The organism is Marinoscillum pacificum, from assembly GCF_024714495.1.
In the GTDB taxonomy this organism is placed as follows: Bacteria; Bacteroidota; Bacteroidia; order Cytophagales; family Cyclobacteriaceae; genus Marinoscillum; species Marinoscillum pacificum.
In genome coordinates, this window is record NZ_JAMZMJ010000005.1 from 57,672 (window position 1) to 115,342 (window position 57,671).

46 protein-coding genes and 1 tRNA gene (2 of these 47 cut by a window edge) are annotated in these 57,671 nt (G+C 39.6%); 23 read left to right on the forward strand and 24 right to left on the reverse strand.

What is annotated here, in order from left to right; genetic code table 11:
• Together NXS00_RS13320 and NXS00_RS13325 are read right to left on the reverse strand one after the other, a co-directional pair.
• Positions 1 to 2,094 carry the 5' portion of an efflux RND transporter permease subunit gene (locus NXS00_RS13320; protein ID WP_258099710.1) on the reverse strand. Its footprint begins 1,116 nt before the window's first position, so only the first 2,094 of its 3,210 coding nucleotides appear in the window; the start codon lies at positions 2,092 to 2,094; the stop codon falls past the left edge of the window.
• 12 nt (positions 2,095 to 2,106) lie between these two features.
• On the reverse strand, positions 2,107 to 3,273 hold the full coding sequence (locus NXS00_RS13325; protein ID WP_258099711.1) for an efflux RND transporter periplasmic adaptor subunit: 1,167 nt from the start codon (positions 3,271 to 3,273) through the stop codon (positions 2,107 to 2,109).
• A gap of 156 nt (positions 3,274 to 3,429) precedes the next feature.
• Between NXS00_RS13325 and msrB (NXS00_RS13330) the strand changes: the two genes are divergently transcribed.
• The 4 genes from msrB (NXS00_RS13330) (at position 3,430) to msrB (NXS00_RS13345) (ending at position 8,866) form a co-directional block, all read left to right on the forward strand.
• Positions 3,430 to 3,834: a peptide-methionine (R)-S-oxide reductase MsrB gene (gene msrB, locus NXS00_RS13330; protein ID WP_258099712.1), complete on the forward strand. Its 405-nt coding sequence runs from the start codon at positions 3,430 to 3,432 to the stop codon at positions 3,832 to 3,834.
• A gap of 66 nt (positions 3,835 to 3,900) precedes the next feature.
• On the forward strand, positions 3,901 to 7,023 hold the full coding sequence (locus tag NXS00_RS13335; protein ID WP_258099713.1) for a VPS10 domain-containing protein: 3,123 nt from the start codon (positions 3,901 to 3,903) through the stop codon (positions 7,021 to 7,023).
• A 41-nt stretch (positions 7,024 to 7,064) separates the two neighbouring features.
• A complete protein-coding gene (gene lhgD / locus NXS00_RS13340) occupies positions 7,065 to 8,264 on the forward strand; it encodes an L-2-hydroxyglutarate dehydrogenase (protein ID WP_258099714.1) in 1,200 nt (399 codons plus the stop codon).
• A 98-nt stretch (positions 8,265 to 8,362) separates the two neighbouring features.
• Complete coding sequence (gene msrB, locus NXS00_RS13345) at positions 8,363 to 8,866, forward strand: peptide-methionine (R)-S-oxide reductase MsrB (protein ID WP_373418667.1); 504 nt, start codon at positions 8,363 to 8,365, stop codon at positions 8,864 to 8,866.
• Here the strand turns inward: msrB (NXS00_RS13345) and NXS00_RS13350 are convergent.
• The 4 genes from NXS00_RS13350 to NXS00_RS13365 are packed head-to-tail and all read right to left on the reverse strand — an operon-like array spanning position 8,863 to position 11,276.
• A complete protein-coding gene (locus NXS00_RS13350; RefSeq protein ID WP_258099715.1) occupies positions 8,863 to 9,825 on the reverse strand; it encodes a YheT family hydrolase in 963 nt (320 codons plus the stop codon). The two genes, msrB (NXS00_RS13345) and NXS00_RS13350, sit on opposite strands and share 4 nt — an antisense overlap.
• A 6-nt stretch (positions 9,826 to 9,831) precedes the next feature.
• Positions 9,832 to 10,626 carry a hypothetical protein gene (locus NXS00_RS13355; RefSeq protein WP_258099716.1) on the reverse strand — a complete coding sequence of 265 codons (795 nt, stop codon included), beginning with the start codon at positions 10,624 to 10,626 and terminating at the stop codon, positions 9,832 to 9,834.
• 58 nt (positions 10,627 to 10,684) lie between these two features.
• A complete protein-coding gene (locus tag NXS00_RS13360; RefSeq protein ID WP_258099717.1) occupies positions 10,685 to 11,140 on the reverse strand; it encodes a DUF2452 domain-containing protein in 456 nt (151 codons plus the stop codon).
• A complete protein-coding gene (locus NXS00_RS13365; protein WP_258099718.1) occupies positions 11,133 to 11,276 on the reverse strand; it encodes a hypothetical protein in 144 nt (47 codons plus the stop codon). The genes NXS00_RS13360 and NXS00_RS13365 overlap by 8 nt, the downstream gene beginning before the upstream one ends.
• Before the next feature lie 46 nt (positions 11,277 to 11,322).
• Here NXS00_RS13365 and NXS00_RS13370 point away from each other — a divergent pair, with 46 nt between their 5' ends.
• Entirely contained in the window at positions 11,323 to 11,700 is a 378-nt protein-coding gene (locus NXS00_RS13370; protein ID WP_258099719.1) for a DUF3127 domain-containing protein, read from the forward strand.
• Here NXS00_RS13370 and NXS00_RS13375 read toward each other — a convergent pair.
• Complete coding sequence (locus NXS00_RS13375) at positions 11,697 to 11,960, reverse strand: hypothetical protein (RefSeq protein ID WP_258099720.1); 264 nt, start codon at positions 11,958 to 11,960, stop codon at positions 11,697 to 11,699. The genes NXS00_RS13370 and NXS00_RS13375 overlap by 4 nt on opposite strands.
• A 167-nt stretch (positions 11,961 to 12,127) precedes the next feature.
• Between NXS00_RS13375 and NXS00_RS13380 the strand changes: the two genes are divergently transcribed.
• On the forward strand, positions 12,128 to 12,604 hold the full coding sequence (locus NXS00_RS13380) for a DUF2911 domain-containing protein (RefSeq protein ID WP_258099721.1): 477 nt from the start codon (positions 12,128 to 12,130) through the stop codon (positions 12,602 to 12,604).
• On the opposite strand, the gene NXS00_RS13385 is transcribed toward NXS00_RS13380, so the two are convergent.
• Positions 12,599 to 13,051: a DUF302 domain-containing protein gene (locus tag NXS00_RS13385; protein WP_258099722.1), complete on the reverse strand. Its 453-nt coding sequence runs from the start codon at positions 13,049 to 13,051 to the stop codon at positions 12,599 to 12,601. The two genes, NXS00_RS13380 and NXS00_RS13385, sit on opposite strands and share 6 nt — an antisense overlap.
• 201 nt (positions 13,052 to 13,252) lie before the next feature.
• On the opposite strand from NXS00_RS13385, the gene NXS00_RS13390 reads away from it, so the two are divergent.
• Positions 13,253 to 14,530, forward strand: a complete 1,278-nt coding sequence (locus NXS00_RS13390) for a PP2C family protein-serine/threonine phosphatase (RefSeq protein WP_258099723.1) — start codon at positions 13,253 to 13,255, stop codon at positions 14,528 to 14,530.
• An 83-nt stretch (positions 14,531 to 14,613) separates the two neighbouring features.
• On the opposite strand, the gene NXS00_RS13395 is transcribed toward NXS00_RS13390, so the two are convergent.
• From NXS00_RS13395 to NXS00_RS13405, 3 genes are read right to left on the reverse strand one after another with little or no spacing between them, the layout of a single operon-like run.
• A complete protein-coding gene (locus NXS00_RS13395) occupies positions 14,614 to 14,853 on the reverse strand; it encodes a hypothetical protein (RefSeq protein ID WP_258099724.1) in 240 nt (79 codons plus the stop codon).
• A gap of 10 nt (positions 14,854 to 14,863) precedes the next feature.
• Complete coding sequence (locus tag NXS00_RS13400) at positions 14,864 to 16,111, reverse strand: response regulator (RefSeq protein WP_258099725.1); 1,248 nt, start codon at positions 16,109 to 16,111, stop codon at positions 14,864 to 14,866.
• Between the two features lie 52 nt (positions 16,112 to 16,163).
• The gene (locus NXS00_RS13405) at positions 16,164 to 18,068 is read right to left on the reverse strand and encodes an ATP-binding protein (RefSeq protein ID WP_258099726.1); all 1,905 of its coding nucleotides are present in this window, start codon (positions 18,066 to 18,068) and stop codon (positions 16,164 to 16,166) included.
• 478 nt (positions 18,069 to 18,546) lie between these two features.
• Here NXS00_RS13405 and NXS00_RS13410 point away from each other — a divergent pair, with 478 nt between their 5' ends.
• From NXS00_RS13410 to NXS00_RS13430, 5 genes are all read left to right on the forward strand, one after another.
• Positions 18,547 to 19,107 carry a SiaB family protein kinase gene (locus tag NXS00_RS13410; protein WP_258099727.1) on the forward strand — a complete coding sequence of 187 codons (561 nt, stop codon included), beginning with the start codon at positions 18,547 to 18,549 and terminating at the stop codon, positions 19,105 to 19,107.
• Positions 19,108 to 19,140: 33 nt separating this feature from the next.
• Positions 19,141 to 19,524, forward strand: a complete 384-nt coding sequence (locus NXS00_RS13415) for a DUF1987 domain-containing protein (RefSeq protein ID WP_258099728.1) — start codon at positions 19,141 to 19,143, stop codon at positions 19,522 to 19,524.
• A gap of 18 nt (positions 19,525 to 19,542) precedes the next feature.
• Positions 19,543 to 20,100 carry a hypothetical protein gene (locus tag NXS00_RS13420; RefSeq protein ID WP_258099729.1) on the forward strand — a complete coding sequence of 186 codons (558 nt, stop codon included), beginning with the start codon at positions 19,543 to 19,545 and terminating at the stop codon, positions 20,098 to 20,100.
• A 151-nt stretch (positions 20,101 to 20,251) separates the two neighbouring features.
• Positions 20,252 to 21,865, forward strand: a complete 1,614-nt coding sequence (locus tag NXS00_RS13425) for a sodium/sugar symporter (protein WP_258099730.1) — start codon at positions 20,252 to 20,254, stop codon at positions 21,863 to 21,865.
• Positions 21,866 to 21,868: 3 nt separating this feature from the next.
• Positions 21,869 to 22,366, forward strand: a complete 498-nt coding sequence (locus NXS00_RS13430; RefSeq protein ID WP_258099731.1) for a hypothetical protein — start codon at positions 21,869 to 21,871, stop codon at positions 22,364 to 22,366.
• Position 22,367: 1 nt separating this feature from the next.
• Here the strand turns inward: NXS00_RS13430 and NXS00_RS13435 are convergent, their stop codons facing one another.
• The 12 genes from NXS00_RS13435 to NXS00_RS13490 all read right to left on the reverse strand — a co-directional run bounded on the left by NXS00_RS13435 (position 22,368) and on the right by NXS00_RS13490 (position 37,548).
• The gene (locus NXS00_RS13435; protein WP_258099732.1) at positions 22,368 to 23,699 is read right to left on the reverse strand and encodes a YihY/virulence factor BrkB family protein; all 1,332 of its coding nucleotides are present in this window, start codon (positions 23,697 to 23,699) and stop codon (positions 22,368 to 22,370) included.
• A gap of 144 nt (positions 23,700 to 23,843) precedes the next feature.
• Entirely contained in the window at positions 23,844 to 24,971 is a 1,128-nt protein-coding gene (locus NXS00_RS13440; RefSeq protein ID WP_258099733.1) for a hypothetical protein, read from the reverse strand.
• The gene (locus NXS00_RS13445; RefSeq protein ID WP_258099734.1) at positions 24,968 to 25,651 is read right to left on the reverse strand and encodes an ABC transporter ATP-binding protein; all 684 of its coding nucleotides are present in this window, start codon (positions 25,649 to 25,651) and stop codon (positions 24,968 to 24,970) included. Before NXS00_RS13445 ends, NXS00_RS13440 begins: the two co-directional genes overlap by 4 nt.
• 21 nt (positions 25,652 to 25,672) lie before the next feature.
• Positions 25,673 to 26,884 carry an ABC transporter permease gene (locus tag NXS00_RS13450; RefSeq protein ID WP_258099735.1) on the reverse strand — a complete coding sequence of 404 codons (1,212 nt, stop codon included), beginning with the start codon at positions 26,882 to 26,884 and terminating at the stop codon, positions 25,673 to 25,675.
• Between the two features lie 18 nt (positions 26,885 to 26,902).
• Entirely contained in the window at positions 26,903 to 28,126 is a 1,224-nt protein-coding gene (locus NXS00_RS13455) for an ABC transporter permease (protein ID WP_258099736.1), read from the reverse strand.
• Entirely contained in the window at positions 28,126 to 28,869 is a 744-nt protein-coding gene (locus NXS00_RS13460) for an outer membrane lipoprotein-sorting protein (RefSeq protein WP_258099737.1), read from the reverse strand. The genes NXS00_RS13455 and NXS00_RS13460 overlap by 1 nt, the downstream gene beginning before the upstream one ends.
• A gap of 11 nt (positions 28,870 to 28,880) precedes the next feature.
• Complete coding sequence (locus NXS00_RS13465; RefSeq protein WP_258099738.1) at positions 28,881 to 29,462, reverse strand: TetR/AcrR family transcriptional regulator; 582 nt, start codon at positions 29,460 to 29,462, stop codon at positions 28,881 to 28,883.
• 91 nt (positions 29,463 to 29,553) lie between these two features.
• A complete protein-coding gene (locus NXS00_RS13470; RefSeq protein ID WP_258099739.1) occupies positions 29,554 to 30,789 on the reverse strand; it encodes a metallophosphoesterase in 1,236 nt (411 codons plus the stop codon).
• A gap of 46 nt (positions 30,790 to 30,835) precedes the next feature.
• Positions 30,836 to 34,231 carry an efflux RND transporter permease subunit gene (locus tag NXS00_RS13475; protein ID WP_258099740.1) on the reverse strand — a complete coding sequence of 1,132 codons (3,396 nt, stop codon included), beginning with the start codon at positions 34,229 to 34,231 and terminating at the stop codon, positions 30,836 to 30,838.
• Between the two features lie 24 nt (positions 34,232 to 34,255).
• Positions 34,256 to 35,383: an efflux RND transporter periplasmic adaptor subunit gene (locus tag NXS00_RS13480; RefSeq protein WP_258099741.1), complete on the reverse strand. Its 1,128-nt coding sequence runs from the start codon at positions 35,381 to 35,383 to the stop codon at positions 34,256 to 34,258.
• Positions 35,384 to 35,399: 16 nt separating this feature from the next.
• On the reverse strand, positions 35,400 to 36,827 hold the full coding sequence (locus NXS00_RS13485; protein WP_258099742.1) for a TolC family protein: 1,428 nt from the start codon (positions 36,825 to 36,827) through the stop codon (positions 35,400 to 35,402).
• Positions 36,828 to 36,873: 46 nt separating this feature from the next.
• The gene (locus tag NXS00_RS13490; protein ID WP_258099743.1) at positions 36,874 to 37,548 is read right to left on the reverse strand and encodes a TetR/AcrR family transcriptional regulator; all 675 of its coding nucleotides are present in this window, start codon (positions 37,546 to 37,548) and stop codon (positions 36,874 to 36,876) included.
• 106 nt (positions 37,549 to 37,654) lie between these two features.
• Here NXS00_RS13490 and NXS00_RS13495 point away from each other — a divergent pair, with 106 nt between their 5' ends.
• Both NXS00_RS13495 and purL read left to right on the forward strand, forming a co-directional pair.
• Positions 37,655 to 38,440, forward strand: a complete 786-nt coding sequence (locus NXS00_RS13495) for an alpha/beta fold hydrolase (protein ID WP_258099744.1) — start codon at positions 37,655 to 37,657, stop codon at positions 38,438 to 38,440.
• A gap of 42 nt (positions 38,441 to 38,482) precedes the next feature.
• A complete protein-coding gene (purL, locus tag NXS00_RS13500) occupies positions 38,483 to 42,169 on the forward strand; it encodes a phosphoribosylformylglycinamidine synthase (protein ID WP_258099745.1) in 3,687 nt (1,228 codons plus the stop codon).
• A 27-nt stretch (positions 42,170 to 42,196) separates the two neighbouring features.
• On the opposite strand, the gene NXS00_RS13505 is transcribed toward purL, so the two are convergent.
• A complete protein-coding gene (locus NXS00_RS13505) occupies positions 42,197 to 43,999 on the reverse strand; it encodes a UvrD-helicase domain-containing protein (protein ID WP_258099746.1) in 1,803 nt (600 codons plus the stop codon).
• A 181-nt stretch (positions 44,000 to 44,180) separates the two neighbouring features.
• Here NXS00_RS13505 and NXS00_RS13510 point away from each other — a divergent pair.
• The 9 genes from NXS00_RS13510 to NXS00_RS13550 all read left to right on the forward strand — a co-directional run.
• A tRNA-Gln gene (locus tag NXS00_RS13510) sits at positions 44,181 to 44,253 on the forward strand.
• A gap of 54 nt (positions 44,254 to 44,307) precedes the next feature.
• Positions 44,308 to 45,234 (forward strand): ribose-phosphate pyrophosphokinase, encoded by a 927-nt coding sequence (locus tag NXS00_RS13515; protein ID WP_258099747.1) that lies wholly within the window; start codon positions 44,308 to 44,310, stop codon positions 45,232 to 45,234.
• A 34-nt stretch (positions 45,235 to 45,268) separates the two neighbouring features.
• The gene (locus tag NXS00_RS13520; RefSeq protein ID WP_258099748.1) at positions 45,269 to 45,874 is read left to right on the forward strand and encodes a 50S ribosomal protein L25/general stress protein Ctc; all 606 of its coding nucleotides are present in this window, start codon (positions 45,269 to 45,271) and stop codon (positions 45,872 to 45,874) included.
• 90 nt (positions 45,875 to 45,964) lie between these two features.
• A complete protein-coding gene (gene pth / locus NXS00_RS13525) occupies positions 45,965 to 46,522 on the forward strand; it encodes an aminoacyl-tRNA hydrolase (protein ID WP_258099749.1) in 558 nt (185 codons plus the stop codon).
• A gap of 5 nt (positions 46,523 to 46,527) precedes the next feature.
• Positions 46,528 to 47,727 carry a BaiN/RdsA family NAD(P)/FAD-dependent oxidoreductase gene (locus NXS00_RS13530; RefSeq protein ID WP_258099750.1) on the forward strand — a complete coding sequence of 400 codons (1,200 nt, stop codon included), beginning with the start codon at positions 46,528 to 46,530 and terminating at the stop codon, positions 47,725 to 47,727.
• Between the two features lie 231 nt (positions 47,728 to 47,958).
• Positions 47,959 to 50,352 carry a carbohydrate-binding protein gene (locus tag NXS00_RS13535; RefSeq protein ID WP_258099751.1) on the forward strand — a complete coding sequence of 798 codons (2,394 nt, stop codon included), beginning with the start codon at positions 47,959 to 47,961 and terminating at the stop codon, positions 50,350 to 50,352.
• A 144-nt stretch (positions 50,353 to 50,496) separates the two neighbouring features.
• A complete protein-coding gene (locus NXS00_RS13540; RefSeq protein ID WP_258099752.1) occupies positions 50,497 to 52,842 on the forward strand; it encodes a prolyl oligopeptidase family serine peptidase in 2,346 nt (781 codons plus the stop codon).
• A 20-nt stretch (positions 52,843 to 52,862) separates the two neighbouring features.
• A complete protein-coding gene (locus NXS00_RS13545; RefSeq protein ID WP_258099753.1) occupies positions 52,863 to 56,114 on the forward strand; it encodes an amidohydrolase family protein in 3,252 nt (1,083 codons plus the stop codon).
• Positions 56,115 to 56,240: 126 nt separating this feature from the next.
• Positions 56,241 to 57,671, forward strand: the 5' portion of a protein-coding gene (locus tag NXS00_RS13550) for a sensor histidine kinase (protein WP_258099754.1). Its footprint extends 1,368 nt past the window's final position; the window shows 1,431 of its 2,799 coding nt (coding positions 1-1,431); its start codon is at positions 56,241 to 56,243; its stop codon lies beyond the right edge, outside the window.

Here is a 57,671-nt window from a genome sequence, read left to right on the forward strand (position 1 = left end):
CTCTCTTTTCAAGAATTCCTTAGCTTCACCTAGCTCCTGATAGTTCTTCCCTAGAAGCATAACGGAGACTGGCTTACCCCATCTATTCCCTCCTCCTATACTGAATTTCTCAGCCTCTGGAACAGGTCCTATTTCTTTTCGGATTTTGCCAATGAGATCAAATTGATTGATTCCATAAGGATCTAGCTCGTCATACATGACGTTCACATTACCCGCATGCGAACCGCTTTCACCATCTCCTGAGAAACCTACATTTGTGAATGTATATGTAATGATATCATTATCTACCTTGAACTCCTGCTTCAATTCATCATTGACCTTCCAAACAGCATCATTGAATCGCTCCAGGTATGCTTCTACTTTTTGCTCACGCTCACCTGGCTTAAAGCTGATATTGATATTAAAGCTATTGAATGGTATTTGAGGGAAGAATGTCGCTTTGATCTGACCTCCCATGAGCAACCCAATAATGACCATCAGGAAACCAACCAATACCGCCATAGAAACCAGGCGATATTGCATTGCATTTCTTAGTAGGCGCCCATACACTTTGATACGCATGTAATCAATAAAGCCATTGAGCACCTTCCTGATTTTGTAACTTCTAGTATCCTCCTTTTTGACACTTAAAACTTTCTTACTCGCTAAGTGAGCAGGGAGAATGAAGAATGCTTCCAATAATGAAAATGCCAAACTAAAAATCACCACATAGGCCATGTCCTTTAGGAACTCAAAGCCTCCTGTAAGTAATAACAATGGCAAGAACGCAACAATAGTTGTTAATACTGAGGTAAATACCGCCGGTACCACTTCCAAAGTTCCTCTTACCGCCGCCTGAATTGGATTCTTACTCTTCTCAAAATGCGTGTAGATATTTTCTGCAATTACGATTCCGTCATCTACGAGAATACCAATCACCAAGATCATCCCAAATAAGGAGATCATATTCACTGTTAATCCAACAAATGAACCAAGAATAAACATACCCAGGAAGGATGAAGGAATACCCCATGCTACCCAGAACGAAAGTCTAAGACTCAAAAACAGTCCGAGAGATATCAATACTAAAATCAACCCAACCACACCATTGGATGTCAATAGGTCCAAACGCTGGTTTAGCATGTTATTGAAATCCCAGGTAGTTGTCAACTGTACAGCATCATGCTCTTCATTGAACTTAGTTACATATTCACTAACCGCCTGTGAAATCTGAGTTAAGTCTTCTGACTCTAATTTTCTAACCTCAAGAAAAACCGCTTCCTTACCATTTAGCAAGCCTTTATTTGGTTCATCTGCGAATTGCTCTCTGATGGTTGCAATATCTCTTAATCGGAGCTTGGTGCCATCTGTATTACTTCTGACAACTATTTCAGAAATCTCATCGGCTTCTGTTTGCTTAGCTTTAGATCGAATAAGAATCTCTTCTTTATTTCCCTTGATGGAACCGGCCGAAATATCTCGGTTATTCAACCGAACTGCACTGACTACCTGATCAAACGTTAGATTATATCTTCTAAGTGTCTCTTCAGACACTTCAATAGATATTTCTAATGCCGGAAAGCCCGTAATATTAATTTGACTTATTACACCAGTAGCCATGAGTTCATCCTCAATCTGCTCAGCATAATCTTTCAGTGTCTTCAAACTAACATCACCTGTAAGTCCTAACCACTGCGCTGTTGATCGCTGACGCTGCTTGAAGATAATAGGCTTTTCAGCTCCGGCAGGGAAAGAAGATATACCATCTACTGCATTCTTAACTTCAGTATAGATTTCATCAATATCATAATTATCCAGTGTAAGAATGCTAATACTCGCCACATTCTCAGAAGATGTAGAAGTTAACTCGTCAATTCCAGCAGTGGACTTTAGTGCTTCTTCAATCTTAGTTGTTACTCCCTCTTCCATTTCCTCTGGAGAGGCTCCGGGATAAGCAACCGTTATATTGATCACTCGATCCTTTGCCGTCGGGAAAAACGACATCTTGGTATTCAAGAAACTTACCACACCTCCGATTACCGTTAGCGCAATTAGAATATTGGCTAGAATCGGATATTTTACAAAATAGGCTACTAAACCTTTTATTGAATTCATTTACAAATGGGTTTAGTTAGATCCTGCACTAGTACTCAACTCCATGTCGATATCCTTCTTTTCAGACTTGAAGACCACCATATTGTTGTGCGCATTGACCAAAGGTTCTACTACCAGGCTTTCACCCTCTTTCAATCCACTGATCACCACGTTTTCATCCATGGTTCGGTGCACAAATACTTTCTTTACTTTTAGCAATGTGTCTTCCACTACAAATACTTCATTCGAGTTATAAAGTACATTTCGAGGGATTAGCATACCGTCTTTCACTGTACTAGCAGGAATTGCCGATTGTAAGAACTGGCCGTCATAAATCTTTTGCTTACCCGTATTGATTGTCAAATAAACGTCAACAGACTGTGTGTTCTGATTTACAAAATCACTGATTCGTGCTACTTCTCCAGTCCATTTTTGCTGTGTTTCGCTAGAATAAATTTCTGCTGGAGAACCTACTTGTACCCAGGGAATGTCTCTGGTTTCAACTGCAACTTTCAGTTCGTGCAGTCCGGTTCGGATGATCGTTCCAATCTTAGTTCCTGGATTGATAAAGGCTCCAGACTCCATGTTAACTTCAGAAATACTACCATCAAACGGCGCATAATATCTATGTTTTCTTAATCGCTCCTCTGCACTTTTGATGGTATAGTAAGTAGAGTAAATTCCTCTTGTAGCTAGGAATGTCTTTTCCTTATCCGATTTCGCTTCTGGAAGCTCTGGCAGATTCTTCTCTATATCTATGGTTGAAAAATAGCTCTCCCATGACGAGAAGTTATCACTGTAATCGATCTTCATATCTGGAAGAATCGCAGCGATATCTCTAAGAAAATTACTCTTTTGGGATTTTAATGTTAAAGAAGATTCAGTATCATCAATATAGAACAGTAGCGTTCCTTTTTTGAAGTTCTGCCCTTCTTTCAATCTTACATTTCCTTGATACATTCTTCCTGACACTTCAGAAAGCAAGTCAAGTGATTGAGCAGTTTCTACTCTTCCAAATGCACTGATGAACGTTTCTATGTCATCATAATTCACCTGCTTGGTTTCTACATACTTTTTAGAAACAGGTGCTTTCTTTACTTCCGGCGCTTCTTTTTGCCCGGCGAAAAAATAGGCCAACGCAAATGCCAACAACAACACCCCGGCGGTTGAACCGAGGATAATCAATTGCCTTTTGTTCATACAGATTAGTTAGAATTAGTGAATTTTCAAAAAGTCATGTGATTTAAAGGATTTTGGAATCTTTTGTTGCGAAAAAATGTACATTATTGATAAACGGGCAATATCCTGTTGCGAACTGTTAATTAACCTTGCATAAGGTGACCTAGATTTACACGTATGGAAAAGATCAATAAGACCGAAGAGGAATGGAAACAGGAATTAACTCCTGAGCAATTCCACATATTACGACAAAAAGGAACAGAGCGTCCATGGACTGGAGAATTGTTGAATAATAAGGATTATGGCAAGTACACATGTGCTGCCTGTGGAAATGAGCTTTTTATATCAGACACTAAATTTGATTCGGGATGTGGCTGGCCAAGTTTCTTTGCGCCCATTGAAAAAAATGCTGTAGAATACCACATGGATAAATCTTTCGGCATGATCCGAACTGAAGTAACATGCGGCAAATGCGAAGGACATTTAGGCCATGTATTCCATGATGGACCACCTCCCACCGGCGAGCGTTTCTGTATGAACAGTGGAGCATTGAAGTTTACGCCGATTTCTGACCGTTCGTAAAAGTTATTTTCACATACGGCAAAAAGATGAATACTTTTAGTGGTAACACATCCAATGTTAACCATCATGAAAATAAAAGTATTCTTACTTGCTGTTTTAAGCTTATTCATCAATTTCAATAATCAGGCTCAAAAAAAGAAAAAGTCTGAAGCTGGCAAATCCTATCCGGAAGAATTTTACGGAGGTTTAGAGTGGCGAAATATCGGTCCTTTTAGAGGGGGCAGATCTGCAGCGGTAACTGGTGTACCAGGAAAACCGAACCTTTACTATTTTGGATCTACAGGTGGTGGGGTCTGGAGAACAACAGATGCCGGAAGTACTTTTGAGAACATCTCTGATGGATATTTTGGAGGATCTATTGGTGCAGTTGCTGTAAGTGATTGGGATCCAAATGTCATCTATGTGGGTGGCGGAGAAAAAACAGTCCGTGGTAATGTATCCTACGGATACGGCATGTGGAAGTCTGTTGATGCAGGAAAAACCTGGTCAGAAATTGGATTAAAGAATTCGAGACATATCCCTAGAATCAAAATTCATCCTAAAAACCCTGATTTGGTTTATGCTGCGGTGCTAGGAGACCTGTTCAAACCAACATCAGAAAGAGGAATATACCGATCTAAAGACGGTGGTCAATCCTGGGAACAAGTTCTCTTTGTCAATGAAAATGCTGGATTTGTAGACTTAGTGCTGGATCCTGCCAATCCTAGAATTCTTTATGCTTCTAGTTGGAGAATCCGAAGAACACCATACAGCTTGGAAAGTGGAGGTGAAGGATCCGCAATATGGAAAAGTACAGATGGTGGAGACACCTGGACTAACATTTCCAAAAATGAAGGTCTTCCTGGGGGAATCTGGGGGATTTCGGGAATTACTGTTTCCCCTGTCAATAATGAAAGAGTCTGGGCACTCATTGAAAACCAGAATGGCGGAGTTTATAGATCTGATGATGGTGGCAAAACCTGGAAAAAGACTAATAGCAGCAGATCTTTGAGACAAAGAGCATGGTATTACACCAGAATTTATGCGGATACTCAAGATGAAGATAAAGTCTATGTATTAAATGTAAACTATCATGTCTCAACAGATGGAGGCAGAACCTTCGAATCAAGCAATGCTCCACACGGAGATCATCATGACTTATGGATTGATCCAGAGAATAATGAGCGAATGATCATTGGTGATGATGGAGGTGCACAGATCTCATTTGATGCAGGTGAAAATTGGTCGACTTACCACAATCAACCTACATCACAGTTTTACAGAGTAGTAACAGACAATGCCTTCCCATACAGAATCTATGGAGCACAGCAAGACAACTCAACAGTAAGAATTGCTCACAGAACATCGGGAAGATTTATTGGTGAATCTGATTGGGAATCTACTGCTGGTGGTGAAAGTGCTCACATTGCTGTAGATCCTACTAATGATGAAATTGTATATGGAGGAAGTTATGATGGCTATTTGACACGTTACAACCACGACACTGAGGAAATACAAGCTGTAAATGTATGGCCAGATAACCCAATGGGTTGGGGTGCAGAAGGAATGAAATATCGTTTCCAGTGGAACTTCCCAATATTCTTCTCCCCTCACAATCCAAAGAAAATCTACACTGCATCCAATCACTTGCACGCTTCTACCAACGGAGGACAATCATGGGATTTGATCAGTCCAGACTTAACGACCAACGACACAACCAAATTAGGATCATCCGGTGGACCAATTACAAAAGACAATACATCTGTAGAATATTACTGTACCATTTTCGCTGCCGCAGAATCCCAGCACGAAGAAGGAGTTATTTACACCGGATCAGATGATGGGTTAATCCACATCACCAAAGATGGCGGTAAGAATTGGAAAAACATCACGCCTCCTGGCATGCCTAAATGGACGATGATCAATAGCATTGAAATTGATCCATTCAACAAAGGAGGAATGCTATTCGCTGGCACCAGATACAAGTTTGGAGACTATCAGCCATACCTTTATAAGACTTCAGATTATGGAGCTACCTGGACCAAAATCACTACAGGAATAGCTAATGATCACTTTACAAGAGTACTCCGTGCTGACCCAGAACGTCAAGGATTACTCTATGCAGGTACTGAAACAGGAATGTATATTTCGTTTGACAGTGGACTTTCATGGAAACCTTTCCAAATGAATCTACCTATCGTTCCAATTACAGACTTGACGATTAAGAACAACAACCTTATTGCGGCTACACAGGGACGCGGATTCTGGATCATCGATGACCTCACTCCTCTTCATCAGTTGAATGACCAAGTAGTACAATCCTCTGCTTACCTCTTTAAACCAATGGAGACATACCGAATGGGTGGCGGAAATGGCAGGACATCTAAAACGGCTGGAACTAACCATCCAGGAGGTGTACTTACCTATTTCTTCCTAAAGGATACTGCAGCGGTTGACACTGTTTCACTTTCTTATAAAGAAGCCAATGGATCGGTCATCAAAACCTTCAGCAATTATCCAGACAAAAAGAAGGATGAAGAAAAACTTGAGTTCAAACAAGGCATGAACATGTTCAATTGGGATATGATCTATCCAGATGCTAAAACATTTGATGGAATGATTTTGTGGTGGAGTAATACGAGTGGTCCAACTGCTGTCCCTGGCGAATACACCATTGACCTCACTGTAAATGGTGAAACCTCAACTCAATCTTTTACTTTGATCAAAGACCCTAGAAGCAGTGCAAGTCAGGAAGATCTTCAAAAGCAATTTGATTTCTTAATAGAAGTCCGAGATAAACTGACTGAAACACATGAAGCAATCACTAACATTCGCAAAGCGAAATCGAAAATCAATGATGTCACTAAATCGCTTGATGCTGAAGAGTACAAAGAATTAAAAGATAAGACTAAAGATGTGGTAAAGCGAATGTCAGATATTGAGAAAGCACTATATCAAACTAAAAATGAAAGCCGACAAGATCCGCTAAACTTCCCTGTAAGATTGAATAATAAGCTTGGACACCTCGCAGCATTGACCTCCTATGGAGACAATGCCCCTACTGAACAGTCCTATGCCTTTAAGGATGAAGTAATTGCAAATATTGATGCTCAATTGAGTGAATTATATAAAATTTTCAATGAAGAAATTACTGAAATCAATCAATTAATAATTGATAACAAAATTCAGTTAATCGAGCTAGATGAATAGATGAAATTGGTCATATTTGTGTCCAAACACATTTTTTCATCATGTACAACGTAGTAATTATAGGTGGTGGTATAGTAGGGTTAGCTTCTGCACTTAAAATAAAGGAAGCCAACCCTAAGCTGAGAGTGGCTGTCGTGGAAAAGGAAAAAGACCTTGCCAGCCACCAAACTGGTCACAACAGTGGTGTAATACACTCAGGGCTCTACTACAAGCCAGGAAGCTTGAAAGCTAAAAACTGTGTAGACGGTTACAACCAGCTGATTCGCTTTTGTGATGAAGAAGAAATCAATTATGAGCTATGTGGTAAAATTGTAGTTGCTACCAACGATTCTCAATTACCAACTCTGGATATGCTGTATGAACGAGGTGTTCAGAATGGTCTGGATGGCATGAAGAAGTTGGATAAAGACGAATTGCAATCTTACGAACCGCATGTAAATGGCGTAAAAGGAATCTTTGTTCCGCAAACTGGGATTATTGATTACAAAGCGGTTGCTTATAAATACGCGGAGAAGATCAGACATTTCAATGGTGACATCTTCCCTGATAACAAGGTAACTGACATTAAAGAAGCGAATGGTTTCATTCAGGTAGTTACTAATAGACAGACCTTAACCACTAGACTTGTCATTAACTGTACTGGTTTATTTTCTGATAAGATTGCCAAGTTAACAGGTATGCCTGTTGATTATAGAATCATCCCGTTTAGAGGAGAATACTATAAAATTAAGCCTGAGAAAGAACACCTAGTTAAGAATCTTATATACCCAGTACCAGACCCTAATTTCCCATTCTTGGGTGTTCACTTCACCAGAATGATCAATGGAGGGATTGAGGCTGGACCAAATGCTGTATTAGCCTACAAGCGAGAGGGTTACACCAAAAAAGATATCAGCTTAGGAGATATGGCTGGAACACTTGGGTGGAAAGGGTTTAGAAAAGTAGCTGGTAAATACTGGAAAACAGGTCTTGGTGAATTCTATAGATCCTATTCAAAAAATGCGTTCACCAAAGCTCTTCAAGAATTATTACCAGACATTCAGAAAAACGACCTGGTACCAGGAGGCTCAGGTGTTAGAGCACAAGCATGTGATCGTAATGGTGGTTTAATTGACGACTTCTTGATCCTTGAAACGGAAAAAGTAATTAATGTAGGAAATGCTCCATCTCCAGCAGCTACTTCTTCCCTATCAATTGGTGACCATGTGGCATCATTGGCTCTTAAGCGATTTGACAAATAAGGTCCTGAAGAAGACGTTTATCAAAAATTCATCACAAATCTCAAAACCTTTAACCTATCGTATGTAGTTAAAGTGAGAAACCAACATTCAAGCAATTGATGATGAATTTTAATAAACAACTACTACTTATAGGAATACTAGCAATTTCGATTTCTGCGTGTGCTCAGCAATCTGACGAAAAAACAGAAGGCAAATCTTCTGAAGCTATTGAGAAAATAGAATTATCAGAAGCTGAGTGGAAAAGCAAGTTAACCGATGAGCAATTCTATGTACTTCGTAAAGAAGGTACAGAAAGAGCTTTTACAGGAGAGTATTGGAACAACAAAGAAAAAGGTACTTACTTATGCGCTGCATGTAAGCTCCCTTTATTTAGTTCTGACACCAAATTCAAATCAGGTACAGGATGGCCTAGCTTTTATGAACCGATCAACACAGTCAATGTAGGTCAAGACAAAGATAGTTCGTTAGGAATGCTTAGAACCGAAGTGCATTGTGCCAGATGTGGCGGTCACCTTGGCCATGTATTCCCTGATGGTCCTAAGCCAACCGGATTAAGGTATTGTATCAACTCTGTTTCTTTAGCTTTCGAGAAGGAAGACTAAACGTTACAGTTCTCTTTAAGAAACTCTAAGGCCCGAAGTTCCATGTAACTTGGGCCTTTCTTTTTGATCGTAAACCCAACATGTCCACCGCGCTTGGGGATTTCAAGAAATATCAAGTCACTCTTGCCAGCAATTTCTCTTGGGTAACATGGTTCACCCAACATGGGATCATTCTCAGCATTAACGATTAATACAGGTCGATCTATACTAGGCAGAAATTGATCACAGGTAGCTTTTTCAAAAAAGTCCTCCTTAGAATCATATCCATGTAATGGAGCTGTGTATCGATCGTGAAACTCATCAAAATCATCCATTTGTTCTATTCCTTCTGCTGAAATAACATCAGGATGCTGTTCCGCCTTAATGGCTATCTTTTTCAACAACTTCTTTAGAAAGCGCCGCTCATAAAACCTATTACCTGGCTCCTTGAGCATTACCGCACTGTTTCTAAGGTTACAAGGCACACTAAACACACAGGCACCGACAATTCGAGGATCACGTGTCTCCTCACCCAAATACTTTAAGGTCATACTTCCACCCATGGAGTATCCCATCATTACCACCTGATCATAACCTCTCTGAAGCACAGTATTTACTACTTGAGACAAATCTGGCGTATCTCCATGATGATAGAATCGTGGCAATCGGTTCATCTCGCCACTACAGCTTCTGCAATTCCAACCTGCAACATCCCAGCCTTGTTCTTTAAAAAATTTAGCTGTTCGTTTCATATAGTACCGACCGCTATCCCCTTCCAGACCGTGCGACAGGATAATGCATCGCTTACTATCTGACTTAACCCAATCTATATCCAGGAAATCTCCATCGGATAGCTCTAATCGTTCACGAGTGTATAAATCCTCCTTCACCTTAAAGAACATGGATGGAATCACCGTTTCCCAGTGCCCATTGAGCATGTAAGAGGGAGACTTTTTGTAAGCTGATTGTACTATTGGCATTATCTATTAATTATTGGCAGCACCATCTTCTACCCAACAAGTAATTAAATCAATTTCTCTCTGCGTCAAATCCTCTCTTTCAGGTGGAGGCATAGATCCAGAAGACGTTCTTGAATTAATTCTTTCAGCATTGGCCATGATTTGCTCCTTAGTGTTCAACAGAGGAGATTGTGAGGATCCATGACAACCAGTAACCGCACAATTCACTTCAATGATCGGCATAACTTCAGATTCTAAACTGGTTCCACTCAGTATTTCAAAAGTTCCATCATCATTACAACCTTCTGCATCTTTCACGATGTAGGTGTGAGTTCCTGCTTCAAGTCCAGTAAACGTATTAGATGAAGTAAATTCCCTATCATCAATACTATATTGATAGGTTTCAGTACCTCCTACAGCACTTATTTTCACTTCTCCATTAGATGTGGTACAACCAGAAGTAGTCTTGGACGTGATTTGTGCTAGGACATTACCTGATTCGGAAGGTATAACGGCATTTACCGATACCGTACAATCATTGCCATCTTTGACGAGGAATATGTACGACCCAGCAGTAAGCCCATCAAACACATTTTCTTCTTGATACTCACTCCCAGACATGCTGAATTGGTAATCACCAGTTCCACCTGAGGCGGTGAGAACCAACTGCCCTGGCAAATCACATTTTACACTTTCAAATGTTTCAACGACTAAACTAAGATCACTTTCAGTACAATCAATGCCAGGATCATCTTTCCCTGAATTACATCCAATAATCAAACTGATTAAAACAAAATAGTGAATTGCATTAGTATATCTCATTCTGAACTTTGTACAGGATTTTGTACCGATAAAGCTAATGAGATTTGATTTGAATAACTTATTCTTGATCCGGCAACAACTCCCAGGTGTGATCAGATAATAGCTTAACACTACCAACATACTCACTCCATTTTTTAGATCTTCCCCATTCTTTGGGTTTAATCATGGACAGAAAGTCTGAACCATTTTCTCGTGTGTACAAATGATACTCTTGACCAATAACTGGCGAAAAGCCCATTTCACTCTGATAAATCCTCTCAGAAATTTCAACTCGTTTCTTCAGTTGGTTAGCCTGATCTAGCAACGTTTTCATTTGCCCAAATATTTGATCAAACTGTCTGGTTGTTTGATCCTGCATGGCGGTCATTGCCTGACCTCTGATCTTGCCCTTATCTTCCGGCTTGATCAATGCGCCACCAACGGTATGTGCATACTCGATCAACCCAGGCAAATCAGTAATCTTTTCCCTTTCTTTCTCGAGATCTATTTTAGAAACATCAATTTTGTTATTCACCTTCCTTTATTCTTTCTTCCAAACTTTTCTTGGCACCTGGCCAGGTGGTTCTTGTACTCATATCATAACCGATAATGATCATGATAATCAGAAAAATCGCTGCAATTGCAAAAAAAATCTTCTTTGACCTTTTCATATCCTAATATCAACTGCAAATTTGAGCAATAGTTTTAAAAAGAGATATGACGGTAGACGGTAAATTAATCGAGAAATCAGAAACACAAGAAGTAACCAACAGTTTCAAAAAGCGAGAATTTGTGGTAGAATACGCAGAAAACCCACAATATCCTGAATTTTTGAAGTTCGAATTAATCCAAACGAATTGCCAGCAACTTGATGCTTTTAACATTGGCGATGAAATGACCATCTCTTTCAACCTTAAAGGTAGAAAGTGGACAGATCGAAGCGGTGAAGTAAAATACTTTAACAGTCTGCAGGCCTGGAGATTGGAAAAGAAAGCAGGTAGTGCACCAGCAAGTGGTGCTCCCGACACACCTCCCCCACCATCAGACGATTGGATGAAGGAGGACTTTTCTTCAGACGAAGATCTTCCGTTCTAAGCGTTTCGCTTTTTTCTGAAGGTTATTGGAATGTAGTCGTCAGTCGGTAAACCAATATGAGCAAGATCCCATTCCTTGTCATAATTATTGATTAACTGACGGATACATTCCACACGATCTTCGGTTGGATAAGGACATTCGTCCCAATGGAAAATTTCAACACGATAATTGTATTGTTTCTTAATTCCATTAACTCTTACCTCAACTTCTATGTCTTGTTCTTCGTTAAGTTGAGGGATTTCGATTCCTATTATTCCCATAAGTCATTCGGTTTAGTATATATTAGGTATCAAAAAATATACCCATTTACGCAACCAACTTTAAATCAGCGAGTTAAATAATTCTCATTGATTTTAAATGACCGAATAAGAACACTTATATGTTCATAAATAGAATACAAACTCTAATTTTTTTATCGGCGACTATTATGTCTATAGGTTCATCCTGTGATGGCAATAAAGAAAAACGTCCCTCACCACTGACGACGGATAGTATAGCTATAGGCCAAACACATATCCTGGTAGAGTATAGTAGTCCAGCAGTTAAAAAAAGAAAGATCTGGGGTGAACTGGTACCTTATGGAGAAATCTGGAGAACTGGGGCCAACCGAGCATCATTCATTACGACTGACAAAGACATCAAAATTGAAAACAACCTCCTTCCAGCAGGCAAGTATTCGATATTCACTATACCCACTGATTCAACCTGGTCCATTATTTTCAATGAAGACTGGGATCAATGGGGAGCATTTAATTACATGGAGAATAAAGATGCCTTTAGGATCAAAGTCAAACCCGTTAAGTCTTCTTTTGATGAACGTATGAAATTTACACTTTCAGAAGATGCCTTGAAGTTTGACTGGGAAGAACTTGAATTTAGCCTGAAGCTGCAAGCCAATTTATAGTTGCCTTAAGGCATCCATTGAAATCCGAGTAATGACATTGGTTAATTCGGTTATTGTATCCTCACAATCGGTAATCATAAACCGACGCTTCATAAATTTAGGATCCATAAATCCAATATAAACATCACCGTACTCTTCCCAAACGATTATTTCTAGAGGTAAATCAAGAGCTGCACTGGGTTGACACTGCAAAAGTGTGGTTGAAAGAGTTGGCTCTTCAAAAAGTATGCTACGTGTCGAATCTAATTCCATTCCTCTTTCACGAGCTATTTCATCATGATTAACTGTTTCAAAATAGATCAGTTTCTCATCTGCCTGAATTACTTCTATTAATTTAGAAACTGTTTCCTGAACTCCTTTGTCACTTTTATACACTGTCAGAGTCTGTGCAAAAGCAATATTTGCATAGATTAGTAGACCAATTATGATCAAAAGTGGTTTTTGCATGTCTTGTATACGGTGAAATCAACTGCTAAAAAACTAAATTATGTGATGGCAAGAAAGTATTCATGCGAGAAATCCATGAATTCAACCAATTATTTGACAAAATCACCTTAAATCGGCACAAAAATTAAATACAATTGCATCAGTTTACTTAGCTTGTTTCAAAGTCTATTAATTTTGTTACACAAATCAACCTAAGACCGAATGAACATTTACGCCAAACTCACCTTACTCTGTGTTGCACTGGTAATTATCACTTCAACAGTGGTTTACTTTCTGGTAAATATGGAGTTGGAAAATGCGTTTTCGACTGAGGCTATACAAGCCATGGCTAATGACCCAAGCACTGTTTCCGCTACTGTTCAGAAAAGCATTGACGGCATTCAGACAAAGTTAATATGGACTATTCTCGCAGTGATCGGTGGATCCATCATATTGGCAGTGGCAGTTGCCAACATGTTTGTAAAACCAATCCTCAAAATCACCAAAGCTGCTGAAGCTATCGCTGGTGGAAATCTGGAAGTAGAAATCCCTGTTAATTCTAATGATGAATTAGGTAAACTAGCAGACAATCTAAATAAAGCATCAAAAGGCCTTATTAAGCGACTAGCTGAGCAAAGAAAGTTCAATGAAACACTGGAAGCTCAAAAAGATGAGATTCAAGCGCAAAAGTTGAAAATCGAAGAGGTTAACAATCAGATTTCTGATAGTATTATTTATGCTCAAAGAATTCAGAAGTCCATTCTTCCCGAACTGAATGTAATGTCACGCCTCGTTAAAGATGCATTTGTCATTTATAAACCTAAGGATGTTGTTAGTGGTGATTTCTATTGGTTTGAAAGAGTTCGTCAAGGCAGAAATGAGTATTTGATCATCGCTTGTGCAGACTGTACGGGTCATGGCGTACCTGGTGCTATCATGTCGATCATGGGAAGTAATCAACTGACCAACATCGTTTATTACCAAAACTATTTGGACCCTGTAAAAATCCTTGCTCGATTGGATAAGGTTATCAAATTCGAATTACAAAGAGATGAGAATGATGATAAACATAGCCGAGACGGAATGGAAATCGGAATTTGTGTTATCAATCTGGATGACTTATCGATGGAGTTTGCTGGTGCAGGCATTCCACTTTACCTGATCAAAAATGGCTCTACAGAATTGGAAACCTACAAGAGTCCTAAAATGATGGTTGGCGGTATTGAAGGTGACGAAAAAGAAGTTTCAGAGCAACTAGAGAAGCAAACTATACAACTACAAGAAGGAGATAAAATCTTCCTATCATCTGACGGCTATCAGGATCAGTTTGGTGGCGAGAATGATAAGAAGTTCATGTCTAAAAACTTCAAGAAACTAATCGAAGATGGTGCCAACAGCCCGATGAGTGACTTGAAAACCATACTAGACGATGAGTTTGAAGCATGGAGAGGTAATACTCCACAAACTGATGATGTGGTTGTACTAGGCGTTCAGATCTAGACAAGAACAAGACATATTGGAATAAAAAAGGACTTCATCGCTGAAGTCCTTTTTTTGTGTTTAATAGTTTTATATTCTTTCCGTTAGTACCTAACGAGTAGTTCTTCATCCACAGACATTTCATATAGCTCACCAAGAGCCTTATTCAACGCGTTCAATAAGTCCTCATCCAGATCAATATCAGGATTAAGTTCTTCCATTGTCTTCAGTGTCATACCTCTTTCTCTAACATCATCTAGACACTTAAGACAAATTCTTGTCCAGGATTGCGGACTAATGTTTTCGGTACACCAATTTTTAAAATTGCTAGCTTTTACTGCCATTCTTTATTTATTAAAGCTTAAAGCCAATTATTGAAATATCATCGTTCAAACCACTGTCACTCTTCCAATCATCTATCGTTTGGCTTAAAAACTGGTATTGCTCATTCAATGGCTTAGTGTGAATTGACTTCAGCATCTCCTCGAATTTCTCCTGAGAGAATCTCACACCATCCTGATTCTCCTGGTTATAGAAACCATTAGAGAACATATAATAAGTAGATCCATCAGTAATATCAATTTTGTCAGCCATAAGATCATTGGCATGTTCTGGAGACTCACCTTCCAAAACAACCATCTCATCACCATCAAAAATGATCATGTCCTGATTGATTCCACTAAATTGAAGAGTACGTGCATTATTATCAAACAACGCTACAGACACCTTCATTTCACACTGCAGCTCTTTACTTCCTGCAGCGTCTAACTCCTGGGTAAGTTCTTTAATGATATCACCAGAGTGGAAAATTTTACGATCCTGAATCAAATCATTCAGTACTGAATCAGCAATCAGCGTTTTAAGAGAACCTACAATCCCTTTACCATCAAATTCAATAACCGCTACTACCGTATAATCTTCAGACCTGAAGTTCAAACTGGTAGTCCAGATAAACTCTTCACTAAAAAGGTACTTGCTTCGGTACATAACAAAATGATCAGCAAAGATTCTATTCAAATACCTCTCATTTGGTAACATCGATTGCTGAAGAAGACCAGCATATCTTATACTATCAATTAATCGCTTATTGATCTTATTGATTTCTTCAGTTCTTTCCTTAACTCTTCTCTCAAGTTCAGTATTGGTATCTTCTAGTTCTTTCAGGTGATCCTCACTATCCTGAGATTGCTGATAAGTCTCCATTGCCCTATCAAGCACACCTTTCATCTCATCAAAGTTCCAGGGCTTAGTGATATACTTATAGATACCACATCTGTTGATACCGTCTTTGATTGCTTCTATATCTGTAAAACCCGTCAAGATAATCTTGATCATATCCGGGTAATCAGGCAAAATCTTCTCTAACAGCTCTGTACCAGTCATTTCTGGCATTCGCTGATCGGTCACAATTACCTGAATCTCGTTTTCTTTAAGGATGTCTATAGCCTCAATTGGGCTAGCTGTTGTATGTACGTTAAAGAACTTTCTAAAATTCGATTTAAATACTCTCAAGTTGGTGGTTTCATCATCCACATATAACAAGGAGTATTTCCTTTCTTTCTTCGCTCTTCTTAATTCTGCAGTCTCTTGAATTTCTTCCATCACTGTATGTGCTAGGCGTTCTTTTTAGTGTTCGTGTTGTTGGTTATTTGAATTATTTGCTTTCAGCAACCTTCTTATTGTCGTCATTGTTTGCTTCTCTTACCGATTTTGGTAGAGTAATCACAAACTCCGTACCCTTGTTTTCTTCACTGGTGAATTCAATTTTACCACCGTGCTTTTCAATGATTCCATAGGTAATGGACATTCCGAGTCCGGTACCAACTCCAACGGCTTTAGTTGTAAAGAATGGTTCCCAAATTCTGTTTTTAATTTTCTCTGGAATTCCGGAGCCGTTATCTTTTAGTCGGATAACTACTTCATCCTCCAACTCCTCGGTGTAGATGGTGATTTCACCGTCTTTTCTATCTTCCGGAATGGCTTGAATACCATTATTCAGAATGTTCATGAATACCTGATTCAACTGACCAGGATAACATTCAATCTCATTCATCTTCTCATCATAGTATTTAGATACTTTGATTCTGTTCTTCGTTTTATTTCTAAGTAGAGTAAGTGTCGCATCAATGTTTTCATTAACATTTGCCTGCTTAACTTCCTCTTCATCAAGTCTTGAGAATACACGAAGACCTTTTACAATCTCGATGGTTCTCGTTACCCCGTAGTTTACATCCTTGATCAATTCATCAAGTTCTTCTAGAATCTCCTCGTACTCGTGCTCTTCTTTAAGCTCCTTAATGTTTTCTATTACTTCTTCCAGATCTGCATCCCCTTCATCTAAACGAGAGTACTCTTCCGCAATTTCTCTCAATGACTCAATGGACATCTTAATAGATACCATACCACTGGAAATAAAGTTGATCGGGTTATTGATCTCATGAGCAATACCAGCTGTCAACTGACCAAGTGATGCCATCTTTTCAGAGTGTACCAACTGTGATTGTGTACCTTTCAATGACTCTAGAGCTTTATTCAATTCTTCTTTAGAGTCTTGCTCCTTCTTCAGCGTTTCTTTCAGTTTTTTCTCAGCTAAGAATAGTTTCTCGTTATCGAGCAACTGCTTATCCGCCAATTCTCTAATTTCTTCTTCAGAATCCTGTAGCTTCTTGTAGGCATCGTTCAAGTCATCCTGTGCCTTGATCAATTTCTCATTAATTCTTATTTGCTCCTCAGAAGACTTAAGCAATTTGGCCTCTGAATCCTGAAGCTTGGTGTTGTTCTGTTCGAGTTCTTTTCGAGATTGATAAAGCTTTTTGTTAATCAACTTTTGCTTTTGGAAGTTGATCTTCAATTGCTCCTCTGATTTCTTCACCTTGATGTAGGCTTTGTTAGCCGACAAGTAGTTATCTCCAGCCAACTTGACCAATGGACGGAAAACGAAAAACCCTTGAATTAATAAGAAACCTAAAAAGGCTCCAAATACAATCTTCTCTATTAAGCTATAACCTGTTTTGTAAGATTGAGACTCATTTACCCAGTACTCTGATATAGCCTTTGATGCAGTCTCGTAGTTTCTAACTGTGTTGAGAAGGGTTTGAATACTGGTCCTCAAGGATAAGGCATTGATGTCTGACTTATTCTCAGTGTACACGTTGTCCAGCAAATTGCTGGCATTTGTATTCATTTCAGCAAAGTAGAACTTGAGGTTTTCCTGCAACTGTTGATACTCACTACTTGGAGAAAATGGTTGAATACCCAATTCAGGATTTCCATTTTTCAAAGCCTCATGCCCTCTTCTCCAGATTGGCAATATTCTTCCTAATTCAGTTTGGAAAATCGTAAAATTTCTTTCAGTGTTGGAATACCCCATACCTAAAGCTGCTTTTACGATCTGCTGCCCCATGGCAGTCTGATCAGTGGCAACTCTAACCGTCACAGGGTCATCATTAAAGTTGTCAATTAAATCTTTCTGAACGAAGAAGATGTAATATGCTACTGAACCCGCAACAATAATGGCTGTCAACACGTAGGCTATAGCGTAAAGATCCTTCTTTAACATACTTGGTAATGGTTGGTTAGTAATGGACTATCTCAGCAATCTTAAATTTAATCAATCTTTTCAAATACCGCCGAATATTAGAAAAGTCCATAGAACAATCCACAAAATAAAGCTTAATTCAGCTTATTCTCAAGAGACTGATTACTTAAGTTCAAATACCACTGGTTCTCATTGGAGTTCAAATTCTCTGAATATTCCAAATTGAATCATCATGCATTTTATCTAATATTTCTCTCACAAACAACATTTCAAAAAGCATTTAGATATCATTTGGTATAAAAAAAGAATCAATCAGCATTATATTGCAGTCAATAAGCAAACAGTGCGAACTAGACCTAACCTATAACTCACTGTATTTTAAGGATTTGACATTTTAATAATTAAACATTTGGTTTAATACCAAAATAGTCATTACTTTTCGAATTCGAAGCTGACTGTTTTGTAAAAACCAAACAGTGAATTATCACATATAAATCGCATGGATTACCTAAGAAGTTATAAGAACATTTATGATCAAAATATTATTTTGATGTACAAAGGTGAATTAACCTTTGACTTAGTAACTTCTATGATTGCCACTCTTGAAGAAAGATTGGAAGAACTAGAGGAAAACCGAAAGGTGAAGAAGAAATTTTATAATGTAGCCACTGAGACTATACAAAATCTCTACTATCACCTGGATGAAGTCAATGCAGATGAAATCCGGATCAGCAGTTATGATTCCAGATCAGCGCTTATTTTGATTGCAGCAAGAAAAAGATTTTATAGTTTACAGACAGGTAACTACGTTCCTACTGAGAAATTAGACGAAATAAAATCTAGAATTGATGATATAAATTCGGTTGAACCTGATGAACTTCGTGCTCTGTACAAAAAAGCTCTTAATGAACAAGAGTTTTCAGACAAAGGGACAGGAGGTCTGGGATTTATCGATATTGCAAGAAAGACCGGCGGACAGAAGTTAAGATATAAATTTCAACCAGTGACCGACAATGTGTCATATTTCACATTGCAGGTAAGATTGCCTAGAGAAGTATAGGCTACTGAGCAGAAAAAGCTGTGAAACAACCTTATGGAAAAGTTTTTTATTGAGCCAACGAGGGTAACACCATTAGTAAACTTTGATCCTGACCAAGGAGTGTTAGAGATAAAGGGTAGATCGAGCCCTGAAAACTCTATATTATTCTACCAGAAGATCATAGATAGTTTAGATGAGTTTGCAGAGAGTGGAGGAGATGAATTCACCGCAAATTTCTCATTTGAATATTTCAACACTAGTTCATCCAAATGTCTTTTTGATGTATTCAAGAAGTTAAGTAAGATTAGTGATGAAGGCAAAGAGATTAAAATCAACTGGTACTATGAAGAGGATGACGAGGATATGATGGAAGCAGGAGAAGATTATGCCGATCTACTAGATCTTGATTTCAACTTCCTCGAAATTGAAGAATTTTGATCCAGGAGTCCGCAGTAAATGGAAAGACCTAAGGAACTTTACCATGAGGAAGTAAAACGTCTAAAGGACTTTAGATCCAAGTTAGATACGCATGCTATCTACAAACAGGATCTTGAATCTTTTGGTGATGACTATGAAGAACTCGTAGCTCAAGCCAAAGTAATTACGCGTGTATCAGACAGACTTCAGAAGAAATTAGATAACGCCAATATCCAGATTCGTGAACAAAATGACGAAATCAAGGATAAAAACTCTCAGTTAGAGAATACAATCAGCGAACTTGCTGAGGCTAAAGTAGGTAGAAGAGCCACTACGGCCCTATTCTTTTTAGCCATCATCTTATTCCTTTTAGAAGAACTTTTCGTAGAGGATGCCATTCAAAGCTATCTTGCTTCTATAGACCTGGGCAATTTCTTTAACAGCCTAAAGGAATATGTTGGTCTATTTATCAAATTAATACTGGCTATTGGTTTGAAGTTCCTGGAGGGCGGTTTAGAATCGTTCTTATTGAATCAGGAGAAAAAGAAGATCATGAAGCAAGAGAAAAAAGAACAACTTTCAGCTGCTGCCAGCTGATTATTCGGTCTCCTGGCTTAATTCTTCCTGCACAGCATAAAAAATTTCATTTTTTTGAAAAAATAGGATTCAAATTTTGAATTCAGCAATTCCATATTGCATAAGTTTGGGGCTCTCATTAAAATGCAATTTTTAAATCATATCTAGCACTATGGATTTTTCAACTGCGGACATTATTGTCTTTGTAGGATATTGTCTCTTGATCGTGGGGGTTGGACTTTGGGTCTCTCGCGATAAAAAAGGGCACGAAAAGAATGCTGAGGATTATTTCCTCGCAAGTAAGTCACTTCCCTGGTGGGCTATTGGAGCCTCGCTTATTGCAGCAAACATCTCTGCTGAGCAGTTTATCGGGATGTCAGGATCAGGATTTGCCAGTGGATTGGCTATCGCCTCTTATGAGTGGATGGCAGCAATCACCTTACTCATTGTAGGAAAGTACTTTCTACCAATTTTTATTGAAAAAGGACTGTACACCATTCCTGAATTTGTGGAAAAACGATACAGTACACAGCTCAAAACCATTCTGGCAGTCTTCTGGATCGCATTATATGTTTTTGTGAATTTAAGTTCGGTATTGTACCTGGGAGCTCTGGCTCTAGAAACTATTATGGGTATTCCAATGATGTACGGAGTTGTAGGCTTAGCCCTATTTGCAGCTGCGTACTCACTTTACGGTGGATTATCCGCAGTGGCATGGACAGACGTTGTTCAGGTTGTTTTCCTGGTACTGGGTGGACTATTAACCACTTACCTTGCTTTAGACATTCTTTCTGATGGTAAAGGAGTCATTGCAGGTTTCAATCAAGTAGTAGATGCGGTACCTGAGAGATTTCACATGATCCTTGATAAGTCCAATCCGGAATTTATGAACCTACCTGGTATCTGGGTTTTGGTTGGTGGAATGTGGGTTGCTAACTTATATTACTGGGGGTTCAATCAGTACATCATTCAAAGAACTCTAGCAGCCAAGTCTTTAAAAGAAGCTCAAAAAGGAATTGTACTTGCTGCTTTCTTAAAATTACTGATCCCTTTCATCGTAGTAATTCCAGGTATCGCAGCTTATGTAGTTGTTAATGATCCTGAAATTATGGCTCGATTGGGTGAACTAGGAGTATCTAATGTACCTGGCCCTGGGCAATCAGATAAAGCATACCCTTGGTTGCTTCAACTTCTTCCTGTAGGATTGAAAGGTATTGCATTTGCAGCCCTAGCTGCTGCTGTAGTATCATCTTTAGCCTCTATGCTAAACTCTACCTCTACCATTTTCACCATGGATATTTATAAGCAGTATATCAACAAAACTGCTAATGATAAAACTACAGTAAATGTGGGTAGAATCTCTGCTGCAGTTGCATTGGTGGTAGCCTGTATTATGGCTCCCCTACTTGGTGGAATTGATCAGGCATTCCAATTCATTCAGGAGTATACTGGAATCGTAAGTCCAGGTATTCTTGCAGTATTCTTGCTTGGTCTGTTCTGGAAAAAGACGACCAATGCCGGAGCTATTTGGGGTGCCTTGTTGTCTATTCCTATTGCAGCCGGGTTCAAGTTCTTCCCTTCTATCCCATTCATGAATCAAATGGGTCTTACCTGTCTATTATCCATGTTGGTGATTGTTATTGTGAGCTTAATTGACGGTAAAGGAGAAGAAAACCCTAAAGGAATTAACTTAACATCAAGTTTATTTAAGACTAGTCCAACGTTTAATATCGGTGCATTTGCTATCTTGATCATTTGTACTGCATTGTATGCGTTATTCTGGTAATAAATGACAGAACTAAATCCAAAACAAGAAAAGCTCAAAAAGCAGGTTACAAGCCCATTTAAATTTGGGCTTTTCTTGTTAACTCAACTTCCTATGGGGCTTGTTGCAGGAATGCGACTAAGAGAACTTGACCAAAACAAATGTGTCACTTCTGTCCCATTCAAATGGTTAACCAAAAATCCATTTAAGAGTATCTATTTTGCTGTGCAAAGCATGGCTGCTGAGTTATCTACTGCCACACCGTGTCTACTTGCAATTGAAGGACACAAACCGTCTATAGCTTTCATCATTGTAGATTTAAAGGCAACATTTGGTAAGAAAGCGACAGACAGGGTCTACTTCACCTGTGAAGATGGAGCTAAAGCTTTTGAAGCCGTAGAAAAAGCCATTGCTACGGGTGAATCTCAGACAGCAACATTCAAAACTGTTGGTAAGATGAAAGATGGCACCATCGTTTCAGAATTTGAATTCACCTGGTCATTCAAGCAACGAAGCAAATAACTTATAATTCTATTATTTTCTTATTGGATTGAGCACTTCTGAAGGAATCATCAATATCATCAATGATATGCTCTATTTCCTTGAACCCTTCATTTTGATAAGCTTGTGGTAAACTATCCATACCAATATCCTGCAGTCTGTCATAGACGGTGTAAATATCCATTTTGTTGATATCCATTCCAGGAATCAATAATTCCTCCTCCGCCTCATTGTTCAACCTACGAACCAATTTGGATTGAACCAGATCTTCCAGTACTTCCCGAATAAATCGTCGAGGCACTTCCAACTCTTCGCATATCTGTTCGAAAGAGATCGAGTCATCATACTGCTTAAAATGACGCACAACCTTCCTCAATACCAACAACGTCATTTTACGCTTGGTCTTCAGATTCATAGCTAGCTTCTCATTGTCATATGCCCATGTCCCTACACTTTGGACAGCAAAAGCCAATTCGGCACCGAAGAGTAGTATGGTCCAACTCAATTGAAGCCAAATAAGGAAAAGTGGCAATGCAGCAAATGTTCCGTAAACCACACTGTAAGTGGTCAAATACACCTGGCCTTTCACCCATAGCAGCTGAGTGATCTGATAAACCGTTCCTGCCAAAATTCCTGCTATCAATGCCGGTTTTATCTTGACAGTCGTATTGGGAAAAACGAGATAGAACAGAAACAGCAAAAACCATATAAGCGTATAAGGAATCAGTTTGATAAAAAAGAGAATGACTGGTTTGAAAAAACCCAACAGACTAATAGATTCTGTGAGCGATTCAATACTCGTAGTAATATAAACTGTTGCTGAACTTGACATTATTAGAATAATAGGCCCTAATAAAATCACGCTCATGTAATCAGTCACTTTACGCTTAAGAGTCCGCCCTTTCTTAGTATTCCAGATGCTATTGAAGGCCATCTCGATATTATTCAGAAGTCTTCCTACGGCATAAAACAAGAAAACAGTACTTATTCCCGTGATAACTCCACCACTGGTATTCGCAAGCATCTTATCAGAGAAACCTTTTACGAACACATAAACATCATCCTGACCATTAAAATAATTTTGTAGTTCTCTCTCAAGGTAATTATCCAAACCAAAACTTTGCGCAATACCAAATGCCATGGCTATTACCGGAACGAAGGAAATCAACGAAAAATAAGTAAGTGCAGAAGCTTTCTCCCCACACTTGTCTTTGTTAAACTCCGAAATGGTAATCACAATCACTCTCAGTTGTTGAAAGAGAAAAGCTTTTCTTTTGGGAAGTGTCTTGATCTTTATCTTCCAAAGATCTTCTTCGATGAATTTGCGTGTATTGTGAATATAGGTTGACAACATCCGAGAGGTTTTACAAAATGGTCAATCGAAATTAATCAATTTCAAATAGTCAAGATGTAGATTAAACCCAAATTCTAAGACTTTGCCAAAGTCTTAGAAACTTGATTAAACCATTTAAACCTTAAGAGTTGAAGAAATTAAAATCTAATAACTAAATTTTGCCCTTAGATAAACAGCCTTAGCATCATTTCCTTCACTAAAATAAAACTGACCAATCAAATCCAAATCGAGATTATTAACAATAGCATATGTAACTGACGGATTAACAAAAAAAGACGCATCCGACGGGAATAGCATAGTAGCTAACCCAACATTCACTAAGGGGTGAACCGGATAAGCTGATTGAAGAAATGCAGACCACTTGTAAGGAGAAATGGATCTGATATCCAGATTCGAGGATGTGTTCACCAAACCAAAATAGGGATCTTTTAAACCGTAACTATTGTACAATCCTGAAGCATTGAAATACAATAAATTTGGCAGCATGTAGTCGAATGAGATACTTGTCAAAAAACCAGAATTATCTGCTCCGAACTCATCAAGATACGTGAGTTCTCCTTTGAATCCCATCCCTCCTATACTTCCAGCCCAACCTGTTCCTAGCGCCAGATTATTTTGCATCACTCCACCAATAAACTGAATATCATAATTCCACTTATTGATCTGATATTTGATAGCAGATGTGAGTTCTTCAAATGAATCGGCGGCTTTGATTGCAAACTCAATCTCAGACGCATATCCAGTATACTTTCTTACTCTCAAAGCATCGCTTCCTGGTCGTTCTTCGTAATCAAAATCAAAGAAAGAATAACTATTAAAGAGGTCATTTGGATTCCAGGCAAGATTCACTCCCCAATTCAGTCTTTGACGACCAAGAGTCACTTCCCAATCATCTTTATTGTATTGAACATACGCTCTATCGATCATGGAGTGAATAACAAGGTTATCCCGATTGACAGGCATGAAGGATAAATCAAAATAATCATTGTTCACATCGATTAACTCACCGTAGTTTGGAAACAACTTCACTAAATCTCCTGTGAAAACTCTGTTTCTAATCTCCAGCTTTGCAGTGAAATTATCAGAAGGGTAATAAGCCAGGTTAAGTCTGTGATGTATCAAATTATCCACCAGCACAGAATCCTCATCAGCAAAATTGAACGTAACCATATCCTTCACATAGCCTTTGACAATAAACTTCGGATCCTCATCTTCTGTTTGTCCAAAAAGACTCAATGGCACAATCCATAGGATCAATACAAAATACTTCATCGTCTTTCGTCACTGATCACTTTACCGTCTTCAAGAGTTATGACTCTCCTGGCTTTATCAATCACTCGCTGGTCATGTGTGGAAAACACGAACGTAGCCCCTTCCTCTTCATTCATTTTAGCCATAATATCTAACAAGGCGGATGTACTGGTTGAGTCAAGGTTTGCAGTTGGCTCATCAGCCAATACAAACTCCGGCTTAGAGGCCAATGCTCTTGCCACTGCTACGCGCTGTTGCTGTCCACCTGATAATTGCGATGGTCGTTGATTGGCTTTATCCCCTATTCCCATTTCTTCGAGTAATTGCATAGCTCTAGCATCTCGTTCCACTTTAGGGCGCTTTTGAAGCAACATGATGAACTCCACATTCTCCATGGTTGTCAGAACAGGTATCAGGTTGTACGCCTGAAAGACAAAACCAATATGCTTTAACCGATAATCGATCAGTTCAGCATCACTCAACTTAGTAATCTCAGTATCACCCACAATGACCTTCCCAGAGGATGGGTTATCAAGGCCTCCAAGAATATTCAGCAATGTGGTCTTGCCACATCCAGAAGGACCAACGATAGCTGTGAATTCTCCCTTGGCAATTTCGATGTTCACATCATTTAATGCGTGAACAGGTATCGTCTTTTCATTATAGACTTTATTGATATTTTCTGCTTTAATGACACTCATGTTTAGTTCATTATAGGTGAATTAAATTTTATGAAGCGCCTCTACAGGCTTTAATTTGACTGCTTTCCAGGCAGGATAAACGGCTCCAACAAACGCCGTAATGATTACTGCAATGGCAATGGTCCAATAGGTACTATTCTCGATGTATGGATACAGAATAGAACTATATCCAAAGGATTCAAGACCCTCTGAGTAGGCACTTAAATCAATGCCAACCTGAGTATAATAGAACATCGTCAACCATCCTAGTAGCAATCCTATTGGAGCTCCAAGTATTCCTATGAATATGGTTTCTAAAAGCACCATTCCGAACACTTTAATTCTAGCCATACCAACAGCCATTAGCATTCCCAATTCTTTGAAACGCTCCAGTACGGCCATTAACATGGTATTCAAAATCCCGAATACGAGAGCAATCATTACAATGGTAATCAACACATACAGCATACTGGAATACATCTCCTGGATCAAAGCCAGCTCTGGAGCTATTTCCCTCCATGTTTCAGCTAAATCTCCTGGGTATTCTGATTGATATTTTGTGACGATTATTGATTCATCAACTTGTGGATCTGTGAGAATCGCGATCTCATGAGCATCCTGGACTCCCAACAATCGAGTAAGATCGGAATGCAACACAAAGGCATAGCCTTCATTCAGGTTTAGAGACGAACTTTCTATTATCCCAGCAACTCGAAAAGCTGCTGAAGTCAAATTTTGATGACTGTCAGTAAATGTGAGAACAACCTTGGATTTCACTTTAACGCCCAATTTCTCCGCAAGCTTCTTCCCAATCAGAATTGGGTTGCGCTTAATCCCTTCAAAATAAGCACCATCACCTATCAATGAATCAAGCTGAGTCACCTTAGCTTCTTCCTTTGGTTTGATTCCTCTAATTTGAACACCGGCAGCCTTCTTTGGTGATGCAATCATCCCATTCACTAATACTCTTGAAGTAGCTGCTTTGACTCCTGGCCATGTTTGGATTTTATCAATTTTGGTTTCTGCATCAGTAATGATGTAATTAACCTCTTTATCCTTTTTAAACTCAGGGTTATGAATTTGAATATTGGAAATATCATGATTGATACTATCGGCCATATACCCTACGATGAAGCCATTCATAAACCCCACAGCAGCTACCAGAGCCCATATCCCAACCACAATGGATCCGAGAACGACAAGGCTTCTACCTCTACTTCTCCAAATGTTTCTCCATGCTATTTTTATTAACATCTTCTTGCTGTTTAGGAGTTAGATTGCTTCTCGCATGGACTTGACAGGCTTTAGCTTCCAAATGACATACAAAGGATAGAACCCAAGAATGAGTGCCATCACAAAAATCACCCATGCCTGATTGTAAAACAGAGATGGTTCCAGTGAAAAAAAGTAAGCTGCCTCTACGCCGAACTTCTCGATAGCCTCCGCGGACTCTCCGGTGAAGTAGATCGGATGATAATAGCTGTAGATGAGAAACGGTAAGGAAATTCCTATTCCAACCAGAACTCCCATGGACGACATCATTAGCATTTCCAGGAACACGGTGAATTGCATGACAATGCGCTTCATTCCGATGGACATCATCACACCAAACTCATACATACGCTCAGCAGTCATCATCAAAAAAGTACCAAACATCCCAAAACCAATGACGGCATACAATATCCAAATCATAATCTGACCACTGATACTATCTATCTCGATACTCTGAACCAGATCCGGCAGAAGATCCTTCCAACCCATAACCTCCAGATCATCATTATTTATCTTGGATGAAATGTCTGCAACAATTTGATCTGTACGTTTAGCTTCATCAATAACCAGCGACAAACTGGTCAATCGACCTTCCATGGCGTAAAACCATTGAGCTTCTTTTATAGGAATGAAAATGGTCCCATCATTTTGCGCTGGAGAAGGAAACTTCATGATGCCTTTGATAGGATAAATCGCAGCTGCATTAGCGCCATGATATCCCTGACTTATCAATACCAGAGAGTCCCCAACTTTGATCTTAAGATACTTGGCTAACCCTTCTGAAATCAAAGCAGCCTGATCTGACTGGAGCAAATCTTCACCTTCTATCAACTTATCCTGATATTCAGTTAGAGCGTTTTCCTTACCAGGATCTATGCCCACCACCATTCCTCCTTTTGTCTTTTGAGCGAAGGATGCTAAAGCAAAGGACTCCACTCTTGGCACAACTTCCTCCACGCCGTTAGCTGAGGCCACCTGATCAATTACCCCCTGGTTATATTCAAAACTGTTATCAATAGACTGATCCGCCCAATATCCATCTTTATGAATCTGAATATACCCCGTGTAAAACCGAACTGCAGTCTCCACCATTCGGTCATAAGACCCTAACTGCATGGAACGCATGCTGCAAGCTAATAAAACGGCAAAGGTGATGGAGCCAATGGTAATTAAGCTTCTACGCTTATTCCTCCAAATATTTCTCCAGGCAAGTTTGAAATACATTATCGTACACGTTTCATGTTTTGAATACTGAAGAAATCTGTCTTGATGTCTTTATTAAAATACCACGACTTATAAATGATCACAGTCTTTTGATCTGGATTTTCAGCTGGAATCATTTCCATTCTCGTTGGCACTATTCGACCATCCATCTCTTTCATATCGGAGAGTATCATGGTATTGATGAGGTATTCATCTTCGTCGTAATACTTAAATAAGAGCTGTAAAAAATCTCCCTGATCTATATACGCTTCTATCTTACCCCACACTACAGGAGCATCTTCTTTTGGTGTCATGAGGATTTTCCATGCTTTGTACTCACCAATGACGGTGTCTTTCAAAATCTCATGCTCATAGTCTTCCACAATTGACGATTCTTTCACCAAATCATCATTCGTAAAATCAGACCCCATCCAGGACTGCATCATCATGGATGGAGGCATTTTTATCACCCGATCAATAGTCGGTTGCCAGTTCCAAAGCTCTTTTTCTCTCTTTAGAAAGGCTGCTCCCTGATCTCTGGCCGGTGCAGTAATCAACACTAAACTGTAATCATTGCCTCTAGCCCAACTTTTCATGGAGATCTCACGAGTCCACGACGGCCTTACGATTTGCATCTGCATCTCAGCAGCATTTGATTCTCCTTGCATCCGTTCATTCGCTTTATCAATGATTTCTTTAGCAGATTGGCCATTAGAAACCAGAGCAGATAAAACGGCAAATACCAGTAATAGATAAGATTTCATATTGGTTAGTATTATTGTTTTTCACAGTATTTAGTAATGAGCATTTGCTCAACTTCATCTAGTGGATAGTCTTCCTTCATCATCATGTAATGAAGTGCAATTCCGTCAAAAAGAGTGGCCAGAATTCTCGCCTCTGTTTTATAATCAGAGAATCCAATTTCTTTAAGAAGACCTTCTAGCATCACCAAATATCCCTCCATCTTACCTTTGGCCATGTCATGCACAAATTGGAAACGGTCAAGCTGGGTGGATAAGCCTATAATCAGCCGATTCAGTTTATCATTGACCCTAAACCATTCGAAAACTATTTTGATCAAATTGCTCAAGGTGCCTTGAGGTGTAGCTGCCCACATGTTCTGAACCATCTCGTCACCAACATTTGCCAGGTCCATAATCATGGCTTCTAGAAGTGCTTCTTTACTCTCAAAGTAATTGTAAATAAGTCCCTTACTGATTCCTGCCGTTTTGGCGATCTGAGCGATGGAAGTAGCCTCGTATCCCTTCGTACCAAACAACTCCAGAGACGCATCAAATATCTTCTTCTGACTTGCCTCTCTTATTTCTTCAAACTGTGCTTTTGATCTTGGACTCATATTATGACTGAACGGTCGGTCAATTATAAAGTTACAAAAAAGAGTGCAATTATTTATCACACTCTCTTCTATCTATCAATAATCCTTAAACTCAGGAATTTCTTAATTCTATAATAGTAACCTCAGGCAAGATCCCTACTCTACCAGGATACCCTAAATAACCATATCCTCTATTGACATATAAGTATTGATTTCCTGATTGGTACATATCAGCCCATTGTTTGTATATATACTTGGATGGACTCCATCGGAAATCACCTATTTCTATTCCAAACTGCATGCCATGTGTATGACCCGCAAGGTGCAAGTTGATATCAGGATATTCTGGAAGCACTTGCGCTTCCCAATGACTCGGATCATGAGATAATAATATTTTAAAAGGCACCTCCTCGGTTCCCTTATATGTTTTTGCCAAATCACCATATTTAGAGAATCGACCCGCACCCCAGTTTTCCAATCCTAAAATGGCCAATTGATCACTTCCTTGAGTTATGATCCTATTTTCATTGAGCAATATATCCCACCCCATGTATCGGTGCATTTCATGAAGTTGTTTGATATCAGCTTGTTTCGCTTCAGGACTTGTCCAACTTCTGTAATCTCCATAATCGTGATTACCCATGGTAGAATACACACCTAGTGGAGCAGTGATGCTTTTAAAAATATCCAAATAGGGCTTCGCTTCATCACTTTGATTATTAACCAAATCCCCTGTAAAGAAGACTAAATCAGGCTTCTCAGCATTAAGCATGTCCACACCACCTGCTACAGCTGTTTTATTGAAAAAACTACCCGTGTGAATATCAGAGATCTGAGCTAGACGGATACCATGAAAGGCCTTGGGTACCTTAGAAGAGGTAATCACTGTTTTCCGTACACGATAGTCATGCGCTCCAGATACGATTCCAAAACTAAAAACCGCAATAGGCACTGTTCCAGCTATAAGAGCCGATTTTGATAAGAACTCAGATCTAGACAGATCAGGAGTTTCCTCAGCTTTTGATGGCAAGAAATTAGCTATCCATGTAAACAATCTTCTTCCATCATCTACAAAGATGAATAGTGCTGAAATCAGCTTACCCAATAAAGTAATGAAAAAGGCTGTAGTGATAAACAGTCTGAGGTTAGCGAATTGTTTTGGATCCAGTTGGTTGTACATGGATATTCCTACAAAAAGGACTGCTGAAATCGCAAAATAAACAATGGTTAATACCCTTCTCGTGACTACTGAATAATCACTCATCACCACTCTTAGAGCCTGAAAGATGTATATATCAAAAGCTACATACACCAGGGCCACTAAGGCCATAAAATAGATTCTACTCATATCAAAAAAGTAAACCCTGACGCTTAGGTCAGGGTTTCAATTAATTTTAGCTAATTCCTAGCTTCCTATTCACCTTAGCGAAGAACAGGTACATTACCGGCACTATGACCAGTGTTAGGAATGTTGCGAATGTCAAACCGAAAATAATAGTCCAGGACATTGGTCCCCAGAACGCCACGTTATCTCCTCCATAGTAGAAATCCGCATTGTAGCTTCCAAGGAATTTAATAAAGTCAATGTTGATTCCCAAAGCTAGAGGCACTAAGCCCAAAACAGTAGTAACCGCCGTAAGGATTACTGGTCTCAAGCGTGTAGCTCCTGCATCAGCAATTGATTTGATGATTTCTTCAAACGGAAGTTTATCAACATCAAGTTCTTGTCTTCTTCTTTCTCTACTGAGCTCAATAAAGTCAATCAATACAATCGCATTGTTCACTACAATACCTGCTAGTGAGATAATACCGATCATTGTCATGATTACCACGAAGTTCATCTGGAATACTACCAAACCTAGGAACACACCTATAGTACTAAGCAATACTGACATCATGATGATGAATGGTGTCGTTACTTTGTTGAATTGTGCCACAATGATTAAGAAGATCAAACTCACAGCAATAAGCAAGGCAGTACTCAAGAAAGCCATCTCTTCAGCTTGCTTCTCTTGCTCTCCACCAAACTTATACTCATAACCCTCCGGCATCTCGTAAGTCTCCAATAAGTCTTTGATCTCATTATTAATGTTCGTGGCATTATACCCTGCTACCACGTTGGAACTGATCGTAACTACTCTATTAAGATCTTTTCTTCTTACAGAACCGTAAGTAGAACTCAACTCTGTAGATGCAACAGATGAAATAGGCACACTCTTGATCCTACCAGAAGACTGATCTCTAAACACAATGCTCTTATTCAATAGCGCATCAGGATCATTTCGGTATTTCTCCATCAAGCGAAGTTGAACTTCATAATCATCCTCACCTTCTTTGTATTTGGAGATTTCTTTTCCAAACAAAGCAGTCCTGATTTCCATAGCAATGCTATTGGTTGACAAACCAAAACGTCTTGCTTTCTCACGATCAATGTTGACGATCATCTCCGGCTTACCTGTTTCAAGGTCAGTCTTCAACTTTTCGATTCCTTCAATACCTGACTCGTTAATGGTTTTCTTGATGTCTTCTGTGATATCAATTAACTCAGCAAACTCGTCTCCCGATACTTCGATTGAGATTGGCTTACCCGCAGGAGGTCCATCAGCATTCTGATCTACAGTAATAGCAACTCCAGGATAATCACCAATGCTATTTCTAATCTCAGAAAGGATCTCTTTGGTATCTATTCCATCTCGGTATTTAAACTCTTTAAAGTTTACAGTAATTCTAGCCTTGTTTGGTGTATCCTGCTGACCAAATGCCGATGGATCGTTAGGATCAGAAGTTCCCTGACCTACATTGGCAATGATAGACTCAACGATAGACTCATAAGGCTTCACTGTTTCGAAAATGATTTCCTCTATCTCAGCAGTAAAATTATTGGTTCTCTCAATATCACTTCCTACCGGATACTCAATGAACACATTGATATACTTTGGGTCTGTTTTCGGGAAATATTCCACTTCTGGTGGGAATATATTCATCAACATAATAGAGAAAACGAACATCACCACTGTACCCCAGAAGAAAATCACCGGCTTCCAACCGCTCAAGGCAAAGTTCAAAGTTGATTTATACAATCCTTCTAGCCATGGCAAGAAGCTAGATTGGAACCTTCTAGAACCTGGAGTTAATACATACACATTAAGTACAGTGATAAGTGCAGCAATCAACAATAGATTACCTAGTACCTTAACACCTGCTAAAACGAATAACAATCCAACAGCAGCTCCAATCGCCACGATGATCATTAATCTTCTTTTATTGATCTCACCTGTATCCAATTTCATGAATGAGGCTATCAATACCGGGTTGATCACCAATGCAACGAATAGGGATGAACTCAATGTAACGATCAAGGTGATTGGTAAGAACTTCATGAACTCACCCATCATACCAGGCCAGAATGCCAATGGTAAGAATGCCGCCAAAGTAGTAGCTGTAGAAGCAATAATTGGCCATGCTACTTCACCCACACCTTGTTTTGTTGCTTCAAAAGCACTCACTCCTTCTTCCATCAATCGGTAAACGTTCTCCACAACCACAATACCATTATCCACTAGCATTCCTAATGCCATGATCAAGGAGAATAGCACCATCATGTTGATAGAAATTCCAAACATCCCAAGAATCATGAATGACATGAACATGGAAAGCGGAATAGCGATACCTACGAATAAAGCGTTTCTTGATCCGAGGAAGAATAACAATACCAATACTACCAGAATCACCCCTGAAATGATGTTGTTCTCCAAGGAGCTTACAAGTTCTCTAGTTTGCTCTGATTGATCATTCGTTTTGGTGATGATCAGATCCTTAGGAAACTTGTTATTAGCCTTCGCTTCTTCAAGTATCTCATTGATCTTCTCTGTAGCACTCAACAAGTTTTCACCACTTCTCTTCACTACATCCAACATCACAACTGGATTACCTCTGAGTCGTGCATAATCCTGAGCATCTTTATAGTCAAAGTCTACTTCAGCAATATCTTTTAGATAAACGATGTTACCGTTCTCGCTCTTTACTACAATATCCAACACCTCTTCTGGTGTTTCGAACTCTCCAACTACACGTACAGATCTCTTGATATCACCTTGCGTAATGCTACCACCACTCAATGTAATGTTCTCAGCTCTTACGGCGTTTTCGATATCTCCGAAATTAACCTGACGAGCTTCCATCTGGAATGGATCCACATTGATCTTCAGCTCTTTTTCATTAATACCACGGATTTCAACTTTTGAAACCTCTCTTACCTTCTCAATTTCCTCTTCCAGGTATTCTGCATAGTCATTCAACTCCTCCATGGTATAATTACCAGAAAGGTTGATGTTCAGAATCGGGAATTCAGAAAAGTCCATTTCGAACACATTTGGATCTGTTTGCAACTCCGGTAAATCTGGTTTTGCACGATCCACTGCATCCTTAACTTTCGTTAATGCATCTTCGATATCAGTTGAAGAAGTGAACTCAACGATGATAGTAGAGTAATCCTGTACAGAGGTAGACTTGATATTATCTACTTCTGCTATGGCATTAATTTCTCTCTCCAATGGTCTGGTAACAAGGTTCTCCATATCAACTGGAGAGTTACCTGGGTGAGGTGTACCTACATAAACGATCGGCTGTGACACCTCTGGAAAACTCTCTTTTGGCAGCCCTATGTAGGTAGCAATACCCATAACTACCACCAAAAGTGTCAACACATAAACAGTGGTTTTATTATTCAACGACAATGTCGTCAAACCAAACTGCTTATTGGTATTCATATTTTGATTGTCTTCTGACATAAGTAGATTCTTTGTGGTGAAACCTTATTTTACAACTACAACTACTCCTTCAGAAAGATCTCTATATCCTTCATTGGCAATCAACTGACCACTTTTCAAACCAGAAGTGATCTCAGTCTTCAATTGGTAAGACAAACCTGGAGTCACATAAGCTTTCTTAGCCTTTTTAACACCTGATTCATCAACAACTTCGTATAGATAACTTCCTTTGCTATCAGTTTGGATAATCTTAGTTGGTACGATAAACGCACTTTCATTACTGTAATCAACTAACTGTACCACTACAACCTGATTTGGCTTCACTTCAAAATCAACCTTAGGCATTTTCAATTCCAACTCAAACGTACGGTTGTCATTTTCGATGACACTTCCAACGCTTGTTATTTTGGTTTCAATCGTTTTATCCTGAGTTGGGAAATAGATTTTAGCAACCTGGCCTTTAGTGAATTTACCAAGGAAACGCTCTGACACATCCGCAGTGATGTACATATCTTCCTGGTTCACAATTCTAACTAACTGCATTCCAGGTTGAGCCATTTGCCCCACTCTAGCAGGCACATTATCAATCACTCCAGAGAACGGTGCGTATACGCTTGACTGTCTCAATTGAGCTTTTAATGTTGACAATCTACTTTCTAAAGATTCCTTATTGTTTTTGGCTTCTAGATATTGAACTTCAGTACCAATATTTTGCTTCCAAAGTTTGCCTTGTCTTTCATAAATGGTAGTAGCCAATTCTAGTTGCGTTTCCACTTCACCAATATTGCTTCTGATGATATCTGCATCCAATTGGATCAACAATTGACCTTTAGACACTGACTGTCCTTCAGATACATTTACAGAAGTGATTCTTCCCATTGACTCAGCTGACAAAATCACATCTTTTCGAGATTCCACTCCACCTCTTACTTCAACTTCGTGTGAAAAAGTCGCAGGAGTCATTTTCAAAGCAGTGATGGAAATTTCGTTTACCTCTGTTTTCAAAGTTCCATCAGCCTTTAGCTCTTTTTCCAGAGTCACGATTTGAGCTTCTATTTCTTTCTTTTGTTCTTTTAAAGATTTAAGCTGACCAAGCTTGTCTTCTTCTTTGCCACATCCTACCATTAGGAGTGCGGGTATAACTAGTAAGGTTAGTAAATGATTCGATTTCATATCCTTGTTTTAAATATTATTGTTCAACTCCTAATGCTCTACTCAGATCAATTCTCGCAATGATTGCTTCAAAGAGCGTATTGTAATAATTCGTTTGTGCTTCTTTTAATGAATTGTTGGCATCTACTACTTCCAGGTTGGAACCAACTCCCTCTTCATACTTCTTCTGAGAAATATCAAAGATTCTTTTTGCAAGACTCAAGTTTTCTTCTTGAACGTTAAGTCGTCGCAATGCATTACTCAAACTTGACTCACTATCCTGTACTTCTATTTGAATCTGAGCTTGCATTGCATCGATGTTGTTATCGATTTTTTCAAGAGCGATCTTCTCCTGCTGTATTTGATAATTTCGTTGAAATCCAGTAAAAATGTTCCAGCCCAATCTCAATCCAATAGTAGAATAGCCGTACCATTTATCCGGACCCAAAGGACCTACCTCAGAAAAACTACTTTCCGTTTTAAAAAGACCTGTAAATGAGTCTGATTGAGTACTGCTACCAAAAGTTGCAAATGCAGAAATATAAGGAAGTGCCTCTGCGTACTTGTTTTTAATATTCAACTCTTGTAAATGCTTATTAGCTAGCAAAACCTCATAATCTCGTCTTTCTGAAAACTCTATCTCTGATGAGTATGTCGCTATCGCTCTATCCTTCACATCTTCAATAGTACCGACTAACTCCAAATCTTGATCTTGAGGATAGTTCATTTGGAACTTCAACAGACTTAGCGATAAATCACTTAATGCTTCCAAATTAGCGATTTCAGATTCCGCATTATTCAAAGCAACTTTTAGTCGATCCACTTCGATGCTTTCTGCAAATCCGTTTTCATTCATTGCCTTGGTGTTGTTATATACCTCTTTAAGGCGATCGAGATTAGAGGAATAAAGCTCCAATCGATCTTTGTTGATCAACACATTGAAAAAGGCTTTGGCAACTGAGGCCTTTCGCTCACCCTCTACATAAAGCCTTTGCTTGGTTGATAGCTCTTTGTAAGCATTCGAAGCTTGTAGACCGACAATGTATGAGCCATTGAAAATCAATTGGTTGATGGAAATATTAGCATCTCCATTGGACTTCAATTGAAAAAAGTTCTCCGTAGCATAAACGTCCCCTGACTGAGCGCCAGCATTTTGTAAAGCTTCAGCTCCTTCTTCGCCTATGAACCCTACGTTATTAGGGTCATACGTACTAAAGAACCTGGATAAAGTTGGACTCTTTTGTGTCGAAACAGACCCAGTAACCTGCGGAAGTCCTATCCCCACAGTTTCCTTCACCTTAGCCTGTGCCGATGCCTCATCCAATTTTGCGTTGAGAATATCGAAAGCATGCTCATGAGCATACTCCATACATTGCTCTAAAGTAAAACGCTGACTTCCCGAACTCTCTTGAGCCGTTAGCCAGGTGGTTGTCATTAATAGTAGTAAGGTAAGTTTTACTTTCATTTGTACAATTTGATTATGATCGTTTGGTTTAAAGAGGTCAGTCATATTATGAATTGACTTCTTTCATTTGATAATCGTTATATAATTGCTTGCCCTTGTCCGACAGTACACCATGCACGAAATGATCGAACAATTGCATCTGCACTTCAAGGAAATTGAATTCACTTCTTGGAAAAATCTGGTCATTAAACGCCAGTTGAACGGTCTCTAATCTTAAGACAGCAATCACTCGAGGGTCAATATCAGGCCTGTAATTACCTTCTTCAATCCCTTTATTGATATTGTCTACAATCTGACCTCTCAAAAAACGATTCTTAAATCGGTTAAATATCTCCCATGCGTCAGCATGATATTTTTGAAGGTCATATAACATGGAAGGATTGATTTTAAATACATGCTCACGCATGCATTTTGATAGATTATAAAGCTCTTCAATCGCATTGGATGCATGATCATGAATATCTGCAAACTCAGCCATCTCCCCCTTCATGTAGTTTTCCACGGCGTCTGTCACCAACTCGTTTTTATTACTAAAATGCTGGTACAGAGTCTTCTTAGACATAGATAGTGTTCTTGCCACATCATCCATTGATACAGATCTGATTCCGTATTGGATAAATAATGCCTGCGCACCCTCTATTATTTTTTCTCTTAACTCTTCCAAATTCCTAAACTCTGGTTGTCTATTTCGACGCAAAAATACTTTGGAAACTTTTAACATTCCAAAAGTTTCCTGAGTTTCTACGAAGTATATTTCAGAAGGTTCTACTATTTCTGTAATATTTTAGTGAAGTTTTATAACAACACCCCAAAATATCAACTCATCAATGAATCAAGAGTTATTTTATGAAAAACATGGACTTGGAGAAGAAATCCTGATATTATTTCACGGATTTGGTCAAACCAATGAAGTACTATACCCATGGCATGAAGAACTTCTTGAGCGTTTTACCATTTTTAATTTCGACTTATACTACCACGGAAAGAGCTCAAGACCCGACAAACCATTAACTATCAATCAATGGAAATCAGACTTTGAAAGCTTTTTATCAGAAGAGCGAATTCAGAACTTTTACATCGGAGCATTCAGCCTTGGAGGTCGTTTTGCTTTAAAAACTTACGAAATCTATCCTTCAAAGTGCAACGGAATCATACTGGTAGCACCTGATGGGGTCTATGAAAACTTCTGGTATCGATTGGCAGTGAGTAAATTGGGAAACGGATTGTTTAAGTATTTTATGTTGCACCCTTCTTCTTTCAATAAACTCCTCCACTTAATTGACCAACTGGGATTAGCCACTAGTCAAATGATACGTTTTGCTCAGAAGGAACTCTCAGTAAAAGAAAATCGGAAGCGAGTTTATCGATCGTGGACATACTTTAGACCGCTACAACCAAACCTGCAAACAATTAATCAGCTAATCGAAAAACATGCTACTCCAATAGACTTTATTTTAGGTAGTAAAGATCATTTGGTGCCTGTTGAAGAAATCAAGTCTAAAATAAATCCTTCTAGTTCCGTTCAACACCACATTTTACCCCTTAAACATCACCAACTTATCAATGGTGCAAAAACCTTGATTCCTTCTTTACTGAAGGGGAACAATCTTTGATATATTCTTCTATTTTTGCGGTATCAAAGCAAGTCCTCACAAATGATATACATCTTTCAAAAAACCACTAATTCATTTTTTGTAGTAGGTAGCCAATCAGAAATCAGCACAGAAGACCAAAAAAAGCTTAGCTGGCTGTTTTCAGGAGCGGAACCATTGGATCAAAAAGCACTAGAAGGCAAGTTTGTTGGGCCACGAAAAGAGATGATCACACCATGGAGCACCAATGCCGTGGAAATCACTCAAAACGCAGGCGTCGAAGGACTTGAAAGAATCGAAATATTCGAAACTGAAAGAGGTCAATTATTTGACCCAATGCTTCAGCAGCGATATGATGGAATTGATCAGGAGATTTTCACTTTGAAAATTCAACCTGAACCGATCAAGTACATTGACGACCTGGAGTCATACAATGTATCTGAAGGACTTGCCTTGAGCGAGGATGAAATCAGTTTCTTAAAAGAAGTATCGGAAGAAATCGGAAGAAACCTAACGGACTCAGAAGTATTTGGTTTCTCACAAATCAACTCTGAGCACTGTAGACACAAGATATTTAATGGAACATTTGTGATTGATGGTGATGAGCAGCCATTGACCTTGTTCCAATGGATCAAGAAAACCTCTCAGGAGAACCCGAACCAAATAGTGTCTGCTTATAAAGACAATGTTGCGTTCATTAAAGGACCAGTGGTTGAACAGTTTGCTCCTAAGACACAAGACAAACCAGACTATTTTGAAGTGAAAGATTACGAATCGATCATTTCGTTGAAAGCTGAAACTCACAACTTCCCTACTACCGTAGAGCCTTTCAATGGCGCAGCAACTGGATCTGGTGGAGAAATCAGAGACCGTATGGCTGGAGGTATCGGTAGTTTCCCTCTTGCTGGGACTGCAGTATACATGACGTCTTATTCCAGACTGGAAGAAGGTAGAAGCTGGGAAGAAAACATCACTCCAAGAAAGTGGCTCTATCAAAGCCCAAAAGAAATATTGATCAAAGCATCGAACGGTGCTAGTGATTACGGCAATAAGTTCGGTCAGCCACTTATTTGTGGTAGTGTGTTGACATTCGAACATGAAGAAGCCAATGAAACTATCGCTTTTGACAAAGTAATCATGCTTGCTGGTGGTATTGGTTTTGCCAAACTGAAGGACGGAATCAAGAAGAAAGTTGAAAAGGATCAAACTGTAGTCATCCTTGGTGGTGATAACTACCGAATCGGTATGGGTGGTAGCGCAGTATCTTCTGTTGATACCGGTGCATTCTCTACTTCTTTGGAACTGAATGCAGTGCAGCGATCTAACCCTGAAATGCAAAAAAGGGTTTGCAATGCTGTAAGAGCTATGGCGGAGTTGGATGACAATCCTATTGTGTCTATCCACGATCACGGTGCTGGTGGACACCTAAACTGTCTTTCTGAATTAGTAGAAGATACAGGAGGAGATTTCAAATTGGAAAACTTCCCTGTTGGTGATCCTACCCTTTCTGAAAAAGAATTGATCGGAAACGAATCCCAGGAAAGAATGGGATTGGTAATTGATCCATCCAAATCAGAATATTTAAAGAATGTGTCTGCAAGAGAAAGAGCTCCTTACTATGAAGTAGGAACAACGACAGACAACAACGAATTGACTTTCAAGAGAACAGGAGCTGAAGAAGCACCATTCCACTTGAAAATGAATCATTTGTTTGGTTCATCACCAAAAACGATTCTGACAGATAAAACTTCTGACAGGAAATTCGAGCAGAAGTCGTACGATGTAGCGAAAGCTGAAGATTACATTGAAAAAGTACTTCAATTAGAAGCTGTAGCGAGCAAAGACTGGTTGACCAATAAAGTTGACCGCTCTGTAACTGGGAAAGTGGCCTTACAACAAACCGTAGGGGAAATCCAGGTTCCATTGAACAATCTTGGGGTGATGGCTCTGGATTACTTAAGCAATAAAGGAATCGCTACATCCATAGGACACGCACCAGTAGCTGCATTGATTGACGCAGGTGCTGGATCAAGATTATCAGTAACCGAGTCGTTAACCAATCTAGTATGGGCTCCTATGTCAGAAGGCCTAAAAGGTGTATCCTTAAGTGCCAACTGGATGTGGCCTGCTAAGAATGATGGTGAGAACTCAAGACTTTACCAGGCTGTAAAAGAAGTGAGCGAATTTACCTGTGCTTTGGGCATCAATATCCCAACAGGTAAGGATTCCTTGTCAATGGCTCAGAAATATCCTGACGGCAAAAAAGTATTAGCCCCAGGATCTGTGATAATATCCGCTGTTGGTGAGGTTTCTAATATCAACAAGGTAGTTACACCTAACCTTAAAACGGCGCCAACCAGTCAATTGATTTACGTTCCGTTCAGCAATGGAAAGCTATCAATTGGTGGAAGTTCATTTGGACAGATCATCAATTCACTTGGTGGAAATACGCCTGACACTACGCCTGAAATCGTTGTGAATGCATTCAATGCTGTGCAGGAATTGATTCAAGAAAACCTTGTTCTTGCTGGACACGATGTGGCTTCAGGTGGTTTGGTAACGACCTTGATGGAAATGACTTTCCCTAACAAAGAAGGTGGCGCATCTATCAATTTTGACAAGTTTGAAGAAGAAGATGTTATCAAACTTCTTTTCAACGAAAATCCGGCTGTGGTTCTTCAAGTAGAAGATCTTCAAAAGGTTGAATCGATATTAGGTAAGTACCAGACATCATTCATTCCATTAGGGAACACAACAGATAGCAGAAACATCAAGCTTGCCAAGGAAGATTGGAATCTTGAGCTTTCGATCGACGACATGCGAGACATTTGGGCGAAGACCTCTCACCTATTGGACAGGGAACAGTCTAAACCTGAAATAGCAGATCAGCGATTCACCAATTTCAAAGAACAACCACTTCATTATAAATTCCCTAAGAACTACACTGGTAAGTTCGATGATTACGGCATTGATGAAAAGAGAAGAACTTCATCAGGAATTAAGGCTGCGATCATCAGAGAAAAAGGTGTGAATGGTGATCGTGAAATGGCATACTCACTTTATCTGGCTGGTTTTGATGTGAAAGATGTACACATGACCGACCTGATCAGTGGCCGTGAGGACTTGACGGATGTTAACATGATCGTATTCGTTGGAGGATTCTCAAATTCAGACGTTCTTGGTAGCGCCAAAGGCTGGGCAGGATCATTCATTTTCAATGAAAAAGCCAAAACCGCACTAGACAACTTCTACAAGCGTGAGGACACGCTTAGTTTAGGTGTTTGTAACGGTTGCCAGGTGATGATGGAACTTGGACTAATCTACCCAGAGCTGGGAGACAATCACCCAAGAATGCATCACAATATCTCAGGCAAGTTTGAATCCGCATTCGTGAATGTAGATGTATTGGAAAACAATTCCGTGATGTTTGGATCTTTGGCGGACTCCAGGCTAGGAATTTGGCTTGCACACGGTGAAGGTCAGTTTGTTCTTCCTGGCAAACCTGAAGATTACAACATTCCGGTGAAGTATACTTACAACGAGTTTCCGGGCAACCCGAATGGTAGCTCATTCGCAACAGCGGCAGTAGCTTCTAAAGATGGAAGACATGTAGCAATCATGCCACACCTGGAGAGAAGTATTTTCCCATGGAACTGGGCACATAACGAAGAGATTAAAACACATGAAGTATCACCATGGATAGAACCATTTGTGAATGCTAAAAGATGGGTAGAAGGAAATATAGATTAATAAAAAAGCCGGTTAGTCCGGCTTTTTTTATGCATCGAAGTATTTTTCTCTCAGCTGTAGTTTCTTAATTCTAGAGGCGATGGCTCCTCTACTCCTACCAAGGTGTTCTGCCATTTCTTTTATTGGAGATCTATCGGCAAACATATTTTCCAGCTCAAGATCTTCCTCAAGTGTCCAGGAACTGTATGCTGAGGGCTTACTTTTTCGCACCTCTTCATAAGTATAGGTTTTATTGGATTTCACTGGTGATCCATGCGGTGTTCCCACTGGAGCCGCTACCTCAATGGAAGATTTATAGAATGCCGTAGCAACATTACCTATTGGTTTATCTACAACTTTAATCGTTTTCTTTCCGTCCCAATCAAAAGATTCCGGAATCAGAGATACTGGGAGCTCTATTCTGGATCGAGTCCGTGTAATAGCTACATACAAAATATTGATATCTTCAGTTAATCGACTTGCAGAGGTTTCGATTTCAGGCCTTTTCAATAATTCCAAAAGCTTTTCTTCTCCCAGAAAATCATCCAGCAGTTTTACCTGATCATACTCCATTCCTTTGGCCTTGTGCACTGTGGAGTAAACCATATCAGCCTCGTCTTTTTTGTCATGATCTACATGACTGTCCTTGATGCAATTGATCAAATGCGGAAGTTCCCGACCGTAAGTCATAACAATATCAATAATACCTTTCATCGGAGCATCTCCAGACTGATCGGTATATTCCTGTAGCTCCGAAAAATCTTTGAACTGGCGAATCATTGGATTTCGAATACCCTTTCGTTGATCCAAATACAGATTCAGTACATCATAAACGGATCCTCCTTCGTCTGCATAAGTGTAAGTCTGAAAATGGCCTTCAAAATAAACCGACTTGAATTCCTCTTTATCAATTAATCGTTCAATTACATCTACCAGAATTGCTCCATTGGTTCTTCCTAAAGTGGCTCTGGTATTGATATCAGTCGTTTTCCCTTCTCCCTTCAACAAAGGAGTTCTGGATTCTTTTAAATGATTCTTGATGGCCAACACATCAAATGAAAGGTCCGCAATTTCCTGATTGAATCGATAGCTGGTGTTTAAATACTTACGGGTATAATCGACCTGTTGTAATGCATTGACTGCATACCTCCACCCATAAATTTGCTGATGCTCGTCCCCTACAAACACTTTAACAGCAGGTTGATTCATCACCACATCCAACATGACCGGACTTGCATCCTGAGCCTCATCAAATAGAATGCAGTCATAGTTTCCGATTCTTGGAGAAGAAAGCTGATAGGCCTTCAAATAAAAGTCATGAGTCATTTCAATCTCATCAGACTGCATCATCCCCAGAAACCTCCGAGTCTCATGAACCAATTGATCATAGACGGTCTTCACAAAAGCTTTGTCTTCTGCAGACACGAGGAGAGCATTGTATTCCAGATCCATGACTCGCCTCACATTACTATTGCAAAAAGCCGCTGCCATTTGCAATACATGCTTACCAAACTTCATGTCAGCAATCGCATCTTTGAACTGAAAACCGAGAAGTTGCTTAGCATCAAAAGGTTGATAGCCAGACTGAGAGATTCGAGGACTTTTAGGATAATTTCTGAGCGCTAGAGAGTGAGCTGTTTCTACTCTGACATTCGTCAAACCAAGTTCTCTAAACTTACTTTCCGCCTCCTGCTTCACTGATTTATTAAAAGCCAGGTAAAGAATCTTCTGTCTGGAACGATGCTGAGCGTATCCAGCCAAAGTAGTCGTTTTACCAGAACCTGCCACGGCATTGACTACCATATCCCCTTCATGGTGGATTACTTCGTTCTGTTGTTCTGAATAGTTCACTTGTACCTGTTTAAACCTTTTAGATAAACCTAAGGAAATGATAATCAGAGACAAAACAATGAATCAAAAATATTGCGAAGATTTTTTTCAAGATTTTTCACATTCATACTTGTCAAAATGAAATAAAAATGTCTAGTTTTGCATTCCATTTCGAAGCGAACGAAGCTCGAAAACAAGGTACTGGCCTATGGTGTAACTGGCAACACGTCTGATTTTGGTTCAGAAGAGTCTAGGTTCGAGCCCTAGTAGGCCAACTAATAATCCCGACCTTCGCGTCGGGATTCTTTATTTAAAACAAAAAATTTACCATGTCCTCAGTAAAATTATTTGCAGGAAAAGGAACCGCAGATTTGGCTAATCGAATAGCAGATATCTACGGCAAACCGCTTGGTAAATCGACTTCACAAAAATTTAGCGATGGTGAGCTAAACTTCAGCTACAACGAGTCCATCCGCGGTACAGATCTTTTCATTATCCAATCCACTACCCCTCCTTCTGACAACATCATGGAGCTATTGCTTATGATCGACGCAGCCAAGAGAGCCAGTGCTAAATACATCACCGTAGTAATCCCTTACTTCGGTTATGCGAGACAAGACAGAAAAGACAGACCAAGAGTTGCGATTGCAGCGAAGATGATGGCGAACCTATTGACAGCAGCTGGTGCCAACCGTCTCATGACAATGGATCTACATGCAGGTCAGATTCAAGGCTTTTTCGACATTCCTGTTGATCACCTCGATGGATCCGCGATTTTTGTGCCTTACATCAGAAACTTAAATCTTGACAACCTAATTTTCGCATCTCCGGATGTAGGAGGAACTGCCAGAGCAAGAACTTTCGCTAAGTTTTTCGAAGCAGACATGGTTGTTTGTGATAAACACCGTAAACGTGCCAATGAAATTGCATCTATGCAAGTAATTGGAGACGTAGAAGGTAAAGACGTAGTACTTGTAGATGACATGGCTGATACAGCTGGAACCATCTGCAAAGCAGCAAACTTACTGAAAGACAAAGGTGCTTCTTCTGTGCGAGCAGTTTGTACCCACCCTATTCTATCAGGTAAAGCCTACGAAAATATTGAAGCATCGGATCTGGATGAGATGATCACCACAGACACCATTGCTTTGAAACAAAAAAGTGACAAAATCACTGTATTGACTGTAGCTGACCTTTTCGCGAAAGCGATCAGAAAAGTACATGATCACGAATCAATCAGTGCACTATTTATTTAATTAAGAATTCTTTTAACTATTTAATATAACAATTATGAAAAGTGTTGAGATTATAGGGTTTAAAAGAGCAAATCTCGGCAAGACTGAAGCTAAGAGACTCAGAGCTGAAGGTTATGTTCCTTCTGTCATCTATGGTGGCGAAGAGCAAATTCACTTCTACGCTCCAATGATTCTTTTTAGAGACTTAGTCTACACCGATGAAGCTCACTTTGTAAACCTTAACATTGAGGGTGAAACGTTTGAGGCTATTCTTCAGGACATCCAATTCCACCCAGTAAGTGAGATCATCATGCATGCTGATTTCCTTCAGTTGTTCCGTGGAACTAAGATCAAAATGGACATCCCAGTAAGACCTGTAGGAACACCTCCAGGTATCCAACAAGGGGGTAAATTGATCAAGAAATTGAGATTCCTTACCATCAAAGCTCTACCGAAAGACATGCCAGAATTTATCGAGGCTAATGTTTCTAAATTAGGTCTTGGTAAATCAATCAAAGTTGGTGAGATCCCTTCAGAAAACTTTGAAATATTGAACAGCCCGTTAGTGACTATTATGGGTATTGAGGTACCGAGAGCACTTAGAGGTAAAACTGTTGAAGCTGAAGAGGAAGAAGGAGACGAGGAAGCAGCAGCTGAATAAGCTAAAAAACACCTATTATATTAGAGAAATCCTACTCCATTACGGGGTAGGATTTTTTATTTTTGTCAGCTCAAACCTGTAAATAGTTAAATGAAGTATCTGGTTGTAGGATTAGGAAACATCGGACCTGAGTATGAATTAACCCGTCACAATATCGGTTTTCTGGTATTGGATAGACTTGCGGACAAAGAAGGTCTTAGTTGGGATCATGGGAAACACGCTTTTCATACGGAGCTAAAGCATAAGGGACGCACAATCCATTTACTAAAACCAACCACATACATGAACTTGAGCGGCAAAGCAGTTAACTATTGGATGAACGAGCTCAAGGTTCCTAAAGAAAACATCCTGGTAATCACTGATGATTTGGCCCTGCCTTTTGGAAAAATACGATTGAAAGGCAAAGGTTCTGCCGGAGGTCACAACGGCTTAAAAAACATTGAGCAGCTAACAGGTGGGCAAAACTATGCACGCCTTCGCTTTGGAGTAGGTGATGACTTTCATAAAGGTCAGCAAGTGGACTATGTATTGAGTCCATTTTCTAAAACCGAAATGGATGAATTAGTTTTTGCTATGGACAAGAGTATCGACGCAAGTCTTGCATTTTGCACAATTGGCCTGGATAGAGCCATGAATCAGTTTAATTAAAAACGGTGAAAGTCATTGTCATAGGTGGAGGTGCTGCTGGGTTTTTCACGGCTATTAACATAGCAGAAAAGCATCCTGACTGGCAAATCACCATAGTTGAAAAGACTAACAAGCTCCTCAGCAAAGTAAAAATATCTGGTGGTGGAAGATGCAATGTAACCAATGGAAGAACAGCAGCTTCAGAACTAGTTCCTTTCTATCCTCGTGGAGGTAAGAAGCTTTACGGATTGTTTCAGGAATTTGGCACTGCTGAAATGAGAAAATGGCTTTCAAAAAGAGGAGTCAATACGCATGAAGAAGCCGATCATAGAGTCTTTCCAGCCACCAATGACTCACAAACCATAATTGATTGTTTCCTTCAGCAAGTAAGAAAACATTCAATTACCATCAAGACAAACTTCAGTGTCCTATCACTTCGGCAAACCGAAGAATCGTGGATAGTGAGATCTAGTTCAGAAACGCTTCAAGCAGACAAACTGATCATTGCCACGGGTAGCTCACCGGTCGCCTGGAAAACACTACAACAGACAGGGCTTGAAATAGTTGAACCAGTTCCTTCACTGTTCACATTTAACATTAAAGATGCCCGAATCAAAGATCTGATGGGAATCGCATTTGGTAATGTGTCTGTGAAAATAGTTGGCACCAAACTGGACGAAACCGGCCCATTACTCATCACTCATTGGGGGCTTAGTGGCCCGGCGATATTGAAGCTTTCCGCTTGGGGAGCCAGAGAACTATCAACCAAAAATTACCACTTTCAAATTCTGATCAACTATACCGGCGATCAATCCGCTGATCAGGTACGTTCAAACCTAAACGACCTCAAATCCAGCAACCCCAAACGCAAATTATCCAATCATCCCATGTATGACATCCCTAAACGGTTCTGGGAACGACTATTGGAATACTGTGAAATTGGATCAGATTTACCTGCCGGTGAACTCTCCAAAAAGCAAATCAACAAATTGGTGGAGGAACTGACTCAGGGCCTTTATGATGTAAAAGGAAAAAGCACTTTCAAAGAAGAATTTGTGACAAGTGGAGGTGTTAAACTTTCAGAAGTAGATCTCAAAACATTCGAAGCTAAACGCTTCAAAAACCTCTATTTAGCCGGTGAGGTATTAGATATTGACGCCTTAACTGGTGGTTTTAACTTCCAGGCATGCTGGAGTGCTGGCTGGATCATCTCTCAAAACATTTGAAGTTCTCTCTAATTCAATGTTGTAGTATTGATGTAATAGCGTTATACGTATTTATTACAGTTGTTGTAGTATTGATGTAGTTATTTCTCAGGATTTACCAGTCATAATGAACATCTTGTGACAGCTAAAGTAAAGTCACCACTTCACTCCCACCATATTGATTAGCTCTTGATCATTGACTTTACCATAGCGGAAAACTCATTTTTATTAAATCCTAATTCATTAAATGCTATGAAAAAACTCTATTTGTTCATGGGCTTACTATTGTCCATGTACCTCACAACCCAAGCCCAAAAATTATCAATTGGCTCACTTTCAGAATTCAAACAATCACTTACCAATCAACTTGCACCAACATCTGCAAGAAGTGAATCTCAATCAATTAGTTTATCTGTCCCAGATAAAGAATTTAACCTTAAAGTGAATTTCTTTTTAGACAATGAAAGCAATACCATGCTTTCAGGGTCTGTGGAAAATGCAAAGGATGGTAGTTTTTATCTACACATTACTAACAACCAAATCAAAGGAAACATCATTTTAAAAGAGAAAAAACAAGCCTTTGAATTCACTCTGCTTAACAATCAGGTATTGATTGAAGAAGTAGACATTAACAAGGTATTGTGTATTTCTTTTCCAAAAGGAGATGCATCTACCCAACGAAGCAATTCGACTTCATCATCCAATGCCGCCTATGCTTTGACTGACCTTCAAAGTTTGCCTGGAGCTGCTACATGTGTGCTTCTTGATTTTGATGGCTACAACTTGCAAGCTGGTACAGGCTGGCTTAATGGCAACTCATGGTATGCTCCTCCATCAGGAATGAGCGACGCAGCAGTACAAGAAGCATGGGAATTGATCAGTGAGGACTTTCGTCCATTCAATGTAAATATTACCACGAATGAGTCTGTTTATAACTCCTACCCTGTTGGTAATCGTCAGAGATGTGTTTTCACTACAGACAATGCTCCTGCTCCAGGTGCAGGTGGAGTTGCATATGTTGGAGCCTTTGGATATAATGATTGGCCATGTTGGGTATTCATTACAAGTGGAAAAGCTGGTGGTGAAGCTGCCTCTCATGAAATTGGTCACACAGTAGGTCTAGGTCATGATGGCAGAACCAACCCGAATGAAGGCTATTTTGCTGGTCATGGCGATTGGGCACCAATTATGGGTGTTGGCTACTACAGAAACATTTCTCAGTGGAGCAAAGGCGAATATGCTTATGCTAACAATGGTGAGGATGACTTAAGCATCATGTCTGGATATGTTCCATATAGAAATGACGATCACTCAAATGGAACTGGAGGAGCAACATTTATGGGTCAAAATGGAAGTGGTGCTTTGAATCAGCAATACGGAGTAATACAGTCTACAGGAGACACGGACTTCTTCCGTTTTGAAACTGGAACAGGCAACATTACGATCAATGTCAACACAGTGAGTAGACATGGCGATCTGGACATTCTCGTTAGATTATATGAAGGTAATGGAAACCAAATTGGCACTTTCAATGGATCAGGCCTTAATGCTCAGGTGAACGCCTACCTTGGTGCCGGAACTTACTACATCGGGGTTGATGGAACTGGCGCTGGAAATCCGGCTACAGACGGTTATTCAGACTATGCTTCATTGGGTAGCTACTGGGTAGATGGCAATGTGGTGCCTACCACTTCTGGAGTGGCCACACTTTACCAACACTGTAACTACGGTGGATATGCTGTAAACCTTACCCCTGGCTCCTATACATTAGGTGATTTGCAAGCAAGAGGACTGGTCAATGATGATGTTTCTTCGATTAGAGTTTCATCAGGCTACAGAGCTATCTTATTCTGGGACAATAACTTCACAGGCTCATCACTAACGAAAACAGGGGATGATGCTTGTCTCGTTGACGATGGATGGAATGATCAGGCAACCTCTATCATAATCGAAGCTACAACAAGTGTAAGCGTAATTGAAGCTGAATCTTATAGTGCGATGGCAGGTGTTCAACTGGAAAACTGCTCTGAAGGCGGTCAAAATGTAGGTTGGATTGATGCCAATGACTGGATGGCTTACAATGGCATCAACTTCCCTGGAACTGGAAATTATCTAGTAGAATACCGTGTAGCAAGTGCAAATGGTGGTGGAAGACTATCACTTGATTTGAATGCAGGCGCTACGCAACTTGGAGCACTAGATGTACCAAATACTGGCGGATGGCAAAACTGGACAACCATTTCCCATACGGTTTACGTGAATTCGGGTACATACAATGTTGGTGTTTTTGCACAATCTGGTGGATGGAATCTCAACTGGCTTAAAATAACTCAACAAGGAGGCGCAGCTGCAGCATCTGGACAATCATTCACTCAATCTTCTACTCTGGAAGTCTCTTCTGAAAAAGACTTTGGATTTGAATTATATCCTAACCCAGCTGTGGAGCAAGTTACTTTGAGATTACCTGCAGACTGGACAGAATGTTCCGGTGCAATTGTAGACCTTCAGGGCGCGAGTGTCTGGAAAGGTCAACTACAAGGAAATCAGGAACAAGCAATAGATCTTACAGGTCTCAATAAAGGCATCTATACCTTGATACTTTCTCAAAACGGAGAAGCTGTATTTAAGCGATTTATTAAAGAATAACTGCCTATTACCACCTTTGAAGGTGCTGCCATTCGGTAGCACCTTTTTTATGCTACCAATCAACCAAACATAATTCCACTCAGCAATTAGGAACACAATGATCTTCTCTCTTTGATTACTTTTAGAGTACCAAAAAGCAATTATATGAAGAGGAGCATTTTTATTCTTACCGTACTCATCAGCACAATTACCTGTGCACAATACTCATCGGAATTATCAATTCCAGTAATTATGCAAGGGGAAGATTTTGTCGGTTATCTACCTGAGCGAATAGAATGGAGTGTAGATGGACAATCCATTTATTTCACATGGAATCCCGATCAGGACACGCTCAGAAGTTTATATAAAGTCAATGCACAAACTAGACAAATAGCTAAAGTCAGCGTTGATGAGCAAAAGAAGGCTCCCGAATTCGGAACGTACAATAGAGCCAGAACCAAAATGGTTTATGTAAAAAATGGTGACTTGTTCCTTTATGACGTAAAGTCCAAAAGTTCTACCCAAATCACAAATACACTTAATGGAGAATACGGTGCTAAATTCTCAGGAGATGAGCAATTCATTATTTACACCTCTGACAACAACTTATTCTCGTGGAATACCACAACTGGTGCGACAAAGCAATTGACCAATTTTAAAGATGGTAGTGAAAGAAAAGACAGAAAACAAGCTACTAATGATCAGTGGCTGGAAAATCAACAGCTGGAATTGATCAACATTCTGGCAAAGCGAAAGGGAGAAAGTGATCTTAGAAAAAAGGATCGTGAAGCATTAGAAGTTGACAGACCGCTTGAAATATTCATCGGTGACAAGAACATTTACAATATTCAAATCACTCCAGACCTAAAGTTTGTAACCTACACCTTACGAACCAGAGCTAATGCTAAAAGAACTGAAGTTCCTGAATATGTAACTCAATCGGGACAAACCGAGCACAGCACTTCCAGACCAAAAGTTGGATCACCTGAAGACACCTATGAATTAGGAGTTTATGATATAGTTGGAGACACATCATACATTGTTGACACCAAACAAATAGATGGAATTTATGATAAACCTGAGTACTTGAAAGATTATGCAGGTGAAGACTTTAACCCTAAATATGACTCTCCAAGAGAAGTAACTTTTAATGGCCCATTTTTCTCGGATGACTCCAAAGCATTCGTAGATGTGAGAAGTATGGACAGTAAAGATCGTTGGTTACTCATGATGGACCTTAAAACTGGAAATCTCACCACATTGGACAGACAGCATGATGAGGCTTGGATTGGAGGACCTGGTATAAGTTCATGGAAATTCTATCCAGGAAACCTAGGCTGGTTAACTAATGAAACCATTTGGTTCCAATCGGAAGAAACGGGTTACTCACACCTTTACTCTATGGATATTAGTTCCAAACAGAAAAAGGCCTTAACGAAAGGTGAATTTGAGATTAGAGACGCCAAACTTTCAAATGATAAGAAGTCCTTTTACATCCAAAGCAACAAGGTTTCACCACACGTCAATCACTTCTACAAGATGCCTGTTAGTGGAGGAACAATGACTCAAATTACATCCAAAGAAGGTAATCATGAAGTGACCCTATCTCCAGACGAAAAGTGGCTGGCTGTAAGATATTCATATGCGAACAAACCATGGGAACTCTATCTGATGCCAAATAAAGCTGGGGCTGAGATGACGCAGTTAACGAATTCGACTACTGAACAATTCAATATCTATGACTGGAGAGCACCCGAAATCATCAATTTCAAAGCAGAAGATGGAGCATCTGTAGCTGCAAGACTATACAAACCAGAAAACCCATCTGGAGCAGCTGTAATCTTCGTGCATGGAGCAGGTTACCTACAAAACGTACACAATTGGTGGAGTACATACTTTAGGGAATATATGTTCCACAACATGTTAACTGATTTGGGCTATACGGTTTTGGACATAGACTATCGTGGTAGTGACGGTTACGGAAGAGACTGGCGAACTGGTATCTACCGTTTTATGGGTGGAAAAGACTTATCAGACCAAGTGGATGGAGCTAAATATCTGATCTCTGAACATGGAATCGATCCAGACAGACTAGGAATATATGGTGGCTCCTATGGTGGCTTCATTACACTCATGGCCATGTTTACGGCTCCAGATGTCTTCCAAAGTGGAGCTGCACTTAGATCAGTCACTGACTGGGCTCATTACAATCATGGTTATACTCAGAACATTTTGAACACACCTGTAGAAGATAGCATTGCCTACAGAAAAAGCTCTCCAATATATCATGCAGAAGGATTAAAGGGTAAACTAGTCATGCTACACGGCATGGTAGACAGCAATGTACAATTCCAGGATGTCGTGCGACTATCTCAACGCTTGATTGAGTTAGGCAAGAAAGACTGGGATTTGGCAGTCTTCCCATTAGAATCTCATGGTTTTATTGAAGCCAGCAGCTGGGCTGATGAATACAGACGTATTTATGAGCTTTTTGAAGAAACATTGAACTAATCTAATTCAAATAAACACCGATGAATATCAAAAATACCATTAGCATGATGCTCTGCCTGTTGGCAATAGGCGCTTATGCACAAAACTGGGACGTAACCCAACCCGTTGAAGATTACACAGAAACCACCATTTCCGTAGATGAAGGCACCTGGATGAATCTTGATGTTAGCCCTGACGGCCAAAAGATCGTGTTTGACTTATTGGGTGACATTTATATTATGCCAATATCAGGTGGTGACGCCACTCCCCTTCGTACGGGACCTGCGTATGAGGTACAACCTCGTTTTAGTCCTGATGGAAAACAAATCTCATTCACCAGTGATGCGGGCGGTGGAGACAATATCTGGGTGATGAATGTAGATGGTACTGATGCCAAACAAATCACAAAAGAAAGCTTCAGACTACTAAATAATGCGGTTTGGACTCCAGACGGTCAATACTTGATTGCGAGAAAGCACTTCACTTCAGGTAGATCATTAGGTGCTGGAGAAATGTGGATGTATCACATTACCGCAGGATCAGGTATCCAATTAACCAAAAGAAAGAATGATCAACAGGATGCAGGTGAGCCATGGGTAGCTGGTGATTATGTGTATTACAGTGAGGACGTTTACCCAGGAGGTTACTTCCAATACAACAAAGACCCGAATAGCCAAATCTATGTGATTAAAAGATACAACAGAAAAGATGGAGAAACAGAAACTATCATTAGCGGACCTGGTGGTGCAGTTCGTCCACAAGTTTCACCTGATGGCAAAAAACTAGCATTCGTAAGAAGAGTAAGAACCAAATCCGTTCTTTATCTACATGACTTTGCTACTGGCACACAAAAACCAGTATATGACGAGCTTTACAAGGACCAACAAGAAGCCTGGGCAATCTTTGGTGTTTATCCTAACTACAATTGGCTTCCAGACAATAAGCATGTGATCATTTATGCGAATGGCAAGATCAAAAAACTCAACACTGAAACTGGTGTAGCCAGTGTCATTCCATTCAAAGCAACTGCGACTCACAAAATCACAGAGCCACCAATGTTCAAACAAAATCCAGCACCTGAAACGTTTGAATCCAACGTCATTCGTAATGCATCTACATCTCCTGATGGCAAAACTTTGGTCTTCAATGCGGCAGGATATGTTTACACCAAGAAATTACCAAACGGAAAGCCTAAACGATTAACATCTGGCGCTGATTTCGAATATGAGCCTACTTTCTCTCCTGATGGAAAATCAATTGTATACGTAACCTGGAATGACGAACAAAAAGGGGCTATTATGAAAGTAACTTCTTCAGGAGGAACACCTACAAAACTCTCATCAGAAAAAGGACTTTATAGAACACCTACCTATTCTCCAGATGGCAAGTCTATTGTCTACAAGAAAGACGGAGGTGATGGCTCTCTGGGCCACTCCTATGGTCATAAGCCAGGTATTTATATGATATCATCAACAGGTGGATCACAAAAATTCATCACCGAACATGGAGATAACCCGAAGTTCACCAAAGATGGAGACCGAATCTATCTTCAAACTGGCGGGTACCTTTTCGGTAGTTTGAATAAGTCATACAAAAGCGTAGACCTAAATGGAGGAAATGAGAAAACGCACTTCCATTCAACTTATGCCAATCAATACGCAGTAAGCCCTGATGGTAAGTGGCTTGCTTTTGGTGAGTTATATGACGTTTACATCATGCCATTCTCACATCATGGCCAAACTTTCGAACTAACAGGAAGTACAATGTCTCTTCCCGTGACCAAGGTAACAGATGATGCTGGCATCAACTTACATTGGTCCAAAGACAGTGATCAGTTGATGTGGACACTTGGGAATGATTACTACAGTGTAGACCTGAATCAAACCTTCACTTTCCTGGAAGGATCGCCAGATAGTATTGGTGATATGAACAAGAAGAAACTCGAAGTAGGTCTTGAACTAACAACCGATGTTCCTGACGGAATCATTGCCTTTACAGGTGCTAAAGTTGTCACTATGAAAGGTGATGAAATCATAGGTAATGGAGTGGTTGTAGTAGAAGGAAATAAGATCCTTTCAGTTGGTAAATCAGGAGAGGTTACTATCCCTTCAAAAGCAAAAGTGATTGACGTAAATGGCAAAGTAATCATGCCTGGGATTGTGGATACACATGCTCACCTGAGAGCTTTCAGATATGGAATGAGTCCACAAAAAGACTGGGCATATTATGCGAACCTGGCATTTGGTATAACTACCACACATGACCCTTCTGCCAACTCAGAAACAGCACTTTCTCAGTCTGAGATGGTAAAAACCGGCAGAATGGTCGGACCGAGAATCTTCTCAACTGGTACTATTTTGTACGGAGCAGAGGGCGATTTCAAAGCAGTGATCAATTCGTATAATGATGCTTATAGTGCTATCAAAAGAACAAAGGCTTACGGAACATTCAGTGTTAAAAGTTACAACCAACCTCGTCGTGAACAACGACAGCAAATCATTAAAGCAGCGAAAGAACTCGAGATCATGGTTTACCCTGAAGGTGGGTCGACATTCTTCCACAACATGAGCATGATTTTGGATGGTCACACGAGTATTGAGCACAACATTCCGGTAGCTCCTCTTTACGAAGACGTATTGCAACTTTGGTCGGCAAGTAAAACAGCAAACACCCCTACCCTAATCGTTAACTATGGTGGACTGAATGGTGAATACTATTGGTACCAAAACACAGAAGTGTGGAACAATAAAAAGCTTCTAAAATACACACCAAGGATCATTGTGGATAGTCGTTCCAGACACAGAACAATGGCACCACAAGAAGAGTATGACAATGGACATATTCTGGTATCTCAATCTATTAAGAAAATGGTTGATCGTGGAGTAAAAGTTTGTGTAGGTGGTCACGGACAGCTTCAAGGTCTTGGCGTACACTGGGAAATGTGGAACCTATCACAGGGAGGAATGACCAATATGGAGGTCTTGAGAGCTGCTACCCTTCACGGAGCAGAATACATTGGCATGGGAGATGATCTAGGCTCTTTGGAAGTTGGTAAACTGGCAGATCTAATCATTCTTGATAAAGATCCTACAGAGGATATTCGCAACTCTGAATTTGTCTCTCACACCATGGTAAATGGGCGTCTTTATGAAACAGCAACAATGAACGAGATTGGCAATTCTGAGAAACCAAGAAGCAAATTCTACTGGGAACAAGAAGGTTATAACGACAATTTCCCGTGGCATGAAGAAAGCCATAGCTTCCAGGCAATTCACTGCAGTTGTCAACACTAAATGTGGTAAAATATTGCACTTTCTATCAAAAAAGGAACGTTTTCAGCGTTCCTTTTTTATTATATTATATCGATTGATATATTGTTACTTACAACTAAATTTATCGTTCATCGACCATCCACTAGTTTGCTGATAAGAATTGCGTTTATACTTCTATCCCTTATTTTGTTGAGCGGTACCATGGCTCAAGGAGTAGAGCAGACTATCAACTACACGACAAGAGATGGACTACCCTCTAACACGGTTTATGGAATAGCACAGGATAACCTGGGTTATATTTGGCTAGGTACAGACAAAGGACTTAGCCGGTTTGATGGAAAGGAGTTTATCAATTACACAGAAGAAGATGGACTTTTAGACTCTGAGATACTTAAGTTTTTCAAGGATTCAAAAGGCCGCATCTGGTATTTTACGTTAAATGGGAATATCGGTTATATCTACAATGCTTCACTTCATACAGTTGAAAATACGGGCATTTCTGAACGCATAGTGAGCATCACAGAACATAAAGGTGAAATCTACTTTACCAGCAGAACACATTGTTTCAAAATTGAGGAGTCTGGTAAAATCAAAATTTTCGATTGGGATTTTTATTGTCCTTCTTTTGAAAGCAATGGCTCAAGATTGTTTCTATGGACAAAAAACACGATTTATGAAGTCGACACCACAAATGAACGCTTATCTATTCTAAAAACAGGTGAAGCACTAAAAAGCATAAAAAGCTATTTATCGTATTATAGAGAATACCTAATTAGTTATTCTGGAACTCGGTCGCAAAGTAATTCGACGATTGTTAAATACAATGTCAAGTCAAATGCAATCGAAAAAATTCAAATGCCCTATGAAATTAGAAACATCAAGGTTGTTAATGATAAACTCAACCTTTTCACTTTTGAAGGCATCTATGAGTTTGATCCTGCCAACAACTCTCTTACACTTGACAAAACAAATATATGGTGTACGGACAAAATTTTAGACTCAAATAATAACCAATGGGTCTCAACCTACTATAATGGTATTTTCTGTAAAAATGAGATTATAAATATTAGTCAAACGATTCAATCCAAAAAACTCAGAAGGGTCTACAGTACGCATTCAGATGTCTATTTATTAGATGACTTACAAAAAACTTATATACTGAATCCAAATAATGATTTAGTGAGAATAGATGCCATTTTTTCACCTGAAAGATTCATTAGGAGCAAATTCAATCACTTAATAATAGGAAGTCATTCTGAAATATCTATAGACAACCAAAACTACAGGATACCTTCTCTTGGCTTAGACACTATAGGCAATCATTTAATTGTTGGAGCCATAGATAGCTTAGTGATATTCAATATCCACGCTAAAAAACCAACTATACTATCAACTGTAATCAATAAGCAGTTTGGAAAGATCCGGGAATTACTCATTCAAGATTCACTTCATTATATCATCAGAAACGATGGTGGTGCACATACTTTTAATGTAGAAACGGAAGAGTTTTCTCAAATCAAGATTAGGACAAGAATAAATAATATACATAAAGATCAAAATGGCATTATCTGGCTAGCG

Coding starts and splice junctions, on each gene's coding strand:
- NXS00_RS13545 (WP_258099753.1), top strand. CDS start 52,863: ATGAATATCAAAAATACCATTAGCATGATGCTCTGCCTGTTGGCAATA.
- NXS00_RS13365 (WP_258099718.1), bottom strand. CDS start 11,276: ATGAAAAGGTCAAAGAAGATTTTTTTTGCAATTGCAGCGATTTTTCTG.
- NXS00_RS13520 (WP_258099748.1), top strand. CDS start 45,269: ATGAAAAGTGTTGAGATTATAGGGTTTAAAAGAGCAAATCTCGGCAAG.
- NXS00_RS13445 (WP_258099734.1), bottom strand. CDS start 25,651: ATGAGTGTCATTAAAGCAGAAAATATCAATAAAGTCTATAATGAAAAG.
- NXS00_RS13375 (WP_258099720.1), bottom strand. CDS start 11,960: ATGGGAATAATAGGAATCGAAATCCCTCAACTTAACGAAGAACAAGAC.
- NXS00_RS13455 (WP_258099736.1), bottom strand. CDS start 28,126: ATGTATTTCAAACTTGCCTGGAGAAATATTTGGAGGAATAAGCGTAGA.
- NXS00_RS13425 (WP_258099730.1), top strand. CDS start 20,252: ATGGATTTTTCAACTGCGGACATTATTGTCTTTGTAGGATATTGTCTC.
- NXS00_RS13535 (WP_258099751.1), top strand. CDS start 47,959: ATGAAAAAACTCTATTTGTTCATGGGCTTACTATTGTCCATGTACCTC.
- NXS00_RS13325 (WP_258099711.1), bottom strand. CDS start 3,273: ATGAACAAAAGGCAATTGATTATCCTCGGTTCAACCGCCGGGGTGTTG.
- NXS00_RS13385 (WP_258099722.1), bottom strand. CDS start 13,051: ATGCAAAAACCACTTTTGATCATAATTGGTCTACTAATCTATGCAAAT.
- NXS00_RS13475 (WP_258099740.1), bottom strand. CDS start 34,231: ATGTCAGAAGACAATCAAAATATGAATACCAATAAGCAGTTTGGTTTG.
- NXS00_RS13415 (WP_258099728.1), top strand. CDS start 19,141: ATGGAAAAGTTTTTTATTGAGCCAACGAGGGTAACACCATTAGTAAAC.
- NXS00_RS13460 (WP_258099737.1), bottom strand. CDS start 28,869: ATGAAATCTTATCTATTACTGGTATTTGCCGTTTTATCTGCTCTGGTT.
- NXS00_RS13335 (WP_258099713.1), top strand. CDS start 3,901: ATGAAAATAAAAGTATTCTTACTTGCTGTTTTAAGCTTATTCATCAAT.
- NXS00_RS13405 (WP_258099726.1), bottom strand. CDS start 18,068: ATGTTAAAGAAGGATCTTTACGCTATAGCCTACGTGTTGACAGCCATT.
- NXS00_RS13480 (WP_258099741.1), bottom strand. CDS start 35,383: ATGAAATCGAATCATTTACTAACCTTACTAGTTATACCCGCACTCCTA.
- NXS00_RS13430 (WP_258099731.1), top strand. CDS start 21,869: ATGACAGAACTAAATCCAAAACAAGAAAAGCTCAAAAAGCAGGTTACA.
- NXS00_RS13435 (WP_258099732.1), bottom strand. CDS start 23,699: ATGTTGTCAACCTATATTCACAATACACGCAAATTCATCGAAGAAGAT.
- NXS00_RS13540 (WP_258099752.1), top strand. CDS start 50,497: ATGAAGAGGAGCATTTTTATTCTTACCGTACTCATCAGCACAATTACC.
- NXS00_RS13410 (WP_258099727.1), top strand. CDS start 18,547: ATGGATTACCTAAGAAGTTATAAGAACATTTATGATCAAAATATTATT.
- NXS00_RS13390 (WP_258099723.1), top strand. CDS start 13,253: ATGAACATTTACGCCAAACTCACCTTACTCTGTGTTGCACTGGTAATT.
- NXS00_RS13420 (WP_258099729.1), top strand. CDS start 19,543: ATGGAAAGACCTAAGGAACTTTACCATGAGGAAGTAAAACGTCTAAAG.
- msrB (WP_258099712.1), top strand. CDS start 3,430: ATGGAAAAGATCAATAAGACCGAAGAGGAATGGAAACAGGAATTAACT.
- NXS00_RS13490 (WP_258099743.1), bottom strand. CDS start 37,548: ATGTTAAAAGTTTCCAAAGTATTTTTGCGTCGAAATAGACAACCAGAG.
- NXS00_RS13450 (WP_258099735.1), bottom strand. CDS start 26,884: ATGTTAATAAAAATAGCATGGAGAAACATTTGGAGAAGTAGAGGTAGA.
- NXS00_RS13355 (WP_258099716.1), bottom strand. CDS start 10,626: ATGAGATATACTAATGCAATTCACTATTTTGTTTTAATCAGTTTGATT.
- msrB (WP_373418667.1), top strand. CDS start 8,363: ATGATGAATTTTAATAAACAACTACTACTTATAGGAATACTAGCAATT.
- NXS00_RS13440 (WP_258099733.1), bottom strand. CDS start 24,971: ATGAAGTATTTTGTATTGATCCTATGGATTGTGCCATTGAGTCTTTTT.
- NXS00_RS13370 (WP_258099719.1), top strand. CDS start 11,323: ATGACGGTAGACGGTAAATTAATCGAGAAATCAGAAACACAAGAAGTA.
- NXS00_RS13380 (WP_258099721.1), top strand. CDS start 12,128: ATGTCTATAGGTTCATCCTGTGATGGCAATAAAGAAAAACGTCCCTCA.
- pth (WP_258099749.1), top strand. CDS start 45,965: ATGAAGTATCTGGTTGTAGGATTAGGAAACATCGGACCTGAGTATGAA.
- NXS00_RS13470 (WP_258099739.1), bottom strand. CDS start 30,789: ATGAGTAGAATCTATTTTATGGCCTTAGTGGCCCTGGTGTATGTAGCT.
- lhgD (WP_258099714.1), top strand. CDS start 7,065: ATGTACAACGTAGTAATTATAGGTGGTGGTATAGTAGGGTTAGCTTCT.
- NXS00_RS13395 (WP_258099724.1), bottom strand. CDS start 14,853: ATGGCAGTAAAAGCTAGCAATTTTAAAAATTGGTGTACCGAAAACATT.
- NXS00_RS13400 (WP_258099725.1), bottom strand. CDS start 16,111: ATGGAAGAAATTCAAGAGACTGCAGAATTAAGAAGAGCGAAGAAAGAA.
- NXS00_RS13485 (WP_258099742.1), bottom strand. CDS start 36,827: ATGAAAGTAAAACTTACCTTACTACTATTAATGACAACCACCTGGCTA.
- NXS00_RS13495 (WP_258099744.1), top strand. CDS start 37,655: ATGAATCAAGAGTTATTTTATGAAAAACATGGACTTGGAGAAGAAATC.
- NXS00_RS13515 (WP_258099747.1), top strand. CDS start 44,308: ATGTCCTCAGTAAAATTATTTGCAGGAAAAGGAACCGCAGATTTGGCT.
- NXS00_RS13350 (WP_258099715.1), bottom strand. CDS start 9,825: ATGCCAATAGTACAATCAGCTTACAAAAAGTCTCCCTCTTACATGCTC.
- NXS00_RS13465 (WP_258099738.1), bottom strand. CDS start 29,462: ATGAGTCCAAGATCAAAAGCACAGTTTGAAGAAATAAGAGAGGCAAGT.
- purL (WP_258099745.1), top strand. CDS start 38,483: ATGATATACATCTTTCAAAAAACCACTAATTCATTTTTTGTAGTAGGT.